The 55,647-nt window shown below is 58.9% G+C and carries 54 protein-coding genes and 2 pseudogenes (2 of these 56 running past the window's edge); 39 read left to right on the forward strand and 17 right to left on the reverse strand.

The window, feature by feature from the left end:
- Positions 1-15, reverse strand: the 5' portion of a protein-coding gene (locus FHT69_RS13585; protein ID WP_028755972.1) for an ABC transporter substrate-binding protein. The gene continues 1,008 nt to the left of window position 1, outside the view; the window shows 15 of its 1,023 coding nt (coding positions 1-15); it begins with the start codon at positions 13-15; its stop codon lies beyond the left edge, outside the window.
- A gap of 216 nt (positions 16-231) precedes the next feature.
- Here FHT69_RS13585 and FHT69_RS13590 point away from each other — a divergent pair, with 216 nt between their 5' ends.
- The 4 genes and pseudogenes from FHT69_RS13590 to ligD (FHT69_RS13600) all read left to right on the forward strand — a co-directional run bounded on the left by FHT69_RS13590 (position 232) and on the right by ligD (FHT69_RS13600) (position 4,431).
- Positions 232-972, forward strand: a complete 741-nt coding sequence (locus FHT69_RS13590) for a response regulator (RefSeq protein WP_028755973.1) — start codon at positions 232-234, stop codon at positions 970-972.
- Complete coding sequence (locus tag FHT69_RS13595; RefSeq protein ID WP_028755974.1) at positions 969-3,062, forward strand: ATP-binding protein; 2,094 nt, start codon at positions 969-971, stop codon at positions 3,060-3,062. The genes FHT69_RS13590 and FHT69_RS13595 overlap by 4 nt, the downstream gene beginning before the upstream one ends.
- Positions 3,063-3,277: 215 nt before the next feature.
- Positions 3,278-3,382: pseudogene (locus FHT69_RS34160) on the forward strand (Ku protein); the annotation flags it as partial.
- Between the two features lie 2 nt (positions 3,383-3,384).
- A complete protein-coding gene (ligD, locus tag FHT69_RS13600) occupies positions 3,385-4,431 on the forward strand; it encodes a non-homologous end-joining DNA ligase (RefSeq protein ID WP_028755975.1) in 1,047 nt (348 codons plus the stop codon).
- 109 nt (positions 4,432-4,540) lie between these two features.
- On the opposite strand, the gene ligD (FHT69_RS13605) is transcribed toward ligD (FHT69_RS13600), so the two are convergent.
- Complete coding sequence (ligD, locus tag FHT69_RS13605; RefSeq protein WP_097596306.1) at positions 4,541-7,186, reverse strand: DNA ligase D; 2,646 nt, start codon at positions 7,184-7,186, stop codon at positions 4,541-4,543.
- 250 nt (positions 7,187-7,436) lie between these two features.
- Between ligD (FHT69_RS13605) and FHT69_RS13610 the strand changes: the two genes are divergently transcribed.
- A complete protein-coding gene (locus FHT69_RS13610; RefSeq protein WP_028755977.1) occupies positions 7,437-7,664 on the forward strand; it encodes a hypothetical protein in 228 nt (75 codons plus the stop codon).
- Between the two features lie 89 nt (positions 7,665-7,753).
- On the opposite strand, the gene FHT69_RS13615 is transcribed toward FHT69_RS13610, so the two are convergent.
- Positions 7,754-8,158: a response regulator gene (locus FHT69_RS13615; protein ID WP_049810872.1), complete on the reverse strand. Its 405-nt coding sequence runs from the start codon at positions 8,156-8,158 to the stop codon at positions 7,754-7,756.
- A gap of 742 nt (positions 8,159-8,900) precedes the next feature.
- On the opposite strand from FHT69_RS13615, the gene FHT69_RS13620 reads away from it, so the two are divergent.
- From FHT69_RS13620 to FHT69_RS13630, 3 genes are all read left to right on the forward strand, one after another.
- A complete protein-coding gene (locus tag FHT69_RS13620; protein WP_028755978.1) occupies positions 8,901-9,218 on the forward strand; it encodes a PepSY domain-containing protein in 318 nt (105 codons plus the stop codon).
- 16 nt (positions 9,219-9,234) lie between these two features.
- Positions 9,235-9,834 (forward strand): general stress protein, encoded by a 600-nt coding sequence (locus tag FHT69_RS13625; protein ID WP_028755979.1) that lies wholly within the window; start codon positions 9,235-9,237, stop codon positions 9,832-9,834.
- Between the two features lie 421 nt (positions 9,835-10,255).
- The gene (locus tag FHT69_RS13630) at positions 10,256-10,516 is read left to right on the forward strand and encodes a hypothetical protein (protein WP_244604757.1); all 261 of its coding nucleotides are present in this window, start codon (positions 10,256-10,258) and stop codon (positions 10,514-10,516) included.
- Positions 10,517-10,692: 176 nt separating this feature from the next.
- Here FHT69_RS13630 and FHT69_RS13635 read toward each other — a convergent pair whose 3' ends face one another.
- A complete protein-coding gene (locus FHT69_RS13635) occupies positions 10,693-11,310 on the reverse strand; it encodes a CGNR zinc finger domain-containing protein (RefSeq protein WP_028755980.1) in 618 nt (205 codons plus the stop codon).
- Between the two features lie 129 nt (positions 11,311-11,439).
- Here FHT69_RS13635 and FHT69_RS13640 point away from each other — a divergent pair, with 129 nt between their 5' ends.
- Together FHT69_RS13640 and FHT69_RS13645 are read left to right on the forward strand one after the other, a co-directional pair.
- Positions 11,440-12,339 (forward strand): DMT family transporter, encoded by a 900-nt coding sequence (locus FHT69_RS13640; protein WP_246740159.1) that lies wholly within the window; start codon positions 11,440-11,442, stop codon positions 12,337-12,339.
- A 170-nt stretch (positions 12,340-12,509) separates the two neighbouring features.
- A pseudogene (locus FHT69_RS13645) lies at positions 12,510-12,708 on the forward strand (cold-shock protein).
- Between the two features lie 153 nt (positions 12,709-12,861).
- On the opposite strand, the gene FHT69_RS13650 reads toward FHT69_RS13645, so the two are convergent.
- A complete protein-coding gene (locus tag FHT69_RS13650) occupies positions 12,862-13,173 on the reverse strand; it encodes a DUF982 domain-containing protein (RefSeq protein WP_028757698.1) in 312 nt (103 codons plus the stop codon).
- A gap of 191 nt (positions 13,174-13,364) precedes the next feature.
- Between FHT69_RS13650 and FHT69_RS13655 the strand changes: the two genes are divergently transcribed.
- From FHT69_RS13655 to FHT69_RS13690, 8 genes are all read left to right on the forward strand, one after another.
- A complete protein-coding gene (locus FHT69_RS13655) occupies positions 13,365-14,390 on the forward strand; it encodes a sensor histidine kinase (RefSeq protein WP_028755970.1) in 1,026 nt (341 codons plus the stop codon).
- Between the two features lie 66 nt (positions 14,391-14,456).
- Positions 14,457-15,668 carry an MFS transporter gene (locus FHT69_RS13660; protein ID WP_183905464.1) on the forward strand — a complete coding sequence of 404 codons (1,212 nt, stop codon included), beginning with the start codon at positions 14,457-14,459 and terminating at the stop codon, positions 15,666-15,668.
- Between the two features lie 830 nt (positions 15,669-16,498).
- Positions 16,499-16,813, forward strand: a complete 315-nt coding sequence (groES, locus tag FHT69_RS13665; RefSeq protein ID WP_028757336.1) for a co-chaperone GroES — start codon at positions 16,499-16,501, stop codon at positions 16,811-16,813.
- 57 nt (positions 16,814-16,870) lie between these two features.
- Complete coding sequence (gene groL / locus FHT69_RS13670; protein ID WP_183905465.1) at positions 16,871-18,499, forward strand: chaperonin GroEL; 1,629 nt, start codon at positions 16,871-16,873, stop codon at positions 18,497-18,499.
- Between the two features lie 54 nt (positions 18,500-18,553).
- Positions 18,554-18,799 (forward strand): hypothetical protein, encoded by a 246-nt coding sequence (locus FHT69_RS13675; RefSeq protein WP_028756277.1) that lies wholly within the window; start codon positions 18,554-18,556, stop codon positions 18,797-18,799.
- A 50-nt stretch (positions 18,800-18,849) separates the two neighbouring features.
- Positions 18,850-19,269: a hypothetical protein gene (locus FHT69_RS13680; protein ID WP_028756278.1), complete on the forward strand. Its 420-nt coding sequence runs from the start codon at positions 18,850-18,852 to the stop codon at positions 19,267-19,269.
- Between the two features lie 87 nt (positions 19,270-19,356).
- Positions 19,357-20,451: a glycosyltransferase family 4 protein gene (locus FHT69_RS13685; protein WP_097614858.1), complete on the forward strand. Its 1,095-nt coding sequence runs from the start codon at positions 19,357-19,359 to the stop codon at positions 20,449-20,451.
- A 16-nt stretch (positions 20,452-20,467) separates the two neighbouring features.
- Entirely contained in the window at positions 20,468-22,672 is a 2,205-nt protein-coding gene (locus tag FHT69_RS13690) for an amylo-alpha-1,6-glucosidase (protein WP_183905466.1), read from the forward strand.
- A gap of 40 nt (positions 22,673-22,712) precedes the next feature.
- Here FHT69_RS13690 and FHT69_RS13695 read toward each other — a convergent pair whose 3' ends face one another.
- On the reverse strand, positions 22,713-22,937 hold the full coding sequence (locus tag FHT69_RS13695; RefSeq protein ID WP_028756281.1) for a hypothetical protein: 225 nt from the start codon (positions 22,935-22,937) through the stop codon (positions 22,713-22,715).
- A gap of 217 nt (positions 22,938-23,154) precedes the next feature.
- On the opposite strand from FHT69_RS13695, the gene FHT69_RS13700 reads away from it, so the two are divergent.
- Together FHT69_RS13700 and FHT69_RS13705 are read left to right on the forward strand one after the other, a co-directional pair.
- Entirely contained in the window at positions 23,155-23,628 is a 474-nt protein-coding gene (locus FHT69_RS13700; RefSeq protein WP_028756366.1) for an Hsp20 family protein, read from the forward strand.
- Between the two features lie 93 nt (positions 23,629-23,721).
- Positions 23,722-24,231, forward strand: coding sequence for an Hsp20/alpha crystallin family protein (locus FHT69_RS13705; RefSeq protein ID WP_028756365.1), 510 nt, complete (start codon positions 23,722-23,724; stop codon positions 24,229-24,231).
- Positions 24,232-24,710: 479 nt separating this feature from the next.
- On the opposite strand, the gene FHT69_RS13710 is transcribed toward FHT69_RS13705, so the two are convergent.
- Both FHT69_RS13710 and FHT69_RS13715 read right to left on the reverse strand, forming a co-directional pair.
- Positions 24,711-26,546 (reverse strand): methyl-accepting chemotaxis protein, encoded by a 1,836-nt coding sequence (locus FHT69_RS13710; protein ID WP_183905467.1) that lies wholly within the window; start codon positions 26,544-26,546, stop codon positions 24,711-24,713.
- Positions 26,547-26,964: 418 nt separating this feature from the next.
- On the reverse strand, positions 26,965-28,026 hold the full coding sequence (locus tag FHT69_RS13715) for a PAS domain-containing protein (RefSeq protein WP_183905468.1): 1,062 nt from the start codon (positions 28,024-28,026) through the stop codon (positions 26,965-26,967).
- 610 nt (positions 28,027-28,636) lie between these two features.
- Here FHT69_RS13715 and FHT69_RS13720 point away from each other — a divergent pair.
- From FHT69_RS13720 to FHT69_RS13750, 7 genes are all read left to right on the forward strand, one after another.
- On the forward strand, positions 28,637-29,074 hold the full coding sequence (locus FHT69_RS13720) for a DUF2231 domain-containing protein (protein WP_183845627.1): 438 nt from the start codon (positions 28,637-28,639) through the stop codon (positions 29,072-29,074).
- Positions 29,074-30,609 carry a sorbosone dehydrogenase family protein gene (locus FHT69_RS13725; RefSeq protein WP_183905469.1) on the forward strand — a complete coding sequence of 512 codons (1,536 nt, stop codon included), beginning with the start codon at positions 29,074-29,076 and terminating at the stop codon, positions 30,607-30,609. The genes FHT69_RS13720 and FHT69_RS13725 overlap by 1 nt, the downstream gene beginning before the upstream one ends.
- Positions 30,610-30,827: 218 nt before the next feature.
- Positions 30,828-32,003, forward strand: a complete 1,176-nt coding sequence (locus FHT69_RS13730; protein ID WP_183905470.1) for a glycosyltransferase — start codon at positions 30,828-30,830, stop codon at positions 32,001-32,003.
- A 57-nt stretch (positions 32,004-32,060) separates the two neighbouring features.
- Entirely contained in the window at positions 32,061-34,412 is a 2,352-nt protein-coding gene (gene glf / locus FHT69_RS13735) for a UDP-galactopyranose mutase (protein WP_183905471.1), read from the forward strand.
- Entirely contained in the window at positions 34,405-37,644 is a 3,240-nt protein-coding gene (locus FHT69_RS13740; protein ID WP_183905472.1) for a glycosyltransferase, read from the forward strand. Before glf ends, FHT69_RS13740 begins: the two co-directional genes overlap by 8 nt.
- Positions 37,641-39,932: a glycosyltransferase gene (locus tag FHT69_RS13745; protein WP_183905473.1), complete on the forward strand. Its 2,292-nt coding sequence runs from the start codon at positions 37,641-37,643 to the stop codon at positions 39,930-39,932. The genes FHT69_RS13740 and FHT69_RS13745 overlap by 4 nt, the downstream gene beginning before the upstream one ends.
- 157 nt (positions 39,933-40,089) lie before the next feature.
- Positions 40,090-40,956, forward strand: coding sequence for an SDR family oxidoreductase (locus FHT69_RS13750; RefSeq protein WP_281413884.1), 867 nt, complete (start codon positions 40,090-40,092; stop codon positions 40,954-40,956).
- Between the two features lie 61 nt (positions 40,957-41,017).
- Here the strand turns inward: FHT69_RS13750 and FHT69_RS13755 are convergent, their stop codons facing one another.
- Positions 41,018-41,524 (reverse strand): ferritin-like domain-containing protein, encoded by a 507-nt coding sequence (locus FHT69_RS13755; protein WP_183845634.1) that lies wholly within the window; start codon positions 41,522-41,524, stop codon positions 41,018-41,020.
- Positions 41,525-41,660: 136 nt separating this feature from the next.
- On the reverse strand, positions 41,661-42,173 hold the full coding sequence (locus FHT69_RS13760; protein ID WP_183845635.1) for a ferritin-like domain-containing protein: 513 nt from the start codon (positions 42,171-42,173) through the stop codon (positions 41,661-41,663).
- A 408-nt stretch (positions 42,174-42,581) separates the two neighbouring features.
- On the opposite strand from FHT69_RS13760, the gene FHT69_RS13765 reads away from it, so the two are divergent.
- Both FHT69_RS13765 and FHT69_RS13770 read left to right on the forward strand, forming a co-directional pair.
- Positions 42,582-43,559 carry a sensor histidine kinase gene (locus tag FHT69_RS13765; protein ID WP_183905474.1) on the forward strand — a complete coding sequence of 326 codons (978 nt, stop codon included), beginning with the start codon at positions 42,582-42,584 and terminating at the stop codon, positions 43,557-43,559.
- A 5-nt stretch (positions 43,560-43,564) separates the two neighbouring features.
- A complete protein-coding gene (locus FHT69_RS13770) occupies positions 43,565-43,948 on the forward strand; it encodes a hypothetical protein (protein ID WP_183845637.1) in 384 nt (127 codons plus the stop codon).
- A gap of 67 nt (positions 43,949-44,015) precedes the next feature.
- On the opposite strand, the gene FHT69_RS13775 is transcribed toward FHT69_RS13770, so the two are convergent.
- Complete coding sequence (locus FHT69_RS13775; RefSeq protein ID WP_183845638.1) at positions 44,016-44,276, reverse strand: DUF982 domain-containing protein; 261 nt, start codon at positions 44,274-44,276, stop codon at positions 44,016-44,018.
- 279 nt (positions 44,277-44,555) lie between these two features.
- The gene (locus tag FHT69_RS13780; RefSeq protein ID WP_183905475.1) at positions 44,556-44,924 is read right to left on the reverse strand and encodes a hypothetical protein; all 369 of its coding nucleotides are present in this window, start codon (positions 44,922-44,924) and stop codon (positions 44,556-44,558) included.
- Between the two features lie 153 nt (positions 44,925-45,077).
- Here FHT69_RS13780 and FHT69_RS13785 point away from each other — a divergent pair, with 153 nt between their 5' ends.
- Entirely contained in the window at positions 45,078-45,575 is a 498-nt protein-coding gene (locus FHT69_RS13785) for a DUF4142 domain-containing protein (RefSeq protein WP_183845640.1), read from the forward strand.
- A gap of 45 nt (positions 45,576-45,620) precedes the next feature.
- On the opposite strand, the gene FHT69_RS13790 is transcribed toward FHT69_RS13785, so the two are convergent.
- On the reverse strand, positions 45,621-45,827 hold the full coding sequence (locus FHT69_RS13790) for a hypothetical protein (protein ID WP_183845641.1): 207 nt from the start codon (positions 45,825-45,827) through the stop codon (positions 45,621-45,623).
- Between the two features lie 479 nt (positions 45,828-46,306).
- Between FHT69_RS13790 and FHT69_RS13795 the strand changes: the two genes are divergently transcribed.
- The gene (locus tag FHT69_RS13795; protein ID WP_246713019.1) at positions 46,307-46,693 is read left to right on the forward strand and encodes a response regulator; all 387 of its coding nucleotides are present in this window, start codon (positions 46,307-46,309) and stop codon (positions 46,691-46,693) included.
- Between the two features lies 1 nt (position 46,694).
- Here FHT69_RS13795 and FHT69_RS13800 read toward each other — a convergent pair whose 3' ends face one another.
- Positions 46,695-47,192: a sigma-70 family RNA polymerase sigma factor gene (locus FHT69_RS13800; protein WP_183845643.1), complete on the reverse strand. Its 498-nt coding sequence runs from the start codon at positions 47,190-47,192 to the stop codon at positions 46,695-46,697.
- Between the two features lie 595 nt (positions 47,193-47,787).
- On the opposite strand from FHT69_RS13800, the gene FHT69_RS13805 reads away from it, so the two are divergent.
- From FHT69_RS13805 to FHT69_RS13825, 4 genes are all read left to right on the forward strand, one after another.
- Positions 47,788-48,351 (forward strand): nutrient deprivation-induced protein, encoded by a 564-nt coding sequence (locus FHT69_RS13805; RefSeq protein WP_183845644.1) that lies wholly within the window; start codon positions 47,788-47,790, stop codon positions 48,349-48,351.
- Positions 48,344-48,760, forward strand: a complete 417-nt coding sequence (locus tag FHT69_RS13810) for a phage holin family protein (protein WP_183905476.1) — start codon at positions 48,344-48,346, stop codon at positions 48,758-48,760. Before FHT69_RS13805 ends, FHT69_RS13810 begins: the two co-directional genes overlap by 8 nt.
- Positions 48,760-49,764 (forward strand): DUF3618 domain-containing protein, encoded by a 1,005-nt coding sequence (locus tag FHT69_RS13815; RefSeq protein ID WP_183845646.1) that lies wholly within the window; start codon positions 48,760-48,762, stop codon positions 49,762-49,764. Before FHT69_RS13810 ends, FHT69_RS13815 begins: the two co-directional genes overlap by 1 nt.
- A gap of 849 nt (positions 49,765-50,613) precedes the next feature.
- Positions 50,614-50,886, forward strand: coding sequence for a hypothetical protein (locus FHT69_RS13825; protein WP_183905477.1), 273 nt, complete (start codon positions 50,614-50,616; stop codon positions 50,884-50,886).
- Positions 50,887-50,977: 91 nt separating this feature from the next.
- On the opposite strand, the gene FHT69_RS13830 is transcribed toward FHT69_RS13825, so the two are convergent.
- Positions 50,978-51,172, reverse strand: a complete 195-nt coding sequence (locus tag FHT69_RS13830; RefSeq protein ID WP_183845648.1) for a hypothetical protein — start codon at positions 51,170-51,172, stop codon at positions 50,978-50,980.
- Between the two features lie 1,285 nt (positions 51,173-52,457).
- On the opposite strand from FHT69_RS13830, the gene FHT69_RS13835 reads away from it, so the two are divergent.
- The 3 genes from FHT69_RS13835 to FHT69_RS13845 all read left to right on the forward strand — a co-directional run bounded on the left by FHT69_RS13835 (position 52,458) and on the right by FHT69_RS13845 (position 53,590).
- Positions 52,458-52,724 carry a DUF982 domain-containing protein gene (locus FHT69_RS13835; RefSeq protein WP_183845666.1) on the forward strand — a complete coding sequence of 89 codons (267 nt, stop codon included), beginning with the start codon at positions 52,458-52,460 and terminating at the stop codon, positions 52,722-52,724.
- Positions 52,725-52,914: 190 nt separating this feature from the next.
- Complete coding sequence (locus FHT69_RS34165) at positions 52,915-53,001, forward strand: hypothetical protein (protein ID WP_312865399.1); 87 nt, start codon at positions 52,915-52,917, stop codon at positions 52,999-53,001.
- A 316-nt stretch (positions 53,002-53,317) separates the two neighbouring features.
- Positions 53,318-53,590 carry a BON domain-containing protein gene (locus FHT69_RS13845; protein WP_097544234.1) on the forward strand — a complete coding sequence of 91 codons (273 nt, stop codon included), beginning with the start codon at positions 53,318-53,320 and terminating at the stop codon, positions 53,588-53,590.
- A gap of 258 nt (positions 53,591-53,848) precedes the next feature.
- On the opposite strand, the gene FHT69_RS13850 is transcribed toward FHT69_RS13845, so the two are convergent.
- Both FHT69_RS13850 and FHT69_RS13855 read right to left on the reverse strand, forming a co-directional pair.
- Positions 53,849-54,085: a hypothetical protein gene (locus FHT69_RS13850; protein WP_097544233.1), complete on the reverse strand. Its 237-nt coding sequence runs from the start codon at positions 54,083-54,085 to the stop codon at positions 53,849-53,851.
- Positions 54,086-54,233: 148 nt separating this feature from the next.
- Complete coding sequence (locus FHT69_RS13855; protein WP_097596433.1) at positions 54,234-54,416, reverse strand: DUF3606 domain-containing protein; 183 nt, start codon at positions 54,414-54,416, stop codon at positions 54,234-54,236.
- Between the two features lie 335 nt (positions 54,417-54,751).
- Between FHT69_RS13855 and FHT69_RS13860 the strand changes: the two genes are divergently transcribed.
- On the forward strand, positions 54,752-55,647 hold the 5' portion of the coding sequence (locus tag FHT69_RS13860) for a Ku protein (protein WP_183905478.1). It continues 13 nt past the right edge of the window; 896 of the gene's 909 nt are visible here — the first part of the coding sequence; it begins with the start codon at positions 54,752-54,754; its stop codon lies beyond the right edge, outside the window.

Below are 55,647 nucleotides of genomic sequence, written 5' to 3' on the forward strand. Positions count from 1 at the left end.
GGTGATGCCTCTCACAACTTCCTCCCATTGGACCTTGCGTCCCAATCTCCGTAATCAGGATGTCACATCTGCTTCCCCGCGCAATCGAAGAATGGTTACGGTTCTTACAGCCGGAGCCGGTATCACCCTCGAAAAAATGACAAAGGTTACAAATGTGACAAACCGCATAACACGAGCTCGCTTTGAAGATCGTGACATCTCTGCCTATAATAGGCACGGGAGGACGTGCATGTGTTGAATGAGAGGATAACCATCCTGATCGTCGAGGACGATCCGGACATGGCGGAGCTTATCTCCGACCTCATAGAGGCGGAAGGTTGGACAGCTCTAACCGCGCCATCCGCGGAAGAGGCCGCGATCGTCCTTTCGCGCGAAACCGTGCATCTCGTGCTCGTCGACCATAACCTGCCCGGCACATCCGGACGCACCTTCGCGCAGCGCCTGCGCGCGCAGGCCAATATCGGCATTGTCATGGTGACCGCTGCAGGCAGCGCCGTGGACCGGGTGCTGGGTCTCGAAACCGCGGCAGACGACTATGTCGTCAAACCCTTCGAGCCCATCGAATTGACGGCCCGTATCAAAGCCGTGCTGCGCCGGACGATTCCCTCGCTGAAGCCGGAGCGCGAAAGCGAGCGGGAGCATGAACCCACATCCCTGAAGCTCGGCGAATGGTCGGTGGATCTCAAGAGCCGCCGCGCCATCTGCCGTACCGACCCCGCCAAGTCGCTCACGAGCGCCGAATTCGCGCTGCTCGAAATCCTCGCCGAAACGCCAAACACACCCGTTAGCCGCGCGCATATCCTCGATCGATTGGGCGCGGAAAGCGAGCGCTATATCGACCGCAATGTCGACGTGCTCGTGCTGCGTCTGCGTCGCAAGATCGAGCGCAATCCAGACCTGCCGCGCCATATCAAGACGCGCCGCGGCAAGGGCTATATTCTCGACACAGACGATAGCGAGACCGCACCGTGATCAGCCGTCCGTTCCTCTCCTCCATCGCCTTTCGGCTGCCCTTCGCCATCGCCTTCATCTGCGTGCTCGTCTTCAGCCTTGCGACCATTGCCGTCTACGGCCTGCAGCGGGCGCGCCAAGAAATGGCCGCCTATGGCTTGCAGGCGTTTTCGGCTCTCGCCAAGGCCTCGCTGGTCTCGCGGCAGGTTTCAGACCTCGTCTCCAGCGCACCCTTCCTCATGAATTCGACCTCACCCTACCGGGTCTCTAGCGAAAGCCGCTCGGTCGTCCTGCAGGTCGATGCGCTTTTGCGCGCGATGCAACCTGAAAACGACCGGGCTGCCGTACGGGGTTTTGCCAGCAGCCGCATCGTAGAGCTGCTGGAAACCATCCGCACGCAGACGACGACGCTTGCGGGCGACGCGGAATCGGCCCAGCAGCACAAGGCGGAGGCCGCGGCAGCACTCGGCGAGATCGCGACCGGCAGCGGCATTGGGGATGCAGGTTTCCGCAGTCGGCTGAACGCCATCGTCCAATCCGCCTCCAATTCGGATAGCCTCTTCCAGCTCGGCGAATTGCGCCGGCGCTACGTCTCGGAGACCGCCCCGCGACTCGAACGCGCCGCGCCGGACACCCGGGTCGCCGCCGCCGAGCTTGCGCCTTACGAACGGATCTTCGAGGCACAGACGCGTTATCTGCTCGAAATGTTCGCCATCCGCGCCGCAGTCTCGCGCCTGCACAGCGTCTCACGCGATCTGTCGCATGCGACGGAAACCCAAAGCGAGGCCGTTGCCCGCAACCTCAGTGACGACCTCGTCTCGACCTCCGATGCATTGAGCCGCATCCTCGTCATCGTCGCTGTTGCCTCGCTGTTGGTCCTGGCAATGGCCGTGGTCTCGATCCGATCGGTCATGCGTGTCTCACGCGGCATCGTCTCCCTTTCGAACGGCATGAACGCACTGGCAGAAGGGCGCAAGGATGTTGATACGCCTCGCTATGACGGCACGGAAACCGAGCTGGTGCGCCTGCTCGAAGCTTTCCGCGCATTCCGGGAGAGCGTCGAGCGCGTGACGCGGCTTCGGCGTACGGCGGAGGCCGCCGCACGCACCATCCGCTCCACCTTCCGCAGTATGAACGAAGGCATCGCGCTATTCGATCCGCGCGGCCGGCCGATCACCATGAACCGGCGTGTCATCGAGCTGGTGGGCTGGTCTGGTTCGGCCAGGAAATTGCCGCTTCGCAGCTTCGTGACGCCGCTGCCGGAGATTGATCGGGCCCTTCTGCCGGCTGAGGATGATGCGGGGCTGCTCACCGACCGCTGTGTGCTGCGCCATCGCTCCGATGTCGGACAGGTAACCGAAGTGTCGGTATCGCGGCAACCGGACGGCGGCGTCGTGCTGCTGGCGCGCGATATCACCGACATGGACCGGCAGGAGGCGGAGGCGGCAAAAATCCAACGGCTCGACGGCATCATGCGTATGACCCATCAGGTGAGCCACGAAGTCGGCAACATGATCGGCATCATCACCGGCAGCCTCGGCCTGCTGGAGCGCGAAACCGGCTTCAATGAGCGGCAAAAGCGACACCTCGCCCGCATCCGTAAGGCTGCCGACCGCGGCAGGTCGCTGGCCGGGAGTATGCTTTCCATCGGCAGCCAGCAGCCGATCCATCCCGGCGCGGTGGAGATCGGCGCGGTGCTGCGCGGCATGGCCGACGTATTGGAAATCGCCATCGGCGAAAAATGCCGGCTCGCCTTCGAAATAGCCGGCGACCTGCCCACCGTCCTCATCGACACGGCGCTCTTCGAACAATCGATCCTCAATCTCTGCCTCAACGCCGCCGCGGCTATGCCGGCAGGTGGAACAATTCTCATACGTTGTTCCCGCAGTGAGGCCGGCGTCAGCGTCAGTGTGACAGACGACGGCATCGGCATGACACCCGAGGCCGTCGACAAAGCCTTCGAACCCTACTTTACCACGCGCGACGCGGAAGGCGGCGTCGGTCTTGGCCTAGCAGTGGTTTATGGATTCGTACGCCAAAGCGGTGGCGACGCTCGCATTGCCTCGGTGCCGGGCAAGGGAACCGTCGTTGAACTTTTGTTTCCGGCATGAATTGTCACTTTCGCCTTTCATCGCACCAGTTCGCATGTGCCGAACGCACAAGAACGCACGCAGCCGCAAAAAAGGCATTGAATCAAGAGCATCTGCCGACTCGCAATACGAGTGAGATATCAGCGTTAAGTCATTGAAACTAGATTCGTTTCGACTTGGAACAAAGCGTCACTGATTCGGTTGAGTCGGGTTGGTTGCGTCAGGAGTCCGCGAAGATGGTTACCCCGCGAGCGAATTGGAAAGGCTATATCAAGTTTGGAGAGGTCGCGTTCCCTGTTGCCTTTTACACAGCGGCATCGTCCTGCGAACGGATAGCCTTTACATGATGCGTCCACGTCGCCCCTCCCTGCCGTTGCTCGACGAGTCACGCTTAACGCTGCTGTCTCGTCCGATCCGCAAGCGCGACCCCGACCAGCCGAGTCTACCCTTCGATCCAATGCCGTCACGCGTCGAGCCATGTCTCGCGCTGCTCAAGCCGACCGTGCCTATCGGATCGGATTGGCTCTATGAGGTGAAGTGGGACGGTTATCGATTGGCAATCCACATCGAGCCAAAGCGCGTGCGGGTCATCACTCGCGGCGGCCATGACTGGACCCACCGCTTCCCCACCATCGCTGCTGCGGCAAAAGACCTTGGGGTAACAACTGCCATCCTCGATGGTGAGGCGGTCGTTCTTGACGAGCGGGGCCGATCTGATTTTGCCGCCCTGCAGCGTTCGCTCGGCGGGCGGGGGGGCAAACGGGTATCGACCGAGTCCAGCCTTTTCGCGTTCGACCTGGTCTATCTCGATGGGCATGATCTGACCCGCACCGAGCTTGCAGTGCGCCGGCACCTGCTTGAAGACCTTGTGCCGGAAGACGGCGACGGCGCGATCCGTCTTTCCGAGGAGATAGAACTGCCCGCCGAAGACCTGCTCGAGCACGCCTGCCATCATCAACTGGAAGGGATCATCGCCAAGCATCGTGACCGACCTTACCGAAGCGGCCGGACCGGTGACTGGCTGAAGATCAAGTGTGTCCAGAGCGAAAGCTTCATGATCGTTGGCTACGAGCAGTCGGCAGTCGCGCGGGGCGGCATCGGCAGCTTGCTGTTGGCCGGTAGGAAGGGATTCGATTGGGCTTTTGTGGGATCAGTCGGGACTGGATTCACTGCGAAGGATGCCGAGCACCTGAAAAAGACGCTCGATCCGTTGAAGACGAACCGGCCGGTCGTTCCGCTGAGGGGCAAGCGCTTCGTCTTCGTGCAGCCGACGCTGATCGCTGAGATCGAGTTTCGGGGCTGGACTGGGGACGGCAACCTCCGTCATGCATCGTACAAGGGGCTTCGGGAGATCCAGGACAACGCGGCAGTGTATGATTTGACGGAATGATCCGACGCCTGGCCAGCTGGTCGTCCTCTGCAGATCTTGGCCGGCCCCGAATTCGCAAAGCAATGCCGGCTACCACCTCGAGCCAGATCCGCGATGAACTACTTCTCAATCAAGCCGCCACCCGGGCCTTTGCGAGGCGCTTCATCGCCTGCTCCAGCGGCCGCTGGCCGTCGCAATAGTCCTCCCAAGCCGACGATTTCGACAGAAGCGCCGGAACAGTGCGGATGGTAAAGCGCTTGGGGTCGAGGCCGGATTTGACCTGCGTCCAGCTCAACGGCATCGAGACAGTGGCGCCCGGTCGAGCCCGCGGCGACAACGGCGCCACCGCGGTTGCCATTCGGTCGTTGCGAAGATAGTCGAGGAAGATGCGGCCGTTCCTCAGGCTCTTCGTCATCTTGATCAGATAGAGTTGCGGATTGTCGCGCGCCATCTGTTGGCAGACGTCATGCGCGAAGCCCTTCGCTTGCGCCCAAGAAAGCGGCTCGCTCTTGTCGACGGCAAGCGGGGTGACGACGTGCAGGCCCTTGCCGCCGGTTGTCTTGCAGAAGCTTATCAGGCCCAGTTCGTCGAGACGGTCGCGCATTTCGCGGGCTGCGGAAACGACCTCGGAGAAGGGCACACCCGGACCTGGATCGAGGTCGAAGACCAGTCGTCCCGGCACCTCAGGCTTATGCGGCTCGCAATTCCAGGGATGCAGTTCGACGGCGCCGATCTGCGCGACGGCAGCCAGACCCTCGACCCGGTCGATCTGCAGATAGGGCTTTTTGTCGCCGAAGACTTTGACCAGTTCGAGCAGGTTGGAGGTGCCGGGCATAGCGTGGCGCTGGAAGAACTGCTCGCCGCCGACCCCGTCGGGTGTCCGGATGATGGAACATGGACGTCCCTTGATGTGCTCGATCAGCCAGGAACCGACCGCTTCGTAGTAACGGGCCAGCTCCTCCTTGGTGACGGGTTTGCCGTCATTGGCATCCGGCCACAGCGGCTTGTCAGGGTTGGAGATCAGCACGTCCATGACCTCCGCCTTGGCGCCCTTTCGCCTGACCGGCCTGGCCTTCGTCTCCGCCGCCGGCTGCGGCACGTCCGTCTGCGCGGGTTTCGCCGGCCGTTCGGCCTTGACCTCCTTGGCCGGCTTGTCTGTGCGCAGCCCCTTGAACGCCGCCTGCCGGACAATACCGTCGGCCGTCCAGCCTGCGAATTCAATTTCCGCCACGAGCTCCGGCTTCAGCCACTTGACCTCGGCCTCCTTTTTCGGCGCGCCGATGCCGGTGAAAGGCGATTTCACCGTCTCGAGCGCCTCCAGCTTCGGAAGCAGCGTTTCCACCTTCTTCGCACCATATCCGGTGCCGACGCGGCCGACATAAACGAAGTGGTCGCCCCGGTAGACGCCGACCAGCAGAGATCGGAATTTACCGTTGGTCTTGGCATAGGCGCCGATCACGACTTCGTGGCCAGCGCGGCATTTCGACTTTGCCCAGCTTTCGGTGCGGCCGGATTGATAGGGTGCATCCGCCTGTTTCGAGACGATGCCTTCCAGTGACAGTTTGCAGGCAGACCGAAGGACCGCATCACCGCCCGTTTCGAAATGCTCGACGAAACGGATGCGCGGATCGCTGCCGGCGTCGGACAGAAGGCTTTGAAGCCGCTCCTTACGCTCGACGAGTGGCAAGGATCGCAAATCTTCGCCACCCTCATAGAGAAGATCGAATGCGAAATAGACGAGCTCGCCGGTCCTGCCTTCCGAGAGAGCCGCCTGCAGGGCTGCAAAATCCGGCGCGCCGCTTTCATCGAGTGCGCAGATCTCGCCATCGATGATGGCGTCCGGCAGGGCCGACGCTGCCTGGGCAATCTCGGGATACTTGCCGGTCCAGTCGAGTCCTTTCCTGGTCTTCAGCGTCGTCTCGCCATCCAGCACCCGCATCTGGATCCTGTAGCCGTCGAACTTAATCTCGTGAATCCAGCCGGTGCCGGGGGGCGGGCGCTCCACGGTTTGGCAAAGCTGCGGCGCAATGAAATCAGGCAGATCGACCGTTGTGACCGTCTTCGATTTTCGCCCGGCCCTGTCATCCTCTTTTCGCTCTTCGGCCGCCAGTCCCTGATTGCTGTCCCAGACGGCATCGGCCTGAACGTCGCCGCCCTCGACCATGAAAGGCTTGGGTTTTCGTCCCCTTCCCGTGGCAATCATCTCCATCGTACGTCCGGAGGCAACTGATGTCTGGTTTTCCTCAAGTATGGCCGCGCCGTTCTCGTCGACGGAGAACTCGTCGTGGTGTTTGATCAGCAGCCAGTTTGTCCGCTTGCCGCGGTCGCGATCGTTGCGCATGCGCACCAGCACGAAGCTGCCGTGCAGCCGTTTGCCCTCCAGCGTAAACTTGAAATCGCCTTTCGCCAGGGCCTGCTCCGGGCTCATCTTGCCTTCCGGTTCCCAATAGCCCCGATCCCAGAGCATGACCGTGCCGCCGCCATACTGGCCTTTCGGAATGGTGCCTTCGAAATCACCATAGTCGAGCGGGTGGTCTTCGACCTCGACGGCCAGCCGCTTGTCATGCGGATCGAGGGACGGCCCCTTCGTGACGGCCCACGACTTGAAGACGCCATCGAGCTCGAGCCTGAGGTCGTAATGCAGGCGGGTAGCATCATGTTTCTGGATGACGAAGCGACGACGATTGCTGCGCGCGAGGCGCTTTTCACCGCTCGGTTCGGCGGTTTTCTGAAAATCGCGCTTCGACCGATAGGTCGATAGTTTGTCCGTGGCCATGGTCGTTCCCAAAAAGCGGTCCGACAATGAAATGTCAGCAGGTGGCTGGAAGTTCCGTGGCGTTGCCTCAACGCACCTTAGGGCGAGGGCTAGTTCAGCGGCCTGGCCATCCTGGATGCTTCATAGACGCCAATGGGAAGCCGGCCAGCCCACGGGTGACCGTTATCCACCCGATGACGACCTCGACAAGCTGAGGCATTCTCATTTCCAGGATTTCTGCTATCGTTCACTTGTCATGGGAGTTGGCGTCATGGTTGCAGCAAGTTTGGTTCCGGATGCGTTTTACTGGGCGAAGTCCTCGAAGCACTTCGACGGACGAATAACGATCGTTCAGGTCTCCACGGTTTTCGGGGAGGATCCTGCTTACTGGACGCTGGCGCTCGTGGGAACCGATCAGCACGCCATGCCCGCGGACTTCGAGATCATCGCTTCGGCAGAGCTCGCAGACGGATACCCCCTCCGTCATGCCGCCGAGTGAACCACCAATCCGACAAGTTTTCCCTTCGGAGGATCACCGGAACAGGATGATTGGCTTCGCCGCGCTCGGCCTTGCGGAAACTCGGTGCATTAAATTCGCTCGGCGCGTGGGATGCAAACCTGGTAAGTCGCCAGCCGTCGAAGCGTGTAAGCGAGCTCGTCGGCATCATATGGTTTGGAGAAGAACACCCCACGCTCGGGCAGGCCCTCCCTGCCGATCGTCACCCTCCCCGACACGACGACGATCTCGATCAGGGGCCATCTTTCGCGGACCAAGGCGGCCAGCGCCAAGCCATCCATCGTACCCGGCACCTCGACCTCGGTCAGGACGATGGCGATATCGCTCCTGCGTTCCAGGATGAGGACCGCATCATCCGCGTTCGTCGCCTCGAGCGCTTCCAGTCCGACCGCTTCGACAACGTCCACCGCCATCATCATCAGCAGGGGCTCGTCTTCGACGACGAGCACTGCATGCCTTCCGTGAGGATGCGTCATGCCGTATTACCGTGAATCATAACCGCGAACCTCCGCATTTCAATTTGGTTCCCGGACGTCCATTTGATGGTTGGCAGGTTTATGCGCCCGTTTTGCCGGGGGACTTGAATTGAACATAACCCGAAGCTATCTACGGATCATCGGCGTTGCTGGTGAGTGCTCCACGCGAGTGTTCGCGACTGCCGAAGTCGCTTATCTGCTTTTGACCACGGATGTACTGGCACTGGTGTGAAGAGCGATGTTGGAAAGGTCGGTGCGATTTCGCCCCGGCCTTTTTTATTGCCCGCTGCTCGGGGTAGAGAGCTTGGCCCCGCGTTTGACGGCGCTCGCGCACCGAGAATTCGGAAAAAACCGGTGCGTTCACCATCTCCGTAACGTCCGGTTGGCACGCCGCGACCTCGGCGAATAAATCGGCAGCGGTTCGGCCGGGCCGAGACTCTTTGGGCCGGTAAAAAATGTCTCGCCTTAATCTCCTGTGCAAAGGAAAGCACAACTTTAGGAGTTAAAAGTCCCATCGCCTATGTGAGGCTTTTGAATTGCTCATTGGAGGTCGCTCGCTCCACGCCTCATTGTCCGCTCGTTTTGCCGCGGCACCGGGAGGGATAGTATTATTTCGGGGTCTCGTCGCCGTATATTTAAAAAAATCAATTGCATACTTCCCTGCGGCGGCGAGGAACAAAAATCTTCTCTGGCGGTTTTGAGAGCATGGATCTGCCTGATCCGCAAACGGAGGAAACACCATATGAAGAAGATCATGTTGGCAGCGGCAATTTTTGGCGCCTCTGTCGTCGCAACTTTCGCCCAAACACCGCCGGCTCCATCTCCGGATGGAAATACACCAGCAGTTGCAACCCCGGATACCAAAAATCCGACTGCGCCCGTTGAGGGTGCCAACAGCTTTACCGAAGCTCAGGCGAAGGATCGCATTGCGGAAGCCGGCTACACCGACGTCAAGGATCTCAAGCTCGACGACAAGGGGATCTGGATGGCCTCTGGCATGAAGGATGGCAAAGCCGTCTCCATAGCCCTCGATTATCAAGGCAACATCGTCGCCAAGTAACCCAAGGAGAAGCATGATGAGAACTGTAACCGGACTTTTCGATGACTACTCTGACGCTCGCTCCGCCGTCACCAAATTGGAAGCGGCAGGCGTTCCCTCAACCGACATCAGTATCGTCTCCAACAAGGCCGGCCGCATCGATCGCGACTCCGACGTTGGAGAGGATGCCGCGACCGGTGCCGGCATTGGCGCTGCCCTCGGAGGCGCTGGCGGCCTGCTCACCGGACTGGGCCTGATGGCCATTCCCGGTGTCGGACCGGTGGTTGCCGCAGGCTGGCTTGCCGCGACTGCGGCCGGGGCTGTTGCCGGCGCCGTCGCTGGTGGTGCCGCTGGTGGCCTAATCGGCGCCCTCACCGACTCCGGCGTCTCGGAAGATGATGCCCACCTTTATGCCGAAGGCGTCCGCCGTGGTGGCAGCTTGGTTACGGCCCGGGTCGACGACGCCCGCGCTTCCGAGGCGCAGGCCATTCTCCAGGGTTCGAACTGGGTCGACCCGGTTGAACGTCGGCGTGCCTATAACGAGCAGGGATGGACCCGGTTTGACGATACGCTCGATCCATATGCCCCTGAACAGATTGCGCAAGAGCGCGACCGGTACCGGCGGACCGCCATCTAACCGGCTTCGAGTTCAACCCTCCTCGCGCTGCGCAAGGAGGGTTGAAGTGCAGCTGGCGTCTCCCCTATCGAGCACCATCTTGCGATAGCGGCAAAAGCCACACGTCGCTTGATGAGATGGCGTTTCCGCCGCGGGGATCGATGGCCGCGGTGGTATGCCATGGCTGGCAATGAAATCGCGAAGAGCTGCTTCCGCGTGCTTCGCCTTGGAGCAGCAACGCCGATAACGTGCGATCTCCTGAATTTTGAATCATAGCACGTTGCTCTGACCTCAGAGCTGCCGCGGCGAGCTTGTTTTGAAGAGACGGCGTTTCCACTGCCCGTGACGGACATTGGCTTGTGTTTGCCATGGGCTTGTGTTTTTCCGTCGACAACGACGGAGCGGCGCCTGGCCGATAATCGCGATAGAGGAATGGATCACAATGCTCTCCGCCGAACAAAAGAGTGAATTTCATCGAGCCTTCGAACGTCGCCGGCCTTATGCCGATGGTGAAGCGGACGCGTATCTTGAATCTGACAGCGTCACTGCATTTTCTCCTCTAGAAGACAGTGACCTTTCGTTTCGGTTGGCGCTGACCAGCAATGAGACACTCGACCTTGCGACCAACCCGATCTGCGCGGGACGGCTGGCCGCAGCCTTGCTCGACCTGATAGCGAAGAGGGGGACTTTGTCGTCGACCTGACGATCTGGGACGCTGGAAGCGGGGAGCAGCTTGTGATGCTCAAGCCCTGACGAGCCCACGGTTAGGATACCGCGGCGATCTTCGCCGTCAGCGGGTGCATGTAACCCACTTTCGCGTTTGCGCTAACGAAGACGAAGACGAAGACGAAGACGAATTTGGCCGGTCAGCCTGGGTGATCAACTGGCTTGGATAGCCCGAAACCTGCGCACTCTAGCATGCGATCCGCAGGTTTTGTCCGAGCACCATCGTCTGAGGCCGCCACGAGATTGATCCAGAAAGAGCCAGCCGCAATTTGGACCTTGACACGCACGTACAGGACGGCGTGCGTGTCGCGACGTCAGCAGTTCGGCGGCTGACTGGGCGATACGAGTACTGATTGCATCCAAATCTTTGGCATCCGCCGGACGCCACTGGATCCTGCCTCCAACGCAGCTCAGTGATTGCTGCAGTTGCGCACGCCGGGCCATGCCGGCAACGAGGTCGAGATCGTCCCGGCTGATCGGGCTTGCATCATATTCGGACAGAAACAGGCGGCTAAGAGCCTCCCGCAACTCCTTAGCTTCTCCGAGTTCCTTTTTCGCGTCGGACGGCGACCCGCCGGCCTTAGCTAGTAAGGTATCGCGTTCTTTGTCGTCGATCAGATCGAGACGACGGGCCCAGGCCACGAGGTCATCGTAGCTATTCAGGAAATCCGGGCCCCAACGTTCACCGCGACTATCGACCGTGTTGACGAAGTCGAGCGCTGGATGACCGCCGAGAAGGCTGATGTCATGGATCGTCTTTAGCGTGTTCATAATTTGAATATCGTTTCCGGGAACGATTTGGGCAAGGGCGAGTTGTAACGGTCTAAATGATTTTTACACGTTACACGGATCGGAGCCCCGATGCCCAGCGGTGCCAACAAAAATCATCTGCGCTTTCTGATGTTATGCATAATCTGGGGAAGCACCTGGATCGGAACCAAGGCCGGCATCCAAGCCGTGCCGCCGCTCGTGTTCGCCGGCACGCGGTTCACCGCTGCCGGCATGTTGCTTCTTCTCTACGCTTGGGCGAATGGCAACATAGCGGGGCTGAAGGTGAGAGATGGCATTCGCTTTACCGCCGCCAGTATGCTGATGATTACGCTCTGCTACGGCCCATTGTTCTGGGGCATGCAGTATATCAATTCCGGGACTGCCGCCGTTCTGGAAATGTCGCTCACTCCGATCGCGCTCCTGGTATTTGCTCTCCTGCTAGGCGAAGAGACATTGGATGGCCGGCGGATCTTCGCGATCGCTCTGGGGGTCTGTGGACTGGTCGTCCTGTTCTGGCCGGCTTCCGCCTATGTAAGTCTGCCTGAAGCCTTCCCAGGCGCGAGCCTATGGGGGGGATTGGCGGTTGCATCAGCGGCCTTCACCTATGGTTACGGCTCGGTGTTGGCCCGTCCACTTCTCCGATCCTATCCGGCCTTGTTCGTTTCAGGTGTGACGACCTCGTTCGGAGGCTTCGTGCTGCTGATGGTAGCCCTGGCTTTCGAACCGGGGGCAGTTTCCGCCCTCTCCGGCGACTGGGGCATGATTGCCTGGCTTGGCTGGTTCTTCCTTGTGATCTTTGGCTCGCTAATCGGCTACACGACCTTCATGCGCTTGCTGCGGGATATCGGCGCATCCCGCGCCGGTAGCTATGCCTTCGTTTCGCCGGTCATCGCTGTCGCCCTCGGCGCTGCTGTCTTCGCGGAGCGGATAACAGTGATGGATGTGATCGGCATCATCGTAATGCTGAGTGGCGCCTGTCTCGCCATGTCAGGAGCGCCGGCGACCGAACATGCCGCTCTCGAAAGCTGAATCAGATCGAACTGAGTTCCAGTTGTATCAAATGTTGGAGACCAGAGATGGCAACGACACTGATAACGAAAATCCAGCAGGGGCAAACAGGCGCCTGTTCTTGAGGCAGGGCGGATAGTGGAGCCCTTATCGTTCGCATCCTCCGCGAGCTGGAGGCGCATCGGCCGGATGTGCTCGGAAACGTGCCGGCTGAGCGCTGCGACAAGGGCTTCGGCTTCATCACGCCTGAGGGCGGCGGACAGGATGTGTTTGTTCACGTCTCTGCCTTGCAACGCGGCCGTTCGCTGCGCGAAGGCGATAAGGTCAGCTTCGAGGTCGGAGGACCGCAAGACCGGAAAGTCGAAGGCTGAGAACGTTTCGGTCTTCTGATCGGCTGTCGTAGATTTGCCAGGCTGCTTAGACAGGCGAGCCCAGCACCACGATGTCGTCATAGACCGGCGCGACCGTGCCGAAGATAGCGCGGCCGGGGAAGGCGCTATGCCGGACCTCGCCTCCGATGAGGCGAGGTCGTCACTGATACCCCTAGATGATAGCAAGGCGCGCAGGCCGGGCCGGATGCGCGGTCGGCTTTCTCTTCCAAGGAACAAGAACGGACGGCATGCCGGCTTCCAAGCAGGCGGCCACGAAGGCCTCCCGCGCGATAATGCCGGCGGTGGTGTCGTTGAGGGCGCCACGGCACGTCTTGACTGCTCGCTCGTGGCGCTCTCCGTGACGCAACGGCCATTCGTTTTCGAGAAAGTCCAAGGCGTCGTATGCGCCTGTGAAACTGCGCTCCAAACCGCACTGCAGCCGGATTCTTACCGGCTGGGTCCATGGAACATCGTTCTGCGGCATTTTTTCCTCCTTTCATGCCACCAATGGTCCTGTCGAAATGATATTGTTAGGGATAGCCGATCATTCAAGGACCGTCAGAACCGTCGAGTAGCCCATTGCAAACGCCAGCGCCGTCCCCAATGTCAGGCGGCGTCCTAGAAACAGGATGAGGCCCTTTTTCTTGCGGGCCCTGGGAAGGATCGGGCCATCATATGATCATGAAACTCTTTTCCAACTCCAGTCGCTCCCGAGAGCGCTTTCTCGAAGCCATTCTCCAAAGTGCGATCGAATATGCGATCATCTCGACAGATCTGGATGGGCTGGTGACCACCTGGAATGAGGGCGCGCGACGGATCCTCGGATGGGATGAGGCCGAGATGGTCGGCCGGCCTGCGGCCGTGATTTTTACCGAGGAAGACCGGCAGGCGGGGGTTCTTCAACGGGAAATGACCGCCGCTTTGACCGAAGGTCATGGCAATGACGAGCGCTGGCACGTTCGCAAGGACGGCTCGTTGTTTTGGGCGTCGGGTCAGATGATGGCATTGACGACGGATGACGGCGAAGTCGAGGGCTTCGTGAAGATTCTCAGAGATCAGACAGAGCAGAGAGAGAACGAGGAACGACAGCGCGTTCTGATGCACGAGCTCTCGCACCGGATGAAGAATACGCTCACCGTCATTCAGGCTATCACCAGCCAATCCTTCCGAAACGCGAGCTCTATAGAGGATGCGGAACAGGCGATCTCGGCACGGATCAATGCATATGCCAAAGCGCACGAAATTTTGCTACAGCGGAATTGGCTGGGCGCTACCCTGACGGCGATTGTCGAGGCGACGGCTATCAATCTCGGACTAGAGACGTCGGAACGGTTCAAAGCAAGCGGTCCTGCTGTTGAATTGGGTCCTCAGGCGGCTCTTTGCTTCTCCCTCGTGCTGCACGAACTTGTCACCAACGCCAACAAGTATGGTGCGCTATCGGGAGAGACCGGGATAGTCGAAATCGATTGGTCTGTGCGCGACGAGGCGGGTGACAAGCGCCTAGACTTCCGTTGGCGGGAGGTCGGTGGCCCTGCGGTAGAAGCGCCGGATAAGAAGGGGTTCGGCTTTCGACTCATCAACTCCAGTCTCTCCGCCTTCGGCGATGTCACTGTTGGCTACGCGCCGACAGGTTTCGTCCTGTCGGTGGACGCATCGCTTCTGAAACTGCAATTCAAAACGTATTCCGACGCTGAGGAATAATTCGAGAGAACGATCTGCAAGAGTTAGGGGCGCTTGGCGTCGTCGGTTCGGAACCATTCGCACCGATTGACATTGCTTCTGGATCTCGCAAACGGCGGACGCTTGATGCACAACAACAGGAAGCAGTTCTTCGTCCTCGCTCTTGCCTTTCTGATGAGCATGTTCTTTCGCAGCTATTTCGGCGTGGTCGGTCCGATGGTCGCTGCCGACATCGATCTCGACCCCAGCCGCTATGGATACGCGGCGTCGGCCTTCTTCATTTCGTTCGGGCTGCTGCAGATGCCACTGGGCTCAGCCTTCGACCGCTTCGGCGCAGGAACGCCTATGACTGTTTTAATGATCGTCGGCGCCATGGGGGCCGCGTTGGTCGCCATGGCACGAACGGCCGGACAGCTTGTTGCCGGTCAGGCGGTCCTGGGCGCGGGATGCGCGCCGATCTTCATGGGAGTGGTCTATCAGTTCGGAAGTCTTGGCGACGGGGTGGCCGCGCGGAGAAAGATCACCGCCGTCAGCGCTGTTGGCACCATCGGCGCCCTTCTATCGGCGTCGCCTATGGTTTGGCTTTCTGAAGTCCTCGGGTGGCGCGGGGCGATGCTTGTTGCAGCGTCAGCGATGGCGCTTTGCGCGGTTGGCGTCGCCTTTCAAATGGCACCAACGCCACAAGAAGGACAATCGGAAGAGGCGACTGAGAGCAGGCCAGCGGGCTTAGTCTACCTCTTGCCAATATGCCTAACCCTGTCGCTCGGAGGGACTTTTCGCAATGCTTGGGCGACCCCTTACCTGTCCGGGGTGTTCTCCGCGGATCAGCGTGTCTCAGGTTTCGCGCTGACGATCGTGAGCGCCGTCGGCATAGCGACGTCCTTTGCTATTCCCGCGCTCGTATCCAAAGTGTCACCGCGAAGCATCGTGACGGCTGGGATGGCCGCGGCGACGATCGCCGCTTTCGCCATGGCCGTTTCACCCGGCTCCAGTATTGTCGCCGCCGTCGCTCTGATCTGCCTGCTTTATTCAATCGGCAACCTCCATCCCCTGGTTATGGCCGAAGCGCAGGAACTCGCACCTTCCAAGCACCGAGGCCTTTTGTTGGGCTTTCTCAACACCCTTGTGTTTTTCGGAGTTGCGATCTCTTCGGCTGTATTTGGATGGATCGCCCAAAGTGCCGGTGGACCCTCCGCCACGTTTGAGATCATCTTGTTCAGTACCGCAGGCTGTCTCGCCATCGGCCTGACAGCGTATTTGGCGAGGCCAGCCTGGCGGAGCATCGCAAACCAACGTTAACCGGTCGCCGAGCGAAAGGTGGATCTGTCGAGCGCCAATTTGCGGCCGATCCGAGCATAGCCAGCGTCAAAGGCAGGTCGTGCCCCTCTGTCGCGCGGAATTTATTTCAGTTCAAATTACTTAGTCACTGCTGGAACTTTTTCTGGAGCGTCGCGTTTTGAGCGCGGATGTGATTGCGATTTTTCGCTAACGTCCGCCTTTCCATGTCCGCTCACCATTGCGCCCCGCGTCTCCGCGGGGCGATTTTTGCGTATATTTGGTGGGGATCAGCTCCCAGTGTTAACCTGGTGCATGGCCACTTCTGATCTTGCCTTGTCGACCAGTCAAAATGCTCGTCAATCGTTGATCTTAGCTGTGTTCTCGGGCCGAATTGGCGGGCCCACCTTCCACTGAACGCTTGGGGTGCCGTTGATCGGCGTCTTCCCCGATCCTAATGCTTGCCGACACTATTCGTATTGTCGGTCAGCAGACGCAACATGCCCCACGCCGTGGCTCGTGACCGCTCTATCGCCGGGAAGCGAAAAGATCTGTCGCCATAGGCCAATCATGCCGATTCATCTCGGTTTCGCGACACCTGCAGGGTTCTGTAAATTTTGCGGTCATCACCGATTTTTGAATACCGGAGGCGTTGTTGTTGTGTTTTTCCAGTGTGTTAGCAGCCGGCGATGAAGAGTGCTAATTTCTTTGTTTTGACCTCTTGAAATCAAAACACCGACAAACCAGATCATTTTGCGCAAAACGCTCGAGTGAGGTTTTGCACCCGCCCGGACTAGTCATCCGGTCCGGGCGGGGGAACAACGTCATCATTGTTTGTCCATCGGAGGGAAAACATGTCGTTCCGACCGCTTCATGATCGCATTCTTGTCCGCCGGGTTGAGTCTGAAGAGAAAACCAAAGGCGGAATCATCATTCCCGATACCGCCAAGGAAAAACCTCAGGAAGGCGAGGTCATCGCCGTCGGCCCCGGCGCGCGCAACGATGCCGGCCAGATCCAGGTGCTTGACGTCAAGGCTGGCGATCGCATCCTGTTCGGCAAATGGTCCGGCACAGAGATCAAGATCAACGGCGAGGACCTGTTGATCATGAAAGAAAGCGATGTCATGGGCGTCATCGAAGCCCCGGCAGAGCAGAAGCAGGCCGCCTGAGCCGTCCACCCCACCAATCTATCAGTCAAATAGCTGCCTATTAGAGGAGTTAGAGAAATGGCTGCAAAAGACGTTAAATTTAACACCGATGCTCGTGAACGCATGCTGCGTGGGGTCGATGTGCTTGCCAACGCAGTGAAGGTGACCCTCGGCCCGAAGGGCCGCAACGTTGTGATCGACAAGTCCTTCGGCGCACCGCGCATCACCAAGGACGGCGTTTCGGTCGCCAAGGAAGTCGAACTCGAAGACAAGTTCGAAAATATGGGCGCCCAGATGCTGCGCGAGGTGGCATCGAAGACCAACGATCTCGCCGGCGACGGCACCACGACCGCAACCGTGCTTGCTCAGGCAATCGTCAAGGAAGGCGCCAAGGCGGTGGCGTCGGGCATGAACCCGATGGACCTGAAGCGCGGCATCGACCTGGCCGTTGACGCCGTGGTCAAGGAACTGAAGACTAACGCGCGCAAGATCTCCAACAATTCGGAAATCGCCCAGGTCGGCACGATATCGGCCAATGGCGACGAAGAGATCGGTCGGTATCTTGCCGAGGCCATGGAAAAGGTTGGCAACGAGGGCGTCATCACCGTTGAAGAAGCCAAGACCGCCGAAACCGAACTCGAAGTCGTCGAAGGTATGCAGTTCGACCGCGGCTATTTGAGCCCTTATTTTGTGACCAACCAAGATAAGATGCGCGTCGAGCTCGAAGATCCCTATATTCTCATCCACGAGAAGAAGCTGTCGAACCTGCAGTCGATGCTGCCGGTTCTCGAAGCCGTCGTCCAGTCCGGCAAGCCGCTCCTCATCATCGCTGAAGACGTCGAAGGCGAAGCTCTTGCAACGCTCGTCGTCAACAAGCTGCGTGGCGGCCTGAAGATCGCTGCCGTCAAGGCGCCTGGCTTCGGCGACCGCCGCAAGGCCATGCTCGAAGACATCGCCATCCTGACCGGCGGCACCGTCATCTCCGAAGACCTCGGCATCAAGCTTGAAAACGTGACGCTGAACATGCTCGGCCGTGCCAAGAAGGTGTCGATCGAAAAGGAGAACACGACCATCATCGACGGCGTCGGCTCGAAAACGGAAATCGATGGCCGGGTCGCGCAAATCCGCGCCCAGATCGAAGAGACCACTTCGGACTACGACCGCGAGAAGCTCCAGGAACGCCTTGCCAAGCTCGCCGGTGGCGTTGCCGTCATCCGCGTCGGCGGCTCGACGGAGGTCGAAGTGAAGGAAAAGAAGGACCGGGTCGACGACGCCCTGCATGCGACCCGGGCAGCGGTCGAAGAGGGTATTCTGCCCGGCGGTGGCGTTGCCCTTCTGCGGTCGGTCAAGGCGCTCGACAATCTCACCACCGCGAACCAGGACCAGCGCGTCGGCATCGAAATCGTGCGACGTGCAATCGAAGCCCCGGTGCGTCAGATCGCCGAAAACGCCGGCGCGGAAGGCTCCGTGATCGTCGGCAAGCTGCGTGAGAAGACTGAGTTCTCCTACGGCTGGAACGCTCAGACTGGCGATTATGGCGATCTCTATGCGCAGGGCGTCATCGACCCGGCCAAGGTCGTTCGCACCGCGCTTCAGGATGCAGCCTCGGTTGCCGGCCTGCTGGTGACGACGGAGGCTATGATCGCTGAAAAGCCCAAGAAGGAAGCCGCTCCGGCGATCCCCGCCGGTGCCGGCATGGATTTCTAAGGCCGCCGGCCCGCCCTGCTCTTGAAGGGCGGGCCTCCAGCAATGGAGGAACAAATGGTTCAAACGATCATCAAGAAGTCGCAAGCGCCGCTTGATTCCCGTGACCTCGAAGTCTGCCGACACGTCTTCGATGACCTCAGAACTGTGGCGGACTTGCCTCGCAATTCTGAAGAAGCTGAACGCATCGCGGCAATCGTCGTGGAGCTTTATCGGCAGGGCGTTCGCAATCCCGAACACCTGAAGACCATGGTTCGGGCCGCGCGCGGACTGTTCGAAAAGCAACCCACCCAGGCCGCGTGACATGGGAGAGTCGACAACGTCCATTGGTCCTATATCCGTGGAGTCAGAACATGAGAAAGGAAACTGATAGCAATTCTGCAGCCAAGCATGCCGCAGCAACAATAAGCGCCGCGCATCTGTTGCACCCGGCCATGCATTTCGATCATCCCCGCCACGTGCTGTTGGCGGACAATATCAGCAAGGACGAGAAGCGGGCTATTCTGGCCTCTTGGGCGTCCGACGTATGTGCAATCGAATCCATGCCAGCCTGGCGACGCTATCCCGGGACAGAACGGATTGTCTCCTATGATGAGGTTCTTGCGACCTTGAAGGCTCTCGATGGTGACGATCAAAACACGTCAGCGCAAAAGCAGACGGCTTCCGTCAATGACAGCCAAAGCCGCCGCCGTAGATCGCTGTCGCACCGATCCGGCGGCTTCGGTCTGTGCAGCTACTGGAAACGAGGACTCAGACAACCATTCGAGATCTAACCGCTCCCCCTGACCGCCGCGTGCCTGTTTCGGACGCGGAGAAGATTTTTACCGACGACTCTTTGCTCAACTGAGGAGGTTTTGCCGATGAAGATCGCTCAGATCGCGCCGCTCGCCGAAAGCGTTCCGCCGAAGCTCTATGGGGGAACGGAGCGGATTGTATCCTATCTCACCGAAGAACTTGTCTCGCAGGGCCACGACGTCACGCTTTTTGCCAGCGGCGACTCCGTCACCGACGCCCGGCTCGTATCCTGCGCGGACGTTGCGCTGCGGCTTAACCCGGCGGTCAAGGACCAACTGCCGCATCAGATTGTGATGCTGGAGGAAATTCGCTGCCGCGCGCATGAGTTTGATGTCCTGCATTTCCATATCGATCTGTTGCATTTCCCGCTGATCCGAAATTTTGCCGACCGCACGCTGACAACCTTGCACGGCCGTCTGGATCTGCCGGATCTCAAGCCCTTCTACCAGACCTTCGCAGATGTTCCGGTCGTTTCGATCTCCAATGACCAACGTAGGCCTATGCCACCGGTCCATTGGGCGGGAACGGTTTACCACGGTCTGCCCACCGGTCTGCTGCCTTTCACGGAAAAGCCAAAGGGCGATTACCTTGCGTTTCTCGGCCGCATTTCGCCGGAAAAGCGACCCGATCGTGCAATAGAGATCGCGGCAAAAGTCGGCATGCAGCTGAAGATCGCCGCCAAGATCGACAATGCCGACATGGCCTACTGGGAAACGGTCATCGAGCCGATGATGAAACGTCATTCCAATGTCGAGTTCATCGGCGAGATCGATGAGCATCAGAAAGCAACCTTCCTTGGAAATGCAGGAGCCTTGCTTTTCCCGATCGATTGGCCGGAGCCGTTCGGACTGGTGATGATCGAGGCAATGGCCTGCGGCACTCCGGTCGTCGCCTTCGGCTGCGGCTCGGTGCCGGAGGTGATCGACAACGGCGTGTCCGGAATTCTGGTCGACAGCGTCACCGACGCGGCCGAGAACGTCGAATGGGCGCTTCGGATGGATCGCCACAAGGTGCGGGCCACGTTCGAGAAGCGCTTTACCGCGGAAAGGATGGCGTACGACTACCTCGACCTCTACCGTAGCCTACCCGGCGTCCGTTCCAAAGTCGCTCCAGTTCGCCGGTCGAACGGGCAGCCGCTCGACTTGCAGCTCGTCGTCTGAGATTTCAGGAGGAGCAATGTCTTCTATAGACAGCAGCCCAGTGCCAGCATCGTCCGGCCCGATGGCAACGGTCGAGAAATTTTTCATTCCGGCTACCTCATCACTGCAGGAGCGCCGGCCGCTCACTCTAAAGCACGGCGATACTTTCGCCGTCTTTGATCACAATGGCGATGCAGTTTCGGGACCAGACAGCCCGGAAGGCCTGTTTCATCGCGATACCCGATATCTCTCGCATCTCAGCCTGACGATCAACGGCAAGCCCCCAATGCTGCTGTCGTCGATACTGCGCGATGACAACGCGACGCTCACCTGCGACCTCACCAATCCCGACCTCTTCGACGACAAGGGTCGGCTTGTCCTCGGCCACGACGTCATCCACCTGCGCAGGTCTCGCTTCCTCTGGAATGCTCAGTGCTACGAGCGACTGTCGATAAGGAATTTTGATGACCGCCCGCGGCCCATTCGTATCGAGATCACTTTCGGAGCGGATTTCGCCGATCTCTTCGAAGTTCGCGGAACCGTAAGGGCAAAAAGAGGGCGCCATCTTTCTCCTGTCGTTGAGCAGGATTGTGTCTTTCTCTCCTATATCGGCCTCGACAACCAAAATCGATCAACGCAACTTTCCTTCGATCCGAAGCCGACCGAACTCACCACCGGCCATGTCACTTATGATCTCCAGCTGGCGCCGCACGAGAGCCGGTCTCTGTTCATAGAAATCGGCTGTGACCAGAAGGAGACTCGAAAACCCGGCCATCGTTCGTTCTTCCTTGCGCTGCGGGATTCGCGCAGAGCCCTGCGCGCCTCTTCGTCGCGCGCCGCCTCGATCACAACGTCGAACGAAATCTTCAACGAAGTCGCCCAACGCAGCATCTCCGATCTCTACATGCTGATGACCGACAAGCCAGAAGGCCCCTATCCCTACGCCGGGATTCCCTGGTTCAGCACAGTCTTCGGGCGCGATGCTCTGATTACGGCGCTGGAGACGCTCTGGCTCGATCCGGAGATCGCACGCGGAGTCCTTGGCCACTTGGCAACCAACCAGGCAACGGAGATCGATCCAGTCGCAGATGCGGAACCCGGCAAGATCCTGCACGAGGTGCGCTGTGGCGAAATGGCCGAGCTCGGCGAGGTTCCTTTTCGCCGCTATTACGGCAGCATCGATTCGACGCCGTTGTTCGTGATGTTGGCCGGTGAATATCTCGGGCGAACCGGTGATTTTGCGACCATCGACCGTCTCCTGCCGCATATCGAAGCCGCACTGACATGGATTGATGACCATGGCGATCGCGACGGCGACGGCTTCGTCGAATATGGGCGACAGACGGAAGAAGGGTTGGTCAACCAGGCATGGAAGGACAGCCACGACTCCATTTTCCACGCGGACGGGACGCTCGCCAAGGGTCCGATCGCGATCGCCGAAGTTCAGGCCTACGTCTATGGCGCGTGGCAGGCGGCGGCCGAGATCTTTCAGCGCCTCGGCCGGCCGGAACGGGCCGCCGGCTTCTTAGCGCGTGCGGAGGGGCTGCGTAGCACCTTTGATACGAGCTTCTTCGACGAGGAACTTGGCACCTACGTGCTGGCGCTCGATGGCGACAAGCGACCCTGCAGGGTCCGCTCCTCCAATGCCGGCCATGCCCTGTTCACCGGCATCGCCTATCCCGAACGGGCCAGACAGCTCACCCTCACTTTGATGAGTGCCTCGTCCTTCTGTGGCTGGGGCATCCGCACCATTGCCTCCACAGAGGCGCTCTACAATCCCATGAGCTATCACAACGGCTCGATCTGGCCGCACGACAACGCCCTGATCGCCAGGGGGCTTGCTCGCTATGGCTATCGCGCGGAAGCCGCGCGGATCTTTGAGGGACTCTTTGCCGCTTCGACCTATATCGAATTGCGGCGGCTTCCCGAACTTTTCTGCGGCCTGCCGCGCAGGCGCGCGCAGGGACCGACCTTCTATCCGGTCGCCTGCTCGCCGCAGGCATGGGCGGCGGCAACGCCTTTGTCGTTATTGCAGTCGTGTCTCGGTCTTGAGTTCGATCCGAACGCCTTGCAGATCAGCTTGAACGAGCCGCGCCTTCCGAGCTTCCTCGATGAGGTCACGTTGCGACACCTGTTAATCGGCAATGGTTCGGCAGACATCGCCATTCGACGTTCCGGACTCAATGTCGTTGTGGACGTGATCGATCGCAAGGGCAACATCCGCGTGCTCGCGACGGCATGACCGGTTGCGTCGATCGCGCCCGGAGCAGCGGCCAGTGATGTCATCTATCCTGCTCTTCCTCCTCGGCGGAAAGCAGATCAACGAGCGCGGCAACCCTGCCTGTCGGCAGACGGCGACCTTCGCCCATCAAGGCTTCGTCGTTGTTGGCCCACGCAAATGCCTCGGCAAGTTCAGTCTTGGTCGCACCTGTCGCGATGACTTCAGCCACCAGCGTTTCGTCGGCAGGCCCAAGCACGGCGATGACGTCGTCTGCGGTCATTATCATAGCAACTTTCTCCTCTCTCCCGCTCGGCCCAGATATGGTGGCGCCTCGGAAAATTTTCAATTTTTTCCACCGAGAAATTCCACTCCCCTTGAAATTCTAAGACACTGAATTATATCGATATTAGTCGATTGCCCAATGGGGATTGACACAGGTCCAGGAGACGCCGTTGCTCTTGGCGTCTCCTTGTATCCATGTTGCTTATAAGGAGGATATGGCTATGAGGACAAACCTCGATTTCTCACCCCTGTTCCGATCGAGCATAGGCTTCGACCGGATGTTCAACGCGCTCGAGGCTGCAAGCCGCGCCGAGACGAGCGACAGTTGGCCGCCTTACGATATCGTCAAAGCTGGCGAGAATGATTACCGCATTGTCATGGCACTGGCGGGCTTCTCACAGGACGAGCTGGCGATGACTCAAGAGCAGAACATGCTCATCGTCTCGGGACAGAAGGCGAGCGACGATGACCTCCAATATCTGCACCGCGGCATCGCCAGCGGCTCGTTCCAGCGTCGCTTCGAACTAGCCGACCATGTCAGGGTCGTGAGTGCGGGTTTCGTCAACGGTCTGCTGACCGTCGATCTCAAGCGCGAAATCCCTGAAGAGATGAAGCCGCGCCAGATCGAGATCCGAACCGGCCAGATGCCGAAGGCCGAGACCAAGCAGATCGAGGGCAAGCAGCAGGCGGCTTAAGCCTTCCCCAGCAGACCGCAAGCAAGGCGCCGGGCCTGGTCCGGCGCCGGCAGCAAAGTTTCGCCAAGCGAACCAACAGAAAGGAGAAGAAACATGAGTGTTCGTGATCTGATTCCCTGGGGCCGCAACAATGGCAACCAGGTTTCAAGTCTCTTGCGCGATGACGACCGTGATCCCTTCCTGTCGCTTCATCGTGAGGTGAACCGTCTGTTCGATGATGTCTTCCGCGGCTTTGGCTCCGGCCTGCCGTCCTTCGGCAACGCCTCCGCCCTCGGGGGTGGATGGCCAAGCGTCGAGATCTCCGACACCGACAAGGAGATCAAGGTGACGGCCGAAGTCCCCGGTCTTGAGGAGAAGGACATCGAGGTCCTGCTCAATGATGGCGTGCTGACGCTGAAGGGCGAAAAGCACTCCGAGAGCGAGGATAAGGATCGCCGGTTTTCCGAGCGCTACTACGGCCGCTTCGAGCGCCGCATCCCGTTCGGTGTCAAGGTCAAGGAAGACCAGGTCGACGCCACCTTCAAGAACGGAATACTGACGATCACCTTGCCGAAGACCGAGGAGGCGCAGTCGCAGGTCAAGCGCATCGCCATCAAGAGTTGATCGAGACGAACGCGCGGCGGCGGCCATCTGCACCCGCCGCGCATCCTTTGCCAAGTGATGGAGACTGGCAGACACACAGATAACGAGAGAACAGCGACGGCTTCCGGCTTGCGCGTCTTAAGCGACAACCGGTGGAGCTATCCTGTTTCTCGCACTCATTGTTTCCCGAAAATACCGTTGCGAGGATTTTCAAACCGTCGCGCTCGGTGACGACATTAGGGACCGAACAGCCGAAAGGGCTGGCGGCTTGTTTTCGACCGCCGCAGCGCGCCATTCAGCGAACCTTTGATGGGCTATACGGGAAGTGCCGACACGCTCACCCATTCCCCACGCTCGAATCCGCCATCCGCTGTGCCGAGCGGCATGGAGGCGAATGAGGCCTCCACGTCGGATCTGGAGAGGTTGCAGTCGAAAAGAGGCCAAGATCTGCGCGAGGACAGTCTCAGCAACCGCCGCTCGACGAAACGGCCGGGCCATTATCATGCCGCCCTGATCCTGACATTACTTCTCAACGCGGCCACATGGCCGGCGGCGCTGTCGAGATGAAATTGGTTGACGAGTTCACGCAGTCTGCTCGCCTCACTCGACAAAGACGCCGCCGCTGCGGTCGATTGCTCGACCATCGCCGCGTTCTGCTGGGTGGACTGATCCATTTGATTGACGGCGGTGTTGATTTCGGCGAGCCCCGTGGACTGCTCTCGCGCCGACGTTGCGATGGCTGCCATCAGCTGATTGATCTGAGAGACTTGGTCGCCGATAGACTTAAGCGACTGGCCCGTTTCGAGGACTAATTTCACACCCGTGCCGACTTCGACTGATGACTTTTCGATGAGTCCCTTGATTTCCTTCGCCGCCGTCGCTGCGCGCTGGGCGAGTTCGCGTACCTCCTGTGCGACAACGGCAAAGCCTTTACCGGCTTCTCCGGCGCGGGCTGCCTCGACGCCTGCATTCAGCGCCAGAAGGTTTGTCTGGAAAGCGATTTCGTCGATCACGCCGATGATATTGGATATTTGCTCCGAGCTGTCCTCAATGCGCCTCATTGCCTGTTCGGCTTGAGATACGACGGCAGCAGAACGTTCCGCACTGACATTAGCCTCCTGCGCGACATTACGGGCCTCGTCGGTTCGTTTGGACGCGGTGGCAACGTTGGTGGTAATCTCATCGAGAGCTGCCGCCGTCTCTTCCAACGACGCGGCCTGCTGCTCCGTACGCTTGGAAAGATCTTGCGCACCGGACGCGATTTCGCGCGTTCCATTGTCGATGCTGTGCACCGTTTGCAGGACAGCACCGATTGCCGTCCCGAGTTGCTTGAGGGACGTGTTGAAATCCTCCCGCAGTTGCTCGTATTCCTCAGCGAAGGGCTCCGCCAGCTGGAATGAGACATCGCCGCCTGCAAGACGTCTCAGTCCGTCACCTAGAGTGGTCGTCGCAAACCGTAATTGTTGCGCTTCACGCTCGGTGCGCTCCTGTGCAGCCGCGCGTGCGGCCTCCGACTGGCTTCGCGAAGCCGACGCTTCCTGCTCCAGGTGGAGGACATGTATGGCGTTCTGTCGGAAGACTTCGACCGCTGCTGCCATTGCGCCAATCTCGTCGGCGCGGCCGGCATAAGGGATCTCGCTTTGCAGATCCCCGTCGGACAAGATTTTCATGGCTGAGGCGATGCGGCGGATCGGGCTCGCGACGCCGAGTACGGCGAATATCGTTCCGGCTAAAGCGACTAGAACGGCAAGAGTTGCAATTATTGCTGTGATTATGAATGCCGTGCGTGCCGCGCCGCCACTTGCCGCCACATAGGTCTCGCTCTGGCTCAAGATGAAGGCCACGAGATCAGAAATCTTCTGGCCGACCAAATCGGATTGCGGCTCCATACTCTCGCGGAAAAGGCTGACCGCCTCGGCGCCCTTTCCACTGTCCTGTAGTTTAGCCATATGTTCAGCAAGTTCGCCGTATTTCTTGAGTTCCGAGTTGACCTGGGTGATCAGCTCCCGGCCCCGCTCGGTACGCACGCCTTTCACATATTCATCGATCGCGGTCTGGACAGCGGACTTCGCGTCGTCGACCAGTTTAGCTTCAGCGGCTTGATTTTCTGGTGAAGCCTCCAACAGATAGCGCGCGTAAGCAAGCTTCAAATCGGAGAAATTCCCCTTGATATCCCGCGCGGTAACCAGGCGCTTCATCCAGAAGCCACCAATTTGCTGGGTGTTGTCGTTCAAGGTCGAGATCGTGCTGAGGGAGCTGTAGGACAGGACAACGAGGAAGGCACAAATGACGGATAAAACCGCAATAAGGGCCTGCTTGACATTCGGACGCTTCATTCGGATCTCCAGCTCCTGAGGACGACCGCGCGGGTCACGTAGCTGCAAGAATTCGGCCGATTGGCTAATTTAGAATTAACTTTATTTACTTCTATCGCCGAAGGCTGGATTATTCTCGTTGCTTACAAACGACACATAGCAAAGCCGCCCGCGCGTACCATCAGGGGGTTGCACCCAGGGCCAGTTGCGAATCGTGACAATGCCGCCTGGCGCCGCCCGGGAGCAATCGCGTCGCCTGCTGGTTCCGCTTCACCTGACCAGCGGCAGGCGCAGGAGGCAGTCGGCTCAGTCGGGATCGGCTAGAATCCCAAGGATGCGAGTGGCATCGCATCACGTTCGACTCAAGCTTAGGCACGAACGGCTCTTCGGGGTCGTCTTGTGCGGGCCAACATTCGATCCCGCTGTCGGAATCATGGCATCATTTTACATCGCCCACGGGAGCGTCATACGAAGCGGAGCGATCGGTCGGAATTTCAATGTCGATAAGCAGGGCCTCATTAACCCAGCTTTTCTTGATGCGCCCTTCAAGCTGTTTTTCGACCATCGCACCCACAATCACGGTTCCAAAACCACGTTTTGCCGATTTGGGTGCAATACCGATGCCCAACTCCTGCCATCGGATAGTAAGGCCTGTGCCCAACGGTCCGGGCTTCCAGCTGATTGAAAGTGTGCCCCGCGCAGCGGCAAGAGCACCGTGACGAGCCGCGTTTACGGCGAGTTCATGGAACACGAGCGCAAGCGGCTGAACAACCGGCGCCGGCAGTCGGATATCCGGCCCGCTGAAAGAAGCGCGGGCTGCTGCGAATGGGGTTACCTGCTGGCGAACGAGTTCTTCAACGGAAATGCTTGTCCACCTTCGCTCAGCAAGCAGCGCATGCGCACGAGCGAGCGCTTGGACGCGATGTTGGATTGAGGCGGCATAAAGGGCCGGGTCCTCGGCATTGCTGAGGCGGACGATGCTGTCGACGATGGCCAGCACATTCTTCGTGCGGTGATCGACCTCCCTGAGCAGACGGTGCTCGGAGGCTTCGAGCGCTTCAATGCGCCGATACTCCGTTATGTCGATTTGAGACCCGAAGAAGTACAGGATCTGTCCGTCATCCCCATGTACGGGACTTAGGTGAAGGCGATTCCAGAACTGCTCACCGCTTTTCCTATAATTGAGGATCTCCACATTCACCTCGTGCTCGCCGGCGATGCCGGCACGAATTTCTGCAACGGCAATGGGAGACGTAGCGGGACCCTGCAGGAAACGACAATTGCGTCCGAGAACCTCCTCGGCAGCATAACCTGTCAGTTCGAGGAATGCTTTGTTTGCGAGCACGATCGGCACATCTGCCGTCCGCGCGTCAGCGACCACCATCGGCATTCTGGTACGTTCGAACGCGATCGCTGCCAGCTCTTTCCGATCGGCGGCGGCGACCTTTGATGCTGCGGAGGGCAAATCGCCGTGGAGTTTTCTCGTGGAATGACTAGTCATGCTTCTACGCTTAAGAGAGGTCGCACAATAACGCGGCTCGCATTCCTTTGTTTCCCATGTGGCGACAGTTTGGGATGACCTGGCTTCCTTGAGACGGGGCGGGCAACGTGTCACGGTCACGACCTTCGCCGGAGGGCCGTGATCGCTGCAAGCAGGTTTCACACGTCAGTGGAGTCTCCTGGCACCCTTTGGATTTGGTCAGTCGCAACGCAACTGCTCAACGGCCGGAATGCTTTATGAAGAGATGGCCGGAGCCGACTTCCAACGAATCTCGACGAACAGGAGGATGGATTTCGCGATAACGTTCGCTGATTTCCGCGGCCTGGGCGACGGGGCATTATCGCGCCTGGACCGATGGGCTCGATCCGACCGTCCCGGACAAGTCGCTGATCAAACCCTTACGACCGGGCACGCGTTCCGTCGAACAAGTCTGAGCGATAAACCGGCCGGTCGAAACAGAGCATTCTTTCTTTGCTTCCTGCCCCGGCCGACCTTCCACTCAAGGCTTGCCGCTTCAGGCGAGCAATCGCTGCAGCCCGTGGTAACGGAACCATCTCCTGTCGCCGCGGTTTGGTAGGCTTCGACAAGCTCTCAATCCTACGGTGCATCCATGGCTATACTTTCCGAGCGCGATCGAGACGCGGCCGCCTATCCGATACAGTCGCTCTTTGTCCCGTTTCCCTTCGTCTGCTTCACGCTGGCACTCGCGACCGATATCGCCTTTTGGCAGAGCGGCAACGTGATGTGGCAGAATTTCTCGGCATGGCTTCTGTGTGCCGGACTGCTGTTGGGTTCGCTTGCGATCCTCGCCGGGTTGATGGATCTGGTGCGTCCCCGCACCCGCCCACTGAGGGCGCCCCTCCTGTCGGCCCTCCTCTACTTGATCATATTGGGCCTAGGCTTTGCCAATAGTCTTGTGCATGGGGGCGATGGATGGACGGCCGTAGTTCCGTACGGACTGATGATTTCCGCCGTCACCTTTGTGTTTTGCTTGGTGGCTGTAGTTTTTAGCGCGCGCAAATACGCCAGACTGGCCTGGAGGATATGATGATGAAGTCTCGGCTTTTCGGTGCCTCGGTTTTATCGATGTCTGTAGGCGTCGGGCTCGTTGCTTACGCGCAGAGCGGAAATTTCGACATCTCCCAGCAGATCGGACCGAACCCTGTCCTCCCAGATCCGGCCCCCTCCCTGCTGCCTGATCTGAAGGTAGCGGACATCGTCGGCTGGAAGGAGAATGAGACGCCGGCCACTCCGGACGGCTTGAAAGTCGCGATTTATGCCAAGGACCTCGTTAATCCTCGAACGGTCCATACCTTGCCGAACGGTGATGTGCTGGTGATCCAGTCTCGCGGCCCCTCTGGCGAACCGACCTCACGGCCGAAGGATTTCATCCGCGGCTGGATCATGGCTATCGCTCACGGCGGCCGTGGCGGCGAGCAGAAGGAAAGCAACATCATCACATTGCTGCGTGACACGAACCGCGACGGCACTGTGGACGAGCGACACGATCTGCTGAAGAAACTCGATTCGCCGTTCGGTGTGGCCTGGGTGGACAACACGCTCTATGTCGCCTCGACGGCTGTCATTCTCGCCTACCCCTATGAACTCGGGCAGAACGAAATCACCGCCAAAGCGAGAATTGTCACGCCTCTGCCAGGTGGTCCGATCAACCATCATTGGACAAAGGATCTGGCGCTCAGCCCTGATGGGCAGATGCTTTACGTCTCGGTGGGCTCGAATTCCAACATCGTGGAGAACGGACTGGAAGCGGAAAAGGGCCGTGCAGCGATCTGGCAGGTCGACCGGCACACCGGCGCAGCGCGTGTTTTTGCCTCGGGACTGCGCAATCCGAATGGCCTCTCCTTCAACCCGGAGACAGGTACGCTCTGGACGGTCGTGAATGAGCGCGACGAACTCGGCCCGAACCTCGTTCCCGACTACATGACTTCGGTCAAGGAGGGCGGTTTCTATGGCTGGCCTTGGAGTTATTATGGCAAGCATGTCGATGCGCGTGTACATCCGCCGCGTCCCGACATGGTCGAAGGGGCGACCCCACCGGATTACGCGCTGTCGAGCCATGTCGCGGCCCTCGGACTGACCTTCTCGATGAATTCAGCGTTGCCCGCCGCCTACGCCAACGGCGCCTTCATCGGTGAGCACGGCAGTTGGAACCGGGACAGCTTCAACGGTTACAAGGTGGTGTACGTGCCATTCGAAAACGGCAAGCCATCCGGCAAGGCGCAGGACGTCGTCACGGGCTTTATCCAGGGCGACCAAGCGAGGGGTCGGCCGGTTGGAGTGGGGATCGACGGGACGGGAGCGCTGTTGATTGCCGATGACGCCGGCAATACGGTTTGGCGCGTTGCTTCGTCCGACGGCAAGATCACGCCGCAGCCAATCGGCACGGACCAGGTTTCGGCAAATTCGCAAGTCTCGACGGATGCAAAAGCGGGCAGGACTTTCGATATGATTCCGAGCATCGGAATGGAAAGGACGGGCTCGACCGATCAAAAGGCACTTGCCCTTCAGCCAGACACGTCCCCGCCTGCGCAAATGCAGATTACCCCGGCATCTGATCTCTAATGAGATGCCGTTAGGTTCCGATTTCTTCTTGTCATGTTTCGTGGCACGGACCGTCGACACCAAGGCAATTTTCCGGGAGTACCGTCTGCGCTGATATCAGCGCGCGTCTCCGTCGCCGATCGTTAGCCGCTGCATTTTGGTCAAAGGCGCATACAAGCGAATGGTTCGCGGCAATGAGATGCAAAACCCACCTCGGGCTTCAACCGCGGGACGTGGATATGGTTACGTTGCAAGCAACAAAGATACCACGCCGAATAGTCGTCATCAGCGACTTCCAGGACGGCGATTGGCGCGACGCCCAGTCCGGGACGATAACCTGGTTTCGACAGCAATGGTTGTCGGGCAATCGCGGACCTGTCCCAGAGATGGCCGTCAACCCGAAACAGAACGTCGAGGTCGCGGGTGGCTATATCGAGCGGCTTCCTCTTGCCGCTCTCAAGGGAGGCCTTGCCGACAGCGCGGAGATTTGGACCCACCGCCGTGGTGGGTTGCCACAGATGCATAGGACCAATGGATGCCCCTTCCTGACACGCCGGTCTTTCCAGATGAATGGGCCTGAAGCGCCATTCGCATCAAATGATATGCTGGGCCATATCGAGGCTTTCGGACCACCGTCGATCCTGTGCATATGGGGCCTTGGCGTCAGCGAAGACGTATTGCTGGCGTGCCGCGACAGTTTCAAAATCTACAATTCGATCGACGCACCGGCATTGCGCGTCCCCTCCAACGTGAGCCGCCATTTCGACCTTATTCTCACAGGCGCCGCGTGGCAGTCGGAAACAGTGCGCGCTCGACATGCCGATATGCGCACCGCGGTTATGCCGATCGGACCGGAGTTTGCCTCGGAGGCGACATTCAGGCCCCTTGGTCTGGAAAAGATCTACGACGTGATCTACGTCGCTGCTGCTCAGGCTTACAAGCGGCATGACATTCTGTTCAACGCGCTGAGCCAACTACCCCGTTCGCTGCGTACATTGTGCGTCTGCGGATATGGCGACCTGATGGAAGCGCTTCGCCGGCACGCAGGAGCGCTCGGCCTCGACGTCGATTTCATCGATCCGCCTGGCGTACCGTTTGCAGAGGTGAACAGGCTTATGAACCAGGCCCGCATCGGCGTTGTTTGCGGCGTCGATGACGGGGCGCCGGCCATTTTGACTGAGTATATGCTGGCAGGAATACCCGTGCTTGCAAACAGTGAGCTGAGCTGCGGCCTGCAATACATCACGCCGAAGACCGGACGCAGTGCCTCGGCCGGTGAATTTCACGAGGGTATTCGCGACATGCTCGGACGGCTGCAAGGCTTTGATCCGCGTCAGGTCGTCTTGGACAACTGGACGTGGCCGCATAGCCTCCGGACGCTCAAGAGCCTTATGGAGATAACTTCGCCAGATTGACGGGAACATTCGACGCAATCGCAGGTTCGAGGGGCCATTGTGATTGCGAGGTGCCTGATGAATTTGCTGAATTCTGTGCCGTTGTCCGGCTGCGGCTTGCTGGAAGACGCTCCGCTCATTTGCTTCTCGCATCTTCGGTGGGACTTTGTGCTCCAGAGGCCCCAGCACCTGATGCAGCGATTCTCGCGAGAGCGCCCAGTGTTCTTCTTCGAAGAATTCATTCCGACCGACCATCCCCTTGCCTATGTGGAGATCCATCCGTTCGAGGGGACAACCGTCAAGGCGGTGCGTCCGCGCATTCCAAATGGGTGGAGCGAGACCGACCGTGAAGCCACTCTTGGCAAGCTGCTTGACGAACTCATCACGCTTTGCGGCGGAAAGCGCCCGATCCTTTGGTTCTACACCCCGTTGATGTTTGCCTTCGCCCGGCATGTCGATGCGGTGGCGGTGGTCTATGACTGCATGGATGAGCTGGCAAACTTCAAGTTTGCGCCCGCCAACCTCAAGGCATCCGAACACACGTTGATTGCGGCCGCCGATGTCGTCTTCACCGGTGGCATAAGCCTGTATGAAGTGAAACGGGACCAACACGACAACATCCACCCATTTCCATCCGGTGTCGATAGCCATCACTTCAGCACCGCGCGCAAGCCTTTGCCGGAACCCAGGGACCAAGTCGATATTCCTCATCCTCGCCTTGGCTACTACGGTGTGATCGACGAGCGGCTCGATCTTGATCTGATCGCAAGCGTCGCCGCGGCGCGGCACGGCTATTCCTTCGTCTTCCTTGGGCCGACTGTGAAGATTTCGCCGGACGATTTGCCCCGGGCAGCCAACATCCATTATCTCGGTCAGAAAACCTATGGCGATCTGCCGGCCTACCTTTCGGGTTGGGAAGCGACGCTTATGCCATTTGCACTGAATGATGCCACTCGATTCATTAGTCCGACTAAAACTCCTGAATACCTCGCTGCGGGCCGGCCCATCGTCGGAACGAAAATTGTCGATGTGGTCCGCGGGTATGGCGATGTGCCAGGCGTCTTCCTGGCCAACGACGCACAAGCCTTTGCGAAGGCCTGCGATGCTGCCCTTCATGTTTCGCGCGGTGACGAGGCGTGGTTGCAGGCCATCGATGAAATTTTGGCCCGATCATCCTGGGAGAGCACCTTCCGTAAGATGTCGGCACTTGTCGAAGAGGCTGCAGGGCGAAAAGTCCTGTCGCGTGCCCCGCCTCAAAGATTTTCCGTTCACACCCAACAGCCCGCGCCGGGTAGCTATGACTATCTGATCGTCGGTGCAGGATTTGCGGGATCGGTGCTGGCTGAACGACTGGCTTCAGATGGCGGGAGGAAAGTGCTCATTTGCGACAGACGGCCTCATATTGGCGGAAACGCCTACGATCACTACGATGACGCCGGGATCCTCGTCCATAAATACGGCCCGCACATATTCCATACAAACAGCGAGGATGTGGTTGCCTACCTGTCGCGCTTCACGGCATGGCGCCCCTACGAGCATCGGGTGCTTGCACAGGTTGGTGCGCTGCGGCTTCCCATCCCCATCAATCGTACCACCCTGAATGCGCTCTATGGTCTCGACCTTACGGACGAATTTGCGGCCGCACGATTCCTGGCCGACCGGGCGGAACCCTGCGATCGCGTGATTACATCGCGAGACGTCGTCATTTCTCAAATCGGATCCGGACTTTATCGCACTTTCTTCGAAGGTTACACGCGCAAGCAGTGGGGCCTTGATGCCTCGAAGCTAGACAAATCAGTTACCGCACGAGTGCCTACCCGCACCGATACCGACGACCGTTATTTCCTCGACCGCTTTCAGGCCATGCCGCTGGACGGATACACGCGCATGTTCGAACGCATGCTCGACCATGAAAATATAACGGTCCTGCTCGGCACGGATTTCGCCGATCTGAAGCAGGATGGGCTGGCGAGCCACACCATCTTTACCGGGCCGATAGACGAGTATTTCGGCCATTGTTTAGGCCGGCTGCCCTATCGCAGTCTGGAATTCCACCATGAAACGCACGATACACGACGGCTGCTGCCGGTCGGCGTTATCAATTATCCATCCGAGAATGTCCGTTACACGCGCGTAACTGAATACAAGCATCTGACCGGCCAGGTTCATCCAAAGACGAGCATCAGCTATGAGTATGCCCTTGCCGAAGGTGACCCCTATTACCCGATCCCCCGCCCGGAGAACCAGGCACTTTATAAACGATACGAGCTTCTCGCCCGCGCACAGAGCGACGTGACATTCGTCGGGCGGCTCGGAACCTACAAATATTACAATATGGACCAAGTCGTCGGTCAAGCACTGGCGACCTACCGGCGCCTGACGCGTCGGAATGAGACCGATAAAGCGTTTGCCGGCGCCCGGCATGAGTAGAAACCCTCATATCCTATTGGCGACCGACAGCACCGAACCGTCCGGAATGGGCGAGCATATGCTTGCTCTCGGGCGGGCTTTGAGCGAACGGTGGGAGGTCACAATAGCCCTGTTGGCGCAGGACAGGACCGGTTTGTTGCCGCGTGCGGCGCGACACGGAATCGGCATCAAGCTAAGCGAAGACGCGGGCGCGTTTGGGGAGTGGTTGGCGCGATCCAACGTTGATCTTCTGCACATTCATGCAGGAATCGGATGGGAGGGACACGGCCTAGCTGCCGCCGCAGATGCCCGGGCAATCCCGATTGTCCGCACCGACCATCTTCCTTATCTGCTCACAGATACGGACCAGATCGAGCTTTATCGGCGCGAGACCGGAAGACTGTCGCATCACATCGTGGTTTCCGAGGCCTCGCGCCAGAGCTTCTGCGAAGCAAAAGTTGCGCCGTCGCGTTTGACAGTCGTGCGGAACGGAATCTTTCCGCTTTCGCCTGCGCGAGCAGCGGTGGATCTAAGGCAAGTGCTCGACCTAGTGGGTAAAACTGTGCTGCTGACGGTCGCCCGCTTCACCCAGCAGAAGGATCAGGCGTCGCTTGTCCGCGCCTTGCCGGACATCCTCAGAACTCATCCTTCCGCGGTTTTGATTTTTGTCGGATCGGGTCCAGAAGAAGATCGGGTCAGTGCCTTGGCAAGAGATTTGCAGGCCTCCGGTCACGTTCGTTTTCTGGGGCACCGGGCAGATATTGCCGAGATCATGGCGATCGCAGATCTCTTCGTCCTTCCTTCGCGCTTTGAAGGTCTTCCGCTCGCCGTTCTCGAGGCAATGTCGCTTTCCGTTCCCGTGGTTGCGACGAGGATTGGCGGAACGGTCGAGGCGCTGGGCAGTGATCATCCCTATTTTGCGGAGCCTGGTAACCCAACGTCGATAGCCGCTGTCGTCGATCAGGCGTTGAGCGATCCCCATCTTAAGTCCACCGGCAGAGTCGGCCACGCGCGTTTCGAGCGTAACTTTTCAATCCATCGAATGGCTGACGAGACTAGCGCCGTCTACGAGCGCTTCCTCACCAAACATGCAGATCAAAAACTAAAGGATAGCGAGATGCGAAAAACGCGGCTGGGCTTCATCGGCGTGGGCGGTATTGCCCATCGGCACCTAGATATCCTGACCGGTTTCGACGACGTCGAACTTGTCGCCTTCGCCGACCTGGACCTTCCCCGCGCGGACGCGGCGGCAATGCGCTTTGGCGCCCGCTCGTACGGCCATCATCGCGAAATGCTCGACACGCAACAACTCGACGCGGTCTACATCTGCATTCCGCCTTTTGCCCATGGCGAGCCGGAGCGGGACCTCATTGACCGCAACATTCCATTCTTTGTCGAAAAACCGGTCACGCTCGATCTGGCGCTGGCGGAGGAGATCGCAGCAGGCGTCTCGAAGGCGGACCTCATCACTGGCGTTGGCTATCACTGGCGCTATCTCGATATCGTCGATGAGGCCCGAAACCTGTTGGCGGACAACCCAGCACAACTCCTGTCGGGGTACTGGCTTGACTCTACTCCTCCCCCGCAGTGGTGGTGGAAGGAGGATCAATCCGGCGGCCAGATGGTTGAGCAGGCGACGCATCTTCTCGATCTCGCGCGCTTCCTCGTAGGCGAAGTCACCGACGTCTACGGCCGGGCAGGACATACGGAGAGGGCGGAGTTTCCCGGCCTCGATGTGCCGACGGTGACCACCGCTAACCTGACCTTCGAAACAGGCGTAGTCGCTAATATCGCCGCGAGCTGCCTTCTCGGCTGGAGCCACCGCGTCGGCCTGCATATTTTCGCCGACCGATTGGCGATCGAATTGACCGACCGCGATATCATGGTGGATGTTGGAAGAGGACGGCCAGTGCGTGGTGCCGATGGCGATCCGGTATGGCGCGAAGACCGCGATTTCATCGACGCCGTCCGCGGTGGTGAAAACCGCATCCGCTGCCCGTATGGTGATGCCTTAGCCACCCATCGGCTTGCCCTGGCCGTGGTATCGTCCGCACGCAGCGGAAAGCCGATACACCTCGACATCCCGGCTCTCAAACGGGGCGAACTAAAGCCCTTGCTGGCACAACCGCGTGCCCAGATGTCTCCGGAATTGCGGCCTGGTCACCGCAAAATCCGCTCTCTCGGCATCGAGGCGCCGGGCCGAGCCTACTTCTTCGAGTATGAGGAAGGCCCGCCTGCCGATGGGCATGTGCGGCTCAACACGCTCTATACCGGTCTTTCCGCCGGGACCGAGCTGACGTTCTTAAAGAATACCAACCCCTATTTCCGCGCGCGCTTCGATGGCGGACGCGGGGTCTTCATCGAAAACGAGCCGGAGCTGCACTATCCAGTGCCGTTCCTCGGTTACATGGAGGTCGCACGCATTTCGCAATCCCGGGCGCGCGGCTTTGCCGATGGCGAGTTGCTCGCGGCGAGCTACGCGCACAAAAGTGGGCATACTGCCGACCCCTCTCATGATCTTCTTGTCAGCATGCCGCCGGAACTCGATCCGCTGCTCGGCGTCTTTGTCGCGCAGATGGGACCGATCGCTGCCAACGGCATCCTCCATGCCGACGCGGAAGCATTTGGAGCGACTGTCCCTGCTCTCGGTGCGGGTGTTTGCGGCCGAACGGTAATCGTCCTCGGCGCAGGTACCGTGGGCTTGATGACGGCGCTCTTTGCCCGTTCGCTCGGCGCATCAGACATTGTGATCACAGACCCCTCGGAATTTCGCCGCAGCAAGGCGGATGCGATGGGATTGACGGCGATGACAGAGGATCAAGCCTGGCAGCATGCCAAAGAGCGCTGGCATGAGGGTGCCATGGGACGCGGCGCGGATGTCGCGTTCCAGACGCGAGCTCATGCAGGAAGCCTGCACACGGCGCTGAAAGCCTTGCGCCCCCAGGGCACTGTGATCGATCTTGCCTTTTACCAGGATGGCGCCAGCGCTTTGCGGCTGGGAGAAGAATTCCATCACAACGGTCTGAACATCCGCTGCGCGCAAATCAACCGCGTTCCCCGCGGGCTTGCACCACGGTGGGACCGTCAAAGGCTGGCACGCGTGACGCTCGACCTTTTGAAAACGGAGGGCGCGGCGATCCGCGAGCACATGATCACTCACATCGTGCCGATGGACGACGCGCCTGCTTTCCTGGTCGATCTGATCGAGAACCGGCCGGAATTCCTCCAGGTTATATTCAAGGTCGGCGAATGACGGTTGAACCAGCGCCTCTGCGGATCCTCTTCGTCTTCGCCTGGCTGGTCGTCGGCGGCGAGGAGACGGAAGTCCGTCTGCTTGCCAAGAATCTGGACCGGCGTCGCTATCGCATCGACGTCGTAGCCTGCTTTCGTAAACCTGGCATGCCGGAGCAAACGCACCGGCAGCTTCAGGGGCTGGGGATCGATGTCGATACGACGCCCTATGAATTGTCCTTCAACGATACGGTAAAATATCTTGCCGGGAAAATCCCAGGTTACGACATTGTTGTTTCCTGCCAGAACGTGGCGGACATCTATCCCGCATTGGAGCGACTGCATCTTCGCCCGCCCCTCATTGAACATGGCGGGCTGGTCTCAGAGGCTTTGGCTGGCCCCAAACATCTGACGTCGCGTTATGTGGGCGTGTGTCGCTCGATCCGTGAGGCAGCGGCATCGCGGATGCCCGGGCGCGACCATCATGCCCTCGAAATCCCCTCGATGATCGATCTTTCGGCCTTCGACCCGGCACATCGCGAGCGGGCGCGAGCGAACCTCGGGATCGCGGCAAATGAGGTTCTCATCGGTTGGGTCGGCAGGCTCGATCCCAAAAAGAACGTCGAGGACTTTATTGAGGCAGCCGCACTGGTTCATGCCACGACGAAAAGTGCACGGTTCGTCATTGTGGGCGGACCCGACGCCTTCCTGCCGGAATATGCCGTACGGCTCAAAGACCTGGCTACCCGGCACGGGCTCGGCGGTATGCTTCAATTTCTTGGCGACCGGGACGATATCCCGTCCCTACTCGCCGCATTCGATATATTCGTCTGGCTCTCATCCGGCGAAGGCATGCCGCACGTTATCGCAGAGGCGGGGGCCGCCTCCCTACCGGTGATTGCGACGCCTGATAACGGTGTTATGCAGCAGATCGACGACGGGCTGTCGGGAGTCTTCGTCCCCTATCGCAGTCCAGGCGTCGTTGCGAAAAACATCATCGCGCTTATCGAGTCCCCCGCGCGCCGTCACGCACTCGGCACAGCCCTGCGGCGGAAGGTCGAGATAGACTACTCCGTCGAGGCAGTGCTGCCGCAGTGGGAGTGGCTTCTGGCAGAGGTCCACCGAGAACGAAAGGCAGCTCGCCCTTCGGGTCTGTTTCAATCATTTCTGCAAGGCGGTTTCGAATGTTCGACCCATCGGCTCCGGCCAAAAAACGATGAAACGCAGGGCCATCGACTCGATTTGATTGCCGCCACGGGTCACGATCACCATGCCGAGACGGACTATCGTCAACTTCAAGGCTTTGGGATGTCCACCGTGCGCGATGGTTTCCGATGGCACCTGATTGACAAATCCAGTCGATACGACTGGTCGAGCATTCGTCCGATGCTCCAGGCGGCCAAGGCAACAAAGACCCAGGTTGTCTGGGATCTCCTGCATTATGGCTGGCCCGATGATCTCGACATCTGGTCGCCTCGCTTCATCGATCGCTTCGCGCGGTTCGCACGTGCATGCGCCGAGTTGGTCCGCGAGGAGAGCGACGGCATTCCGTTTTATTGCCCTGTCAACGAGATCTCGTTTTTCTCATGGGGCGGTGGGGACGTCGGCTATTTGAACCCGTTTGCCAATGGACGGGGATTCGAACTCAAGGTGCAGATGGCACGCGCTGCCATCGCAGTGATCGACGCCATTATCTCGGTGGATGCCCGGGCCCGCTTCGTTCACTGCGAGCCGGTCATTAACGTCGTGGCGGATCCGTCGCGTCCCCACGACGCGCGAATTGCCGAAGGACATCGCCAATCGCAATTCCAGGCCTGGGACTTGATCGGCGGAAGGATGTGGCCGCAGATCGGAGGCGGCGAACGCTATCTCGATATTCTCGGTGTGAATTATTATTCCAATAACCAGTGGATTCACGGTGGCCGGCCGATCGACATTGGTCATCCGCTATATAAGCCTCTCAGCCGAATTCTGGTCGAGACGTTCGCGCGCTACGGCAGGCCGATCCTTATTGCCGAGACCGGCGTCGAGGATGATCGGCGCGCATCCTGGTTTGACTATGTTGCGGACCAGGCTCTGGATTCGATGAGGTCGGGAGTGCCCTTGGAAGGCTTGTGCTTATATCCGATCGTCAATCACCCTGGTTGGGATGATGGTCGGCCTTGCGCAAACGGCCTCCTCTCCGCCGATGTCACTTCAGAAGGACGGGCGCCATTTGCTCCCCTGGGTGCTGCGATATGCGAACGAGCAAATGAGTTTGCAACCTTTGCACCGCTTCATATCGGCGGCGCCGAGGTTAGCGAGACCTGAACGCGTCGAGCAGCCGGCATTCAGATCGAAATCGCACCATGCAGCCATCATTTTGGGACACAGCACTGCTCGGATGCAGCTGAAAGAAAGATTGCGTCCGGGAACCGTTACTGCTTCCGAAGGTTTGCCTTTCACAACTTTCAAGGAGATCATGACGATGACCGACGACACGCGCCGCCCGACACCCCCCTACCCCGCGCAGCAGCAAGAGCCGCCTGGCCAAACATCGGCCATGCAGCCTGTCCCCGACCATGGTGAAAAATCCTACAGGGGTAGTGGAAAGCTCGAAGGCAAAGCTGCTCTCATTACGGGTGCGGATTCGGGCATTGGCAAAGCTGTGGCGATTGCCTTTGCTCGAGAGGGCGCGGATGTGGTCATCTCCTATTTAAGCGAGGACGAGGACGCTAACGACACCGCAAATTGGGTAAGACACGCAGGTCGCAAAGCTGTCGTCATCCCTGGCGACGTCAAGTCGGAGGATCACTGCAAGGCGCTCGTGCAGCGGACTGTCGATGAGTTGGGCGGTATCGACATTTTGGTAAACAATGCCGCCTTCCAGCGCACTTATGATGACATTGCCGACATCGATGCCGAAGAGTGGGACGAAACGTTTCGCACAAACATCTATGCACCGTTTTTCCTCGCGAAGGCGGCAATCCCACACATGGCGCGCGGCAGCTCGATCATCAACACCACGTCCATCCAGTCGCGCCAGCCGTCACCCCAGCTGCTCGCTTATGCCTCGACGAAGGGAGCTATTTCCAACTTTACCGCGGGACTTGCGGAGATGCTCGGTGAGCGAGGCATTCGTGTGAACGCGGTCGCACCCGGCCCGATCTGGACGCCGCTCATCCCCTCGACGATGCCGGCCGAAAAAGCTGCGAAGTTTGGCGCTAATACACTCATCGGGCGGGCTGGACAGCCGGCGGAGCTTGCCGGTGCCTATGTGCTTCTCGCCTCGGATCTCGGCAGCTACATGACCGGAGCGATCGTCCCGGTGACCGGCGGGGAAATCATGATCTGATCTCAGCGGCAGACCATAAAAAAGGCCGTCGACAATGACGGCCTTTCCTGATCGTCCAGCCTCAAGCCGCCCTCTTGCCCTTAGCGTTTGCAGACGCCTGCGCGAGCTGGGTCAACTTCTTGTCGGTCGCTATTTCTTCGGCAAGGTTTGCCTGAAGCAGCGGAATGGCGTCCGTGAGGCCGAGCTGGTTTGCCCAAGCGATGAGGGTGCCGTAACGGGCAATTTCGTAGTGTTCGACGGCCTGAGCCGAGGAGATCAAGCCGGCATCGAGTGCCGGCGAGCCCTTGAACTCTTCCATGATCTCTTCACCCTCGGCGATGATGCCCTGGATTGCTTCACAGGTCTTGCCGCGTGCCGGCTTGCCGAGAAGCTCGAATACCTGCTCCAGGCGTCCGATCTGACCCTGAGTTTCGTCGCGGTGCAGCAGGAAACCTGCCTTGCCTTCCTCGGATTTGGCGGCGCGAGCCATTTTCGGCAGCGCCTTCAGGATTTGCTTTTCTGCAAAGTAGATATCCTTGAGCGTATCAAGGAAAAGGTCATCAAGCGTCTTGGTTGTGGTGGTCGCCATAGTTAATCCTCCTGTGGCATGGGCTTGCGGGGTAATGCCGCGTCGTTTTGATTGTTCCCGTCCGAAAATCGGCCGTTCAGCGATACAGAGGGCCTCGGGCCTATCCAGCGGTAGGCACGAGGGCCATCGTTGTTGCTTAGACCTTGGCTTTCTCACCAGCTTCGCGAAGAGACAAAAACCTGGTCGTCACAGAGACGATATTTTCGTCCAGCCACTGTGCCATTGCCCTCTCTTCAGTCAGGTTTGCCTGTAGGGGACCGGTGGCTGCGCCGTAGCCGCCGGCTTCGGCGACAGTCAACAGCGACTTGTAAGCCGCCATTTCGAAATTCTCGAAGGCGAAGTTCGCAAACGAGTTCTTCAGAATTTCATCGCCGGCCATGGTATGGCCCATCGCGGCCATCGACCCCGTCAGGGAGAGTGCCATGTCCTTAAGCGACGAGTGGTCTTCGTTCAAACTGTCGAGCACTTCTTCGATGCGGACGATCTGACCCTCCGTTTCTCGGATATGTTGGTCGAGCTTCGCCGCGATCTCCGGGTAGTTCTCGATACGCGAGAGCTGGGGCTTCATGATCGAAAGCGCCTGGTTTTCCATGGCGTGGGCATTCTTAAGGCCGGTGATAAAAATTTCGCGGGTTTCATTCTCAGACATCGAAAATCTCCTCGTTGACCGGCTCTAACTTCGCACGGCCGGCGATGTTCCAGACGCTCTGCAGATTGACCGGCGACGCCGCCTCCCGATCTAGTCCAGGTGAAGTGACGGATCTTCGTGCTCTTATGCCTGCTCAGTGCGGCGGCCCGGCCACTCAGGCAGCGCATCGATCGCGGCCAGGTCACTGTGATGAGATCAGCATCCCATACTTGAAGAGTTCCTCTTGTCACGGAATGCCGTCTCACTACCTCGGCTAGTGCCATCGATAGGTGATCGCAGGCACACATGGCACCCACGAGAGTGACCAAAACCCCTTGCACAACAGGTCCATCACCCTAAGTGCCAATTTCGAACACGCTAAATTAGCATATTGACATGCATGTTTTCTGCCGAAGGAACAGCGCAGGGATGATTCTGGAAGACCTTTACCGATTGCTCAGAAGTGGGCACGTGCAGGCACAAGGCGTCGTCGACACGATGACCCAGCCGATTGTGGTCCTGGACCATAATCTCTGCGTGACGAACGCCAATAACGCTTTCGTAAGAACCTTCGCGGTCGAGCGGGACGACATCCTAGGGGAAAGCTTCTTTCGTCTCGGCAACGGTCAATGGGAAATAGCCGACCTCCGACACCTGATCGCGTCGGTTATCCCAAAAGCCGCCGCCGTTGTCGGCTTTGAAGTAACACATGACTTCCCCGCGATCGGGCAGCGGACGTTTCTTGTCGATGCGCGTCGCCTCGTTCATCCCGACAACAACAGCACGAACATCCTCATCCTCTTCGATGATGTCACGGAGCGACGGCGCCATGACGCCGAGAAAGACTTTATTGTTGCGGAGGCACGGCACCGCCTGAGGAACCTGTTTGCGGTGATACGCGCAATCGCCATGCAGACGAAAACCGAGGATCGTACCGCCACCGAATATCGCGACATCTTCCTCGGGCGGCTCGAGGTTACGCTTCGCGCGCAGGAAATCGCATCGACTGGCGAGACTACCGATTTTGAATCTCTGCTGCGGCGATCGGTCGGCGAACTCGGCGTTGAGCGTTTTCATTGCGATGGTCCCGCGGTGACACTTGCCAGTTCTAAGGTTCTCGCGGTCAGCATGATATTCCACGAGCTCGGTACCAACGCGATGAAGCATGGCGCCTTGTCCGTTCCCGCTGGGCAGATCCACGTCACGTGGGCGCTCGAGCCCGGTCCGAGAAGCCGGACATATCTTATTTGCGAATGGCAGGAAAAGACCGGGTTACCTGTGACCCGGCCTCAGCGCCGCGGTTATGGCACCGAGCTGATCGAGGGCACTTCCGCTCACATCGGCGGAAAGGTGGAACTTAAGTACGATCCGGGCGGTTTGACAGCTACGATCAAAATCCCGGTGTGAGATAGATGGACGATCCTGCGGAAGTCGATGTTGAAGGCAGAAGATGCGTCCTCGTGGTAGAAGACGAATTGCTGATTGCAATGGAACTCACGGCAGCTTTGACCGCTGGTGGGTTCCGGGTGTTGGGGCCCGCAGCATCGGTCGATCACGCTCTTGATCTGGTCAGCAAGGAGCGTCCCCACGCTGCGGTCCTGGATTTCAATCTCGTTGGCGAGAAAGTCACGCCCGTGGCTCTTCAATTGAAGGCGTTGGGGGTTCCGTTCGTGCTCGCCAGCGCGGTCCATCCCACTGAGCTTGCAGTCCACTCGGCGCTTGCGGATGTCGCCAATATTGGAAAGCCGACGGACCTGAAACGGCTTGTCGACGCGCTGAAGGCGTTTCAGACCTAACCGCTTTCATCGAACCGAATTGGCAGCGTTGCATTTGAACGTGGTGGCACCGCCCATCTGACGTTGCTTACGCAAGGACGCCTGCTGCAATGGCGGCGTCGATAAAGCGGCTTCGTGCAGTCTCTGCACTTCCATGCTGAACGAGCGCCTCAAGACAGCGACGCTTGGCTTCGCAATAGACCTCGCTTCGGCATTCGGGCCATCTATGACCAAGCGCCTCGAGCGCGGCATCCGGCCCATCCACCCGTTCCCGGAAGCCGTTGCCGATCCTCACAAAGACGGGCGCCTGCCATTTCAACCTGAAATCAACTTCGATCACCTTGTCCATTCCATTCCTCATGTCGACATTGGTTCCCGCCGCCCGATTCGCGCTTGCGCCGATATCATCGGGGCGCCTTCAGCCGCCGCGCCGGTCCCCATCCGAGCGGCGTGAAATCCGGCCGCACATCTGCACTTGCACCAGACGGGGATGTGGCCATGAACCGGCGCCCGGTCGTGCGCCTACGGCTCGTCATTCGCGCCGTCGCATTCCTCTCCCTGGTCGTGTCGGGGTCACGGGAGCATATCCTTGAGTCGGCCGGCGATGCGTCGACTTGGTGCCTTTGCATCAGCGGATCTTCTCGGTGCCGCTGGGTGTCGTGACCATGGTCGGACCGCCGCCACTGCCTTGAGGCGTAGGATCACGATCGGTAGCTTCGGGCGGTCGGCTGCCGCCGCCCGCCGCGTCGTCGTCGAACGTTCCGGCGCCATGAGGTTTGGCATTGATTGGATCAGGAACCGTCGATGCCGTGGGTTTAGGATCGGTGTCGATGCTTTCTCCCCAGATTTCGGCCGCGCCCCAGGCAATCATCGTGAGCACGAGAGCACTGATGAGGACCGCTAGGACAGGTTTGCCGTATCGCCCCTGTCTGGCGTCTGTCGCATTTTCGGTCACTCGCTCGGGCGGCCGCTGCGACTGGTGGTCCGGATTCGTCATCGTAAAAAACTCCCTAATAGTGAACCGCACCAACCGCGGGCGGCTCCGGAAGTTCCCAGCCTTTCAGAAGCACACTCAAATGGGTCCAAAAAAAATCGCGGAACATTTGCCACGCGCCGAGGTTGGACGCCCGTTCCTCTGATGGAGACTTCCATGAAAATCGTTCTCGCCTCCCTTCTAGCCTGCTTGGCTGCATTTTCGGCCACCGCAGCAGACAACGCCGCTAAGCAGCACGCCACCGACTTCGCGGCGAAGGCCGCCATGTCCAATATGTTCGAGATCGAGGCCGCGAACATCGAGGTCGCGAGCGGAAAGGCTGATGACGCCAAACAGTTCGCGCATGACATGATTAGGGATCACGGCAAGGCGGGGTCTGCTCTCAGCGATGCGGCACAAAAAGACGGCATCGAACTGCCCGCAGCTCTCGACGCAGAGTTTACTTCGAAGCTGGCCGCTCTTCGGCAAAGCGACGCCGCCAATCTTGATCAGGCCTATCTTTCCACTCAGGTGGCCGCCCACGAACAGGCCGTCAACCTCTTCGAAAGCTATTCAAAGCAGGGGCCGGATGGGCAACTCAAGCGGACGGCTGCAAAAATACTACCGGACCTTCGGATGCATCTGACGCGAATCCGCGGCCTGACTTCGAAATGACGGTAGGAGTGATCTGGCAGCCGGTTTTCACCCTGTCTGCTATTGTCATAACAACGCGATTGCCGCGACCATTGCCAAGGCTGAAACCAGTCCGGCCACAGTCAGACCGAGCGTGACGACCTCGGAGCCCCGTCCCATTTCTTTGTTCCGGACTGCGTAACTTGTGCCCAGCACCACCGCAACAAGACCCGCTCCCATCCAGCACATGAGCGTCAGCGTTCCGAAAAGCATCGCCCACTCTGTTCCATCCATCGTCACTCTCCTGGTTTCAACGATCGAACCTCAACGCTCTTCCAATGTTCCTGCCGTTTGGAAAGGCCGGGAACATTCGCCGCTGCGGCATGTTGGTTGGTTCGAACGGAATCAAGGAGACGTATAGTGGCGAACAATCGGAAAGAAGCAGTCGGGCAGCTCGCTGACGCCGAATGGCAGAGTGAGGGGATGCCCAATGGATGGCGTATGCAGAACCGGCAGGAACCCGAAGCGGAATCGCAGGCGGACAGTTTATGGCCTCAGCTAACGCAAGCAGGCGAGCACTGTCATGTTCAAGGCAAGGTAACACGCGTAGGGATGGCGACAGATCGCATGGATCTGGGCGGATCCGGTTTAATCAAGCCAGCCCAATGATTGCGTTTAGTTTCATAACCCCGCCATGCCTGCTACCACACTCGCTTGTTTGCGGACAAATCATCTATACCGGCCCGTCACAATTAGGGCAGAGGAGCGAGGATTTGGAAAATTTAGCCATCGAGCTCTTTGCAGGAAAGCGCGTACTGATCGTGGAAGATGAGTATTTTCTGGCGGATGAGACCCGGCGGAAGCTTGAGAAGGCCGGCGCAACAGTTGTCGGTCCCGTCGCTGGAGTGGCCGCCGCTCTGGATCTCGTCGAGAATGAGGAGATCGACGCAGCAATCCTCGATGTTCATCTTGAGGGCGATTTGGTATTTCCGGTCGCGGACGAGCTTGAGCGCCGCGATATCCCGTTTGTCTTCGCCACAGCCTTCGACCCGTCGGTAATCCCCGGGAGGTTCACAGGCTTCGCGCTTTGCGAGAAGCCGACCGAATTGGGAAAAATTGCGGAAGCGTTGTTCGGCCAGAGGACCGGCGAATACCACTAAATTATTCGCCGTCGAGGGTTTTGGTCAAATGATAGCGAGCCCGGTTGATCCGGCTCTTGATTGTCCCAATCGGGACGCCGCACCTGTCTGCAGCGGTCTCGTAGCTGACACCCTGAACAAATACCAGCACAATGGCGGTTCGATAATTCGTGGGCAAAGCAGAAATCGCGACCTCGAGCTCGCGGCCGCGCAGCTCCCAGATCTGCGATGGCTGCGATGACGCCCAAGCGGCGAAATCGTCGATCCCACCGACCTGCTCTCGTTTGGAAATTTTGAATTTGCTGCAGAAGGTGTTGCGCATGATGGTAAACAGCCAGGAGCGCAGCTGAGTGCCGCGCTGATAATTCCCGGAATGTGCGATGGCTTTTGCAAGCGTTTCCTGAACAAGATCATCGATATCGCTCGTCGAACTATTGAAGCGTTTGGCGAAAGATCTAAGAGCCGGCATATTTTCAAGCAGTTCTGCTTCGGTAAAACTTGGACGATCATGAGTGGGCATTGGGGTTCTCCTCTGATGAGTGAACTTCGCCTCACCTGTTCCGTTCCACTCGGATCACCGATTCTTCCAGTCGCGCCCACGCTCTTCCGAAGACGCAATCCGAGCCCTGAATTCGTAGGCTTCCAAGCGAAGGTACGGGATGTGCCGCCTCGGGCAATCCGCCCTTCAGGCAACCCTTGGCAGACCGTCTGACCCATGAGGCCGGCAATCTCTTGACGGGTTTACTCGCCCTGCGGAAGTGGTTGGTTTGGTGCACTAATCAGAACGGCAAAAGGGCCGCCCGCCACAGTAATGAACCGCGCCACGACACGCTTGCGTATGCGACTTCAGTCAAATCATACGTCGCAAACGGTTCGATCTTTCCCATCATGCAATGGCTTACACCCGTATAGCTTTTAGCTGTCGCTGCGTTGGCAGAGATCTGAAACGCAACCGTGGCTGCGGCTGGCGATTTGAAAAAACCACTTCGATCACACTGTCCAAGCCGCGCAAATTTCATCGAAGAGAACAACAGGCTGGGGAGTTGGGAACAAAGCCGCCCAACCGAGGTTCGTGGGTGCGGCAACCGCCGCTCGTACAGTCATGGGAGGCTTCAGTGTCAAACGAATTCACGGAAATGGATGGCAGGCCAAGGCCGTCATCCGAGACGTCATTGCAATCTGGAGACGCGCTGTCGTCACCGCAATCTCCCGCGTCACTCGCGGGATTGAAGGAGAAGTTGGCTGATGACGTGATCGCCGCCAAGGACACCATTAAAGAAGGCGCCGATACCGCGGTCGAAAAAGTCAAAGAGGTGGTTTCCGAACAAACGACCTTCGCGGCCCGCCAAGTTGGCGGCGTCGCAACGGCGCTTGAGAAAGTTGGGGCAGAACTGGAAGCATCCGGCCAACCGGAGGTCGGACGCTATGCCAAGCAGATCGGACGAAGCGTCCAAAGCGTCGCGAGGCAGATGAAAGACAAAGACATCGGCGAAATCGCGGCGCTGGCTGAGGAATTCGGTCGCAAGCAGCCGCTAGCGTTTCTGGGAATTGCAGCGCTTGCGGGACTGAGCGCAAGTAGATTTCTGACTGCTTCCGCCAAGCGGTCGCCGGCGCCGGCAACAAGGCGGACGCTGCCGGCTACGCCCACGGGGTCATCTGGAGGCTACGCCAATGGCTAAATCTCCCGACAATGTTCCCCTCTCAGAGCTGATCGGCGGCCTCGTTGCCGATATTGCGGGCCTGTTGCGCAAGGAAATCGATCTCGCGAAGACGGAGGTGTCCGAAAAGTTCTCGCAAGCGCTCAATGGCGTGGAAGTGGTTATTTTCGGGCTTGTCCTTGCGATAGGCGCTGTGGGCGTTCTGTTGAGCGCCCTGGTTGCCGGGCTTGCGGCCTTCCTGGTCACCCAAGGTTTCACCGAAACAAGCGCCAGTGCGCTCGCCTCGCTTATCGTCGGGGTGGTCATCGCTCTCATCGCATGGGCGATGGTCTCTCGCGGCCTCACTGCGCTTCGTAGAAGCAACATGAAACTCGATCGAACCACGACCTCGCTTCGCCGCGACGTCGACGTTGTGAAGGAAAAAATCTGATGGAAACTTCCACCGAAAAAACCTCCGCCGACCTTCAGCGAGAGATCGATCAGGATCGCCAGCGTATTGGCGACCGCATCGACGCTATTCAGGAACGGATGTCGCCAGGCCAGTTGGTCGATGAGGTCCTTGCCTATGCAAAGGGCACCGGCGGCGGAGAGTATGTCAGCAACCTCGGCCAAGCGCTGAAGGCAAATCCACTGCCCGTCGCGTTGATGGGCGTGAGCCTTGCCTGGCTCATGGCGAAGGGGACCCCCGCAAGCCCGCCTGCCAGCCACCAGCCCGAACCTGAGTATCCCTTATATCCGGCAAACGGCCCGGTCCGCCGTCTTGGCCCACCCGAGACCGAAAACGGCTCCCGCTACAGTCATTTCGCAGACAGCTCTGGCAAGAGGCTGAAGGCGTTGACCGATGAAACGGGACACCGTGCGGGTCACTTCGTCGACGAAGCAGGTAAGACTTATCGCGGGTTTGCCGATGCCACTGGCAGACACGTCGATCAGATCACCGACGAGACGGGCGCGATATTCGATGCGGCAACTGGCTGGGCAGCGGAGAAATGGGAGCAGGCAAAAAGCGCCGCAAGCGGGATGAGCGCGCGTGCGTCCGCGGCCGCAAGCTCGCTGTCTGCTCAATCGTCTTCAGCGGCGACAAGTCTCCAAGAGCAAACCAGCAAGCTCAACGAAATGATCCTCAAGCAGTTCCGCGATCAGCCGCTGGTTGGGGGCGCTCTGGCTTTCGCCGTCGGAGCCGCTATAGGCGCCGCTTTGCCGCACACAGACACTGAAGACGAGTGGCTCGGTGAGGCCTCCGATTCCACCACAGATACGCTTAGCGCTCGAGCACTGGACGTAGTCGACCAAGGCAAAGAAGTGGCGACGGAGGTCTACGAAAAGGTCGCTTCGGTGGCGTCAGATGCTCACGACGCCGTTAAGGAGCGAGTCGCCACTGAGGTCGATGCGTTCAAGGCGGGTACCCAAGGCAGTGATCGCCAATCGAATTGAACGTGGGATCAGCGACGCGCGAAATCGCTACAGTGCCTTGCGAGTTCGGCGAGCGCGGAATACACGATGCTGAAAAACGGTGACGCCGTGCTCGCGATCAACTCGCGATCCGTGCTGTAACGATCATCCATTGCGGGTCGAAAGGCGAACGACCCGGCCTTGGCGTCGAAATCGTGTTGAGGTGGCCGCCGGCGAAAGTGCCTATCGCATGGCGAAAGACAGCGGCTGGCCGGCGTCCGATATTGCCCTGCAGCCTTGGGCGCTGCGCGACTTCCGCCTTGACGATCCCGACGGCTATTATATCAGACTGACCAGTGCGAGCTGAAGTGTGACCGGCGGTTTGCCCAGAATCATTTTTGCCAGCGACCGGCTTACCTGCGTATTTTAGTGGATAGCTTACTACTGCAATTATAACTTGTTCTGTTTCGAGAATACACCGCCATTTGCTCAACAGAATTTGGTCGCGGAACCGGGACCTGATCGCCCTGATGATCACTTCCGCCTTCGATGAAAAAGGTCACTTCCCCGTGGCTGCCTTTGCGGCAAGCGAAAGGATCAGGTTGGAGGCTCAAGCCCTGGCTCGAGAAGATACGTCGCCCCTGGGAACTGCTCTTTGGGAAGCGCCAGCCACGGCAGGTTGCGGTTCAAATCTCGGCGGTCCAATCGACAAGAGCCGCCACGCAGCCCCGGAGATTTCGTCCGCTAATGCGTGGAACAAGGATGTCGCGTCGCTTCTTCCTGGAATGTCCACTGAATAGGCGATGGGAACTTAGGTGTCTCGCGGCCGTTTAGTTGCAGATGGGGCGTATCGGGCGGACATCCGCGCCTCGGGCGGCAGAAGAGATCGTCATGGCAAGGGATGCCGACATAACCATATTAAGAAAGCGTGGAATGCTGGCGACCGTTCGTGGCGTCGTCGCGCATAGCGTGGGCGGGGCCGAAGTCGAGACTGCCCCCTGCGATATGCTATTGGGTAATGCAATTCTGCATGTCGCGAGACTGGACGTTTCGGTTTGCACGACCGCCGCAGCGAGTGTCGTTGCGGAGGGCATTACGTTGAATTGCGAGGAATGCCGTCGGCTCGCCCTGAAATATGACGACAAGCTTGAAGTTCGTGAGTAGGAAACAAGAGCCCCAAGCACTGGTGGATCAGCTTGCTGGGACCATTCACGATGACGGACGCCGCATGACGTAGAAGAATATCTCCTGCCATTCAGTACGAGGTTATCGCACGACCGCTGGACGCGAGATGCTCTGTAATGGCGCGCCGGATTTCGGTAACCGTGTCGAAGAGCCTGTTGTCCAGGTCGATGACATTGAAGCGGACAGCGATGAATTTGAGGCGGTTTTCGACAGGGACCGCGATCCCGACTTCCTGACCGTTGAATACGACAGCTTGCTTTTGCATAACAAACCTCGGGCGCACCACACCGGAGCACCATCTTACAAAAGTGGGACAAAGGGTTTCCGACGCGTCAGATTGCCGTCGTAGGTCCGTATCGGATCGAGACGAGATCACGCGCTCGCTGCATCATTGCGAAGAAACGAATTCGGACAAACAACGTCATGATCCTCCTCAAGCGAGGTCAACCGACCGCTGAGTATCGCCGGCGAGGCCGGTTATTCGGAATTCTTCTGCAAAAACTTAGTCGAGAAACTTCGAGTAAGCAACTGATTTTTGTTATTTTTTAGCGTTTTGAATCGTATGACAATTACCGCAGGTGCGAAGAAACAAATGATGTACGTTCGTCCGATACCCATAGTCGAGGGCCCGCCGACGGCTTTACATATTGCGGATGGCCACTGAGCGCAGGTGCTAGGTTGGCTGGATCAAAGAGTCCGATTTGCTCCCAGGTAGCTTCCGGACAGACGCGATATCCCTGAGGGCTTCAGAAGTACCTGATCACCGTATAACAAGCGATATATCCGATGGAAACATTGCCGCTACAATGTAGTCAGGTCGATAGTTCGACGCCATATGGAAGTTGCCGCTTGCCCTCGGGTAACCGGAGGTTCACCATCTAACCGAAGTATGTGTAAAGCAGCGTTCCGTTCCAGTTGATTTCAAAGAGATTTCAGGCTGATGTAGGCATATCCAAATCTATGGCTTGAGAATGCAGCGCTACCAGATACAAGCACTCGAGAACGGCAGGTGGTCGGTAATAGACCACCAGACCGGCAAGCCAATAGTTGACCAGCAATGGTCAAGCGAGAGAACGAGGCTGGAGGCTCAAGCCTTAGCTGATTTTCGCAATGGAATATCGGCCCCTCCTCCACAGCGGATTTCCTCCCGGCTTCAGAAGTTACGTCGAGCTTGGGCCCTCCTCGGTCGGCCACGTTCAACTTGAACCGGCTCTTCTTATTCTGGCAATCGCGATGCGCTAAACTAATCCGAATTTTGGAGGCCGTCGAAATGATATCGATCGGCCTCATCTTTACCCTCGCATCCCATGCTCACAGAGTTTCAAAACCTTGGGCGAGTGACCTCGATGCCCTGCCCCTGTCGTCATCCATCGCAACAATAGCCGATTCTGCACAGGGCGCTCCGATACGAAATCGTAGAGCGCCCAATCCTTTCCAGCGGCATACCTTCACACCCGATCACTACGGGTAACCAATCGTCAATTACGATTTTGGAATACACGCGTATATTACCCCCGGGAATAGCGATGCCTGACCTGAGGTCGACGACAATGAACTGGGACGCAACGTCTGCATTCACACCCGTCGGGCTGGCTCTGCGCGGTCGGCCAGCTCACAGGATCGTTCGCACCCTCGGCGACGCGGCATATATGCTGCTCAAGGACTGGCCTTCCGATGACGGCGAAGAATATGTCACTGCGGTGAAGGCTTGCGTCGATGCGATCAGCGGTGAGATCGCTCCGGAGCAATTTTGGGACGCGTTCCTGCGTGCGGCCGATGAGGCAGGTATCGCTGCGCTGACCGTCGTTCAGCGATGACAACGAGTAAAAGAAGCGGTGGTTGGTGAGGGTGAGACGTTCAGCACGGCTCGCCTCGAGTCATGAGGAGCTCCAGCATCTCGCCTCGCGCGATCCTCTGACCGGTCTTTCAAACCGAGCTCATTTCAGAACCGAACTCGCCGTCCGGCTTGCGGCGGCTCCGCAGACCAGAGCCACTGCGTAACTGTTCATAGACCTCGATCGATTCAAAGCGGTCAACGATACTTTCGGGCACCCGACGGGGACAAGCTCATCTCGCTCGTGGCCCAGCGCATGAATGAGATCATGCCGGCGGTCTTCGGGGGAATATTGCCCTGAATGGCATCCAGGCAGCTTTTCACAGGGCGAATCTTCGCTTTTTATGCGACGCCCGACATGGATCGACAAAGCTTCACCAGGGAGGTTCTGACTGGGAACGGCAACATTGCTAAAACCTCCCTGGTGTCCTTTTAACAAGGATGAGGAAAATCTAAGCTGGATCGCGCCGAGGGGAAGACGGACCTAAGTCGGACTGGCGACTCCATAGCCCGCTTCTCATATTAGGTTCTGAGGTAATATGACGGTTCGTGGAGGGCAACGACCAGGAGGACGATATGAAGTTCGGTTCCGACAATGCCAGCCACCAAGAGTGCTGCTCCCAGGGCCATAGTTCGGCCTCGACCATGGCGACGATCAAAGCGACCCTTTCCGCCGCTCAGGATATCGACAGCAGTGCGATCGAGATCAGGATGCTCGGCCCTGTGGTCCTGCTCGAAGGCTACATAACAAACGTTGCGGACCGTGATAAAGCCATCTCGCTTGCGGCGATGATCGTCGGCGAGGAGAACGTCCAGGACCGGATGCTGAGCCGGTTTCCCGCCCAGTAATGGCATCAATCGGATCAGGACAAAGGTCGGGTGAGGCCCGGTCAGCAGGCAGGTGATAGCCCGGACGTTGGCAATACTCAACAGGAAGACGCGTGAGCAGCGCGGCGATTTTTGCCGCCAGCGCTTCGTTTAAGCGGTGCGACGAAACATGCGCGCGACCGCAATCGACCAGGGGAATATGTCTACGGCTGGAAGAAGACGCGCTCGGATCACATGCAGTGCGAATTCGCCGAGTGCAGCCCGATCTGATTTGGCCTGTCAATGCACTGAGCTCGAAGATGGCGCGTTTACGCGCGTGGCGGCCAGCCCGACGTAAGTGCCGATCAGAACGGTCGCCATCTCCTCTAAAGAGCGACAGCCCTCGTTGTAGAGTTCGATGGCGGCATCACACAAAAAGGAGGACGCTTGATCGTCCCACTCCACCTCGTAGTACCGATACCATTCACGGACGGCCTTCGACATCAGCAGGTGGTCTTCCTGTAAGCACTTGGACATGCGTTACCCCAGACATGGCGGCGGCAGGCGTGCGCGGCTATGACTGCTTCGTTCCGACCACAGCGGGGTCGCCATCTTTCAGACTAACAAAGACAGGACTTCACGGGAACCTGCCTCGTCCATGGATAGGGCAACACCGCTTGGCCGTCTAACGGCGACCAATCTCGGCCTCGACCTTCTTCCGTGCGTTTCCAGCGCTCTTCACGGCCTTCTTGACAGCATCTTTCGAGACGCCTTCCTTCGTTGCTTCGTACTTGACCTCGTGATCCTGACCGCCGGCCACGCGAGCTCGATCCTGTGCGCGGCCGCGGGATGTCGGTGTCTGTGCCATCGGGCTTCTCCTTCGAATGAACGTTCGCAGTACAAACTCACAAGGATTCCGGTGGTTCCCGGGAGACAGTGGATGGCGATGCTGCGCTTGAAGCGGCTGCGGAATTCCCTAAGCGGTGCCCGCCATTGTGCTGGGAGGAAGGTGGTTACCGTGGCGCTCGAACTGAACAAATCTCCACCTTTCCACTACTGTCGGGCGCAATTCGGCCAGCGGTGACGGCGGAATCAATTTGAGAGAGAATTTCCGTAAAGTATTGAAAAATGATTCGTTTTGAGTCGGAACGAATCACCCTGACACGTCTTTGAGTCGCGTATTAATGATTCGGAGTATTTGTCATGCCGTCAGGACAGCGTGCGCAGTGGAAAGGCTTTCTGAAGTTCGGCGAGGTAAGCTGCGGCGTCGCTCTCTACACGGCAGCCTCGACTAGCGAGCGCATCACCTTCAACACCATCAACAAGGCCACGGGCAACCGCGTCAACCGCATCTTCATAGACAGCCAGACCGAGGATCCGGTGCCGAAGGAAGCCCAGACCAAGGGCTTCGAGATCGAGAACGGCCAGTACATCATCATCGATCCTGAGGAAGTTTCCGCCGCGATTCCTGAGAGCAACAAGACGCTCGAGATCGAGGCGTTCATCCCCTGCTCCGACGTCGACGACGTCTATTTCGACAAACCGTACTACCTCACGCCCGACAAGATGGGCGGAGACGCGTTCGCGGCTCTCCGCGATGCGATGAAGAAGTCGATGGTCGCAGCCATCGCCCGCACCGTCCTATTCCGTCGAATGCGCACGGTGCTGATACGGCCGCACGGCAAGGGCCTAATCGCCAGCACGCTCAACTACGACTACGAGGTTCGTTCCTCCGAGAAGGCTTTCGAGGAGATGCCCAAGCTCAAGATCCAGGGCGAGATGCTCGAGCTCGCCAAGCACATCATCAGCACCAAGAAGGGCGAGTTCGATCCGGCGACCTTCGACGACCGCTACGAAGCCGCCCTCGCCGATCTGGTGAAGGCGAAGCTGGAAGGCAAGTCGCTTCCAAAGCCGAAGAAGGTGCAGGTCTCGAAGCCCAACGATCTGCTGGCCGCGCTGCGCGAGAGCGCAGGCATCATGAAGGCCGCTGCGGACAAACCGAAACGCACTGCCGCCAACGCCAACACCGGCACTGGGAGGCAGCACGCCGCGCGCGGGGCGGCAGCGAAGTCCGCCGCTTCAAAGGCTGCCCCGCAGCG

The sequence above is a fragment of the Rhizobium sp. BK008 genome (genome assembly GCF_014197345.1).
GTDB lineage: Bacteria > Pseudomonadota > Alphaproteobacteria > Rhizobiales > Rhizobiaceae > Rhizobium > Rhizobium anhuiense.

What these genes read in the sequence shown, in the direction of transcription:
- glf (WP_183905471.1), top strand. Translation starts at nt 32,061, where the DNA reads ATGAATTTGCTGAATTCTGTGCCGTTGTCCGGCTGCGGCTTGCTGGAA.
- FHT69_RS13765 (WP_183905474.1), top strand. Translation starts at nt 42,582, where the DNA reads ATGATTCTGGAAGACCTTTACCGATTGCTCAGAAGTGGGCACGTGCAG.
- FHT69_RS13750 (WP_281413884.1), top strand. Translation starts at nt 40,090, where the DNA reads ATGACCGACGACACGCGCCGCCCGACACCCCCCTACCCCGCGCAGCAG.
- FHT69_RS13625 (WP_028755979.1), top strand. Translation starts at nt 9,235, where the DNA reads ATGAGAACTGTAACCGGACTTTTCGATGACTACTCTGACGCTCGCTCC.
- FHT69_RS13830 (WP_183845648.1), bottom strand. Translation starts at nt 51,172, where the DNA reads ATGCAAAAGCAAGCTGTCGTATTCAACGGTCAGGAAGTCGGGATCGCG.
- FHT69_RS13775 (WP_183845638.1), bottom strand. Translation starts at nt 44,276, where the DNA reads ATGGACAAGGTGATCGAAGTTGATTTCAGGTTGAAATGGCAGGCGCCC.
- ligD (WP_028755975.1), top strand. Translation starts at nt 3,385, where the DNA reads ATGATGCGTCCACGTCGCCCCTCCCTGCCGTTGCTCGACGAGTCACGC.
- FHT69_RS13855 (WP_097596433.1), bottom strand. Translation starts at nt 54,416, where the DNA reads ATGGCACAGACACCGACATCCCGCGGCCGCGCACAGGATCGAGCTCGC.
- FHT69_RS13810 (WP_183905476.1), top strand. Translation starts at nt 48,344, where the DNA reads ATGGCTAAATCTCCCGACAATGTTCCCCTCTCAGAGCTGATCGGCGGC.
- FHT69_RS13620 (WP_028755978.1), top strand. Translation starts at nt 8,901, where the DNA reads ATGAAGAAGATCATGTTGGCAGCGGCAATTTTTGGCGCCTCTGTCGTC.
- FHT69_RS13610 (WP_028755977.1), top strand. Translation starts at nt 7,437, where the DNA reads ATGGTTGCAGCAAGTTTGGTTCCGGATGCGTTTTACTGGGCGAAGTCC.
- FHT69_RS13680 (WP_028756278.1), top strand. Translation starts at nt 18,850, where the DNA reads ATGAGAAAGGAAACTGATAGCAATTCTGCAGCCAAGCATGCCGCAGCA.
- FHT69_RS13615 (WP_049810872.1), bottom strand. Translation starts at nt 8,158, where the DNA reads ATGACGCATCCTCACGGAAGGCATGCAGTGCTCGTCGTCGAAGACGAG.
- FHT69_RS13685 (WP_097614858.1), top strand. Translation starts at nt 19,357, where the DNA reads ATGAAGATCGCTCAGATCGCGCCGCTCGCCGAAAGCGTTCCGCCGAAG.
- FHT69_RS13825 (WP_183905477.1), top strand. Translation starts at nt 50,614, where the DNA reads ATGGCAAGGGATGCCGACATAACCATATTAAGAAAGCGTGGAATGCTG.
- FHT69_RS13715 (WP_183905468.1), bottom strand. Translation starts at nt 28,026, where the DNA reads ATGACTAGTCATTCCACGAGAAAACTCCACGGCGATTTGCCCTCCGCA.
- FHT69_RS13690 (WP_183905466.1), top strand. Translation starts at nt 20,468, where the DNA reads ATGTCTTCTATAGACAGCAGCCCAGTGCCAGCATCGTCCGGCCCGATG.
- FHT69_RS13800 (WP_183845643.1), bottom strand. Translation starts at nt 47,192, where the DNA reads ATGCCCACTCATGATCGTCCAAGTTTTACCGAAGCAGAACTGCTTGAA.
- FHT69_RS13730 (WP_183905470.1), top strand. Translation starts at nt 30,828, where the DNA reads ATGGTTACGTTGCAAGCAACAAAGATACCACGCCGAATAGTCGTCATC.
- FHT69_RS13725 (WP_183905469.1), top strand. Translation starts at nt 29,074, where the DNA reads ATGATGAAGTCTCGGCTTTTCGGTGCCTCGGTTTTATCGATGTCTGTA.
- FHT69_RS13770 (WP_183845637.1), top strand. Translation starts at nt 43,565, where the DNA reads ATGGACGATCCTGCGGAAGTCGATGTTGAAGGCAGAAGATGCGTCCTC.
- FHT69_RS13635 (WP_028755980.1), bottom strand. Translation starts at nt 11,310, where the DNA reads ATGAACACGCTAAAGACGATCCATGACATCAGCCTTCTCGGCGGTCAT.
- groL (WP_183905465.1), top strand. Translation starts at nt 16,871, where the DNA reads ATGGCTGCAAAAGACGTTAAATTTAACACCGATGCTCGTGAACGCATG.
- FHT69_RS13760 (WP_183845635.1), bottom strand. Translation starts at nt 42,173, where the DNA reads ATGTCTGAGAATGAAACCCGCGAAATTTTTATCACCGGCCTTAAGAAT.
- FHT69_RS13705 (WP_028756365.1), top strand. Translation starts at nt 23,722, where the DNA reads ATGAGTGTTCGTGATCTGATTCCCTGGGGCCGCAACAATGGCAACCAG.
- FHT69_RS13755 (WP_183845634.1), bottom strand. Translation starts at nt 41,524, where the DNA reads ATGGCGACCACCACAACCAAGACGCTTGATGACCTTTTCCTTGATACG.
- FHT69_RS13835 (WP_183845666.1), top strand. Translation starts at nt 52,458, where the DNA reads ATGAACTGGGACGCAACGTCTGCATTCACACCCGTCGGGCTGGCTCTG.
- FHT69_RS13700 (WP_028756366.1), top strand. Translation starts at nt 23,155, where the DNA reads ATGAGGACAAACCTCGATTTCTCACCCCTGTTCCGATCGAGCATAGGC.
- FHT69_RS13650 (WP_028757698.1), bottom strand. Translation starts at nt 13,173, where the DNA reads ATGCCGCAGAACGATGTTCCATGGACCCAGCCGGTAAGAATCCGGCTG.
- ligD (WP_097596306.1), bottom strand. Translation starts at nt 7,186, where the DNA reads ATGGCCACGGACAAACTATCGACCTATCGGTCGAAGCGCGATTTTCAG.
- groES (WP_028757336.1), top strand. Translation starts at nt 16,499, where the DNA reads ATGTCGTTCCGACCGCTTCATGATCGCATTCTTGTCCGCCGGGTTGAG.
- FHT69_RS13790 (WP_183845641.1), bottom strand. Translation starts at nt 45,827, where the DNA reads ATGGATGGAACAGAGTGGGCGATGCTTTTCGGAACGCTGACGCTCATG.
- FHT69_RS13710 (WP_183905467.1), bottom strand. Translation starts at nt 26,546, where the DNA reads ATGAAGCGTCCGAATGTCAAGCAGGCCCTTATTGCGGTTTTATCCGTC.
- FHT69_RS13695 (WP_028756281.1), bottom strand. Translation starts at nt 22,937, where the DNA reads ATGATAATGACCGCAGACGACGTCATCGCCGTGCTTGGGCCTGCCGAC.
- FHT69_RS13815 (WP_183845646.1), top strand. Translation starts at nt 48,760, where the DNA reads ATGGAAACTTCCACCGAAAAAACCTCCGCCGACCTTCAGCGAGAGATC.
- FHT69_RS13675 (WP_028756277.1), top strand. Translation starts at nt 18,554, where the DNA reads ATGGTTCAAACGATCATCAAGAAGTCGCAAGCGCCGCTTGATTCCCGT.
- FHT69_RS13740 (WP_183905472.1), top strand. Translation starts at nt 34,405, where the DNA reads ATGAGTAGAAACCCTCATATCCTATTGGCGACCGACAGCACCGAACCG.
- FHT69_RS13745 (WP_183905473.1), top strand. Translation starts at nt 37,641, where the DNA reads ATGACGGTTGAACCAGCGCCTCTGCGGATCCTCTTCGTCTTCGCCTGG.
- FHT69_RS13780 (WP_183905475.1), bottom strand. Translation starts at nt 44,924, where the DNA reads ATGACGAATCCGGACCACCAGTCGCAGCGGCCGCCCGAGCGAGTGACC.
- FHT69_RS13845 (WP_097544234.1), top strand. Translation starts at nt 53,318, where the DNA reads ATGAAGTTCGGTTCCGACAATGCCAGCCACCAAGAGTGCTGCTCCCAG.
- FHT69_RS13630 (WP_244604757.1), top strand. Translation starts at nt 10,256, where the DNA reads ATGCTCTCCGCCGAACAAAAGAGTGAATTTCATCGAGCCTTCGAACGT.
- FHT69_RS13640 (WP_246740159.1), top strand. Translation starts at nt 11,440, where the DNA reads ATGTTATGCATAATCTGGGGAAGCACCTGGATCGGAACCAAGGCCGGC.
- FHT69_RS13785 (WP_183845640.1), top strand. Translation starts at nt 45,078, where the DNA reads ATGAAAATCGTTCTCGCCTCCCTTCTAGCCTGCTTGGCTGCATTTTCG.
- FHT69_RS13655 (WP_028755970.1), top strand. Translation starts at nt 13,365, where the DNA reads ATGATCATGAAACTCTTTTCCAACTCCAGTCGCTCCCGAGAGCGCTTT.
- FHT69_RS13720 (WP_183845627.1), top strand. Translation starts at nt 28,637, where the DNA reads ATGGCTATACTTTCCGAGCGCGATCGAGACGCGGCCGCCTATCCGATA.
- FHT69_RS13850 (WP_097544233.1), bottom strand. Translation starts at nt 54,085, where the DNA reads ATGTCCAAGTGCTTACAGGAAGACCACCTGCTGATGTCGAAGGCCGTC.